The organism is Neptunomonas sp. ABH4_499, assembly GCF_056160565.1.
On record NZ_JBSWXK010000014.1, the window covers coordinates 57,672 to 108,012 of the forward strand.

The 50,341-nt window shown below is 51.8% G+C and carries 40 protein-coding genes (1 of these 40 running past the window's edge); 26 read left to right on the plus strand and 14 right to left on the minus strand.

Annotation, left to right across the window (positions count from 1 at the left end):
* From hemF to ACXAF9_RS14445, 3 genes are all read left to right on the plus strand, one after another.
* Positions 1-702, plus strand: partial view of an oxygen-dependent coproporphyrinogen oxidase gene (hemF, locus tag ACXAF9_RS14435; protein WP_475075391.1) — the 3' portion only. Its footprint begins 225 nt before the window's first position; 702 of the gene's 927 nt are visible here — the last part of the coding sequence; its start codon lies off the left edge, out of view; its stop codon occupies positions 700-702.
* A gap of 63 nt (positions 703-765) precedes the next feature.
* Positions 766-1,593 carry a shikimate dehydrogenase gene (gene aroE / locus ACXAF9_RS14440; RefSeq protein ID WP_475075392.1) on the plus strand — a complete coding sequence of 276 codons (828 nt, stop codon included), beginning with the start codon at positions 766-768 and terminating at the stop codon, positions 1,591-1,593.
* A 96-nt stretch (positions 1,594-1,689) separates the two neighbouring features.
* Positions 1,690-4,080, plus strand: a complete 2,391-nt coding sequence (locus ACXAF9_RS14445; RefSeq protein ID WP_475075393.1) for a Lon protease family protein — start codon at positions 1,690-1,692, stop codon at positions 4,078-4,080.
* Between the two features lie 65 nt (positions 4,081-4,145).
* Here the strand turns inward: ACXAF9_RS14445 and ACXAF9_RS14450 are convergent, their stop codons facing one another.
* Positions 4,146-4,523 carry a c-type cytochrome gene (locus ACXAF9_RS14450; RefSeq protein ID WP_475075394.1) on the minus strand — a complete coding sequence of 126 codons (378 nt, stop codon included), beginning with the start codon at positions 4,521-4,523 and terminating at the stop codon, positions 4,146-4,148.
* A gap of 722 nt (positions 4,524-5,245) precedes the next feature.
* On the opposite strand from ACXAF9_RS14450, the gene ACXAF9_RS14455 reads away from it, so the two are divergent.
* Complete coding sequence (locus tag ACXAF9_RS14455) at positions 5,246-10,051, plus strand: NAD-glutamate dehydrogenase (RefSeq protein WP_475075395.1); 4,806 nt, start codon at positions 5,246-5,248, stop codon at positions 10,049-10,051.
* Positions 10,052-10,188: 137 nt separating this feature from the next.
* Here the strand turns inward: ACXAF9_RS14455 and ACXAF9_RS14460 are convergent, their stop codons facing one another.
* Both ACXAF9_RS14460 and ACXAF9_RS14465 read right to left on the minus strand, forming a co-directional pair.
* A complete protein-coding gene (locus ACXAF9_RS14460) occupies positions 10,189-10,650 on the minus strand; it encodes a PA2169 family four-helix-bundle protein (RefSeq protein WP_475075396.1) in 462 nt (153 codons plus the stop codon).
* A 120-nt stretch (positions 10,651-10,770) separates the two neighbouring features.
* Positions 10,771-10,941, minus strand: a complete 171-nt coding sequence (locus ACXAF9_RS14465; RefSeq protein ID WP_475075397.1) for a DUF1328 domain-containing protein — start codon at positions 10,939-10,941, stop codon at positions 10,771-10,773.
* 243 nt (positions 10,942-11,184) lie between these two features.
* On the opposite strand from ACXAF9_RS14465, the gene ACXAF9_RS14470 reads away from it, so the two are divergent.
* Both ACXAF9_RS14470 and ACXAF9_RS14475 read left to right on the plus strand, forming a co-directional pair.
* Positions 11,185-11,370, plus strand: a complete 186-nt coding sequence (locus tag ACXAF9_RS14470; protein WP_475075398.1) for a hypothetical protein — start codon at positions 11,185-11,187, stop codon at positions 11,368-11,370.
* Positions 11,371-11,442: 72 nt separating this feature from the next.
* Positions 11,443-11,703 carry a hypothetical protein gene (locus tag ACXAF9_RS14475; protein ID WP_475075399.1) on the plus strand — a complete coding sequence of 87 codons (261 nt, stop codon included), beginning with the start codon at positions 11,443-11,445 and terminating at the stop codon, positions 11,701-11,703.
* A 132-nt stretch (positions 11,704-11,835) separates the two neighbouring features.
* On the opposite strand, the gene ACXAF9_RS14480 is transcribed toward ACXAF9_RS14475, so the two are convergent.
* On the minus strand, positions 11,836-12,516 hold the full coding sequence (locus tag ACXAF9_RS14480; RefSeq protein ID WP_475075400.1) for a choice-of-anchor K domain-containing protein: 681 nt from the start codon (positions 12,514-12,516) through the stop codon (positions 11,836-11,838).
* 337 nt (positions 12,517-12,853) lie between these two features.
* Here ACXAF9_RS14480 and ACXAF9_RS14485 point away from each other — a divergent pair, with 337 nt between their 5' ends.
* Complete coding sequence (locus ACXAF9_RS14485; protein ID WP_475075401.1) at positions 12,854-13,717, plus strand: DUF2971 domain-containing protein; 864 nt, start codon at positions 12,854-12,856, stop codon at positions 13,715-13,717.
* Positions 13,718-13,761: 44 nt separating this feature from the next.
* On the opposite strand, the gene ACXAF9_RS14490 is transcribed toward ACXAF9_RS14485, so the two are convergent.
* The 6 genes from ACXAF9_RS14490 to ACXAF9_RS14515 form a co-directional block, all read right to left on the minus strand.
* Positions 13,762-14,505 (minus strand): carbonic anhydrase, encoded by a 744-nt coding sequence (locus ACXAF9_RS14490; RefSeq protein WP_475075402.1) that lies wholly within the window; start codon positions 14,503-14,505, stop codon positions 13,762-13,764.
* Positions 14,506-14,659: 154 nt separating this feature from the next.
* Positions 14,660-16,081 (minus strand): PepSY-associated TM helix domain-containing protein, encoded by a 1,422-nt coding sequence (locus tag ACXAF9_RS14495; RefSeq protein ID WP_475075403.1) that lies wholly within the window; start codon positions 16,079-16,081, stop codon positions 14,660-14,662.
* Between the two features lie 95 nt (positions 16,082-16,176).
* Positions 16,177-16,776 (minus strand): HvfX family Cu-binding RiPP maturation protein, encoded by a 600-nt coding sequence (locus tag ACXAF9_RS14500; protein WP_475075404.1) that lies wholly within the window; start codon positions 16,774-16,776, stop codon positions 16,177-16,179.
* Positions 16,773-17,615, minus strand: coding sequence for an HvfC family RiPP maturation protein (locus ACXAF9_RS14505; protein ID WP_475075405.1), 843 nt, complete (start codon positions 17,613-17,615; stop codon positions 16,773-16,775). The genes ACXAF9_RS14500 and ACXAF9_RS14505 overlap by 4 nt, the downstream gene beginning before the upstream one ends.
* Entirely contained in the window at positions 17,602-18,486 is an 885-nt protein-coding gene (locus tag ACXAF9_RS14510) for an HvfB family MNIO-type RiPP peptide maturase (RefSeq protein ID WP_475075406.1), read from the minus strand. The genes ACXAF9_RS14505 and ACXAF9_RS14510 overlap by 14 nt, the downstream gene beginning before the upstream one ends.
* 85 nt (positions 18,487-18,571) lie before the next feature.
* Positions 18,572-18,937 carry an HvfA family oxazolone/thioamide-modified RiPP metallophore gene (locus ACXAF9_RS14515; protein WP_475075407.1) on the minus strand — a complete coding sequence of 122 codons (366 nt, stop codon included), beginning with the start codon at positions 18,935-18,937 and terminating at the stop codon, positions 18,572-18,574.
* Between the two features lie 281 nt (positions 18,938-19,218).
* Between ACXAF9_RS14515 and ACXAF9_RS14520 the strand changes: the two genes are divergently transcribed.
* Complete coding sequence (locus tag ACXAF9_RS14520; protein ID WP_475075408.1) at positions 19,219-20,688, plus strand: hypothetical protein; 1,470 nt, start codon at positions 19,219-19,221, stop codon at positions 20,686-20,688.
* Positions 20,689-20,740: 52 nt separating this feature from the next.
* Here the strand turns inward: ACXAF9_RS14520 and ACXAF9_RS14525 are convergent, their stop codons facing one another.
* Genes ACXAF9_RS14525 through ACXAF9_RS14540 form a run of 4 tightly spaced genes read right to left on the minus strand, consistent with a single transcriptional unit; the run spans position 20,741 to position 25,660 of the window.
* On the minus strand, positions 20,741-21,865 hold the full coding sequence (locus ACXAF9_RS14525; RefSeq protein WP_475075431.1) for a DUF1513 domain-containing protein: 1,125 nt from the start codon (positions 21,863-21,865) through the stop codon (positions 20,741-20,743).
* Entirely contained in the window at positions 21,855-22,925 is a 1,071-nt protein-coding gene (locus tag ACXAF9_RS14530) for an imelysin family protein (RefSeq protein WP_475075409.1), read from the minus strand. Before ACXAF9_RS14530 ends, ACXAF9_RS14525 begins: the two co-directional genes overlap by 11 nt.
* A gap of 14 nt (positions 22,926-22,939) precedes the next feature.
* Positions 22,940-24,391 (minus strand): di-heme oxidoreductase family protein, encoded by a 1,452-nt coding sequence (locus ACXAF9_RS14535; RefSeq protein WP_475075410.1) that lies wholly within the window; start codon positions 24,389-24,391, stop codon positions 22,940-22,942.
* Complete coding sequence (locus ACXAF9_RS14540) at positions 24,392-25,660, minus strand: imelysin family protein (RefSeq protein WP_475075411.1); 1,269 nt, start codon at positions 25,658-25,660, stop codon at positions 24,392-24,394. It lies immediately after the preceding gene.
* A 223-nt stretch (positions 25,661-25,883) separates the two neighbouring features.
* Here ACXAF9_RS14540 and ACXAF9_RS14545 point away from each other — a divergent pair, with 223 nt between their 5' ends.
* The 18 genes from ACXAF9_RS14545 to ACXAF9_RS14630 all read left to right on the plus strand — a co-directional run bounded on the left by ACXAF9_RS14545 (position 25,884) and on the right by ACXAF9_RS14630 (position 50,084).
* Positions 25,884-27,110 (plus strand): cytochrome-c peroxidase, encoded by a 1,227-nt coding sequence (locus ACXAF9_RS14545; protein WP_475075412.1) that lies wholly within the window; start codon positions 25,884-25,886, stop codon positions 27,108-27,110.
* A gap of 316 nt (positions 27,111-27,426) precedes the next feature.
* A complete protein-coding gene (locus tag ACXAF9_RS14550) occupies positions 27,427-28,464 on the plus strand; it encodes an acyltransferase family protein (protein WP_475075413.1) in 1,038 nt (345 codons plus the stop codon).
* A 114-nt stretch (positions 28,465-28,578) separates the two neighbouring features.
* Complete coding sequence (locus ACXAF9_RS14555; protein WP_475075414.1) at positions 28,579-30,183, plus strand: OpgD/OpgG family glucan biosynthesis protein; 1,605 nt, start codon at positions 28,579-28,581, stop codon at positions 30,181-30,183.
* A complete protein-coding gene (gene mdoH, locus ACXAF9_RS14560; protein WP_475075415.1) occupies positions 30,171-32,360 on the plus strand; it encodes a glucans biosynthesis glucosyltransferase MdoH in 2,190 nt (729 codons plus the stop codon). The genes ACXAF9_RS14555 and mdoH overlap by 13 nt, the downstream gene beginning before the upstream one ends.
* Before the next feature lie 282 nt (positions 32,361-32,642).
* Positions 32,643-33,806, plus strand: coding sequence for an efflux RND transporter periplasmic adaptor subunit (locus ACXAF9_RS14565; RefSeq protein ID WP_475075416.1), 1,164 nt, complete (start codon positions 32,643-32,645; stop codon positions 33,804-33,806).
* A gap of 14 nt (positions 33,807-33,820) precedes the next feature.
* The gene (locus tag ACXAF9_RS14570; protein WP_475075417.1) at positions 33,821-36,949 is read left to right on the plus strand and encodes an efflux RND transporter permease subunit; all 3,129 of its coding nucleotides are present in this window, start codon (positions 33,821-33,823) and stop codon (positions 36,947-36,949) included.
* A 13-nt stretch (positions 36,950-36,962) separates the two neighbouring features.
* Positions 36,963-38,450 carry an efflux transporter outer membrane subunit gene (locus ACXAF9_RS14575; protein WP_475075418.1) on the plus strand — a complete coding sequence of 496 codons (1,488 nt, stop codon included), beginning with the start codon at positions 36,963-36,965 and terminating at the stop codon, positions 38,448-38,450.
* Positions 38,451-38,764: 314 nt separating this feature from the next.
* On the plus strand, positions 38,765-39,367 hold the full coding sequence (gene betI, locus ACXAF9_RS14580) for a transcriptional regulator BetI (protein ID WP_475075419.1): 603 nt from the start codon (positions 38,765-38,767) through the stop codon (positions 39,365-39,367).
* Between the two features lie 17 nt (positions 39,368-39,384).
* Entirely contained in the window at positions 39,385-40,845 is a 1,461-nt protein-coding gene (betB, locus tag ACXAF9_RS14585) for a betaine-aldehyde dehydrogenase (RefSeq protein ID WP_475075420.1), read from the plus strand.
* A gap of 23 nt (positions 40,846-40,868) precedes the next feature.
* Positions 40,869-42,560 carry a choline dehydrogenase gene (betA, locus tag ACXAF9_RS14590; protein ID WP_475075421.1) on the plus strand — a complete coding sequence of 564 codons (1,692 nt, stop codon included), beginning with the start codon at positions 40,869-40,871 and terminating at the stop codon, positions 42,558-42,560.
* Positions 42,561-42,615: 55 nt separating this feature from the next.
* Positions 42,616-43,581, plus strand: coding sequence for a choline ABC transporter substrate-binding protein (locus ACXAF9_RS14595; protein ID WP_475075422.1), 966 nt, complete (start codon positions 42,616-42,618; stop codon positions 43,579-43,581).
* A gap of 13 nt (positions 43,582-43,594) precedes the next feature.
* Positions 43,595-44,440, plus strand: a complete 846-nt coding sequence (gene choW, locus ACXAF9_RS14600) for a choline ABC transporter permease subunit (RefSeq protein WP_475075423.1) — start codon at positions 43,595-43,597, stop codon at positions 44,438-44,440.
* A gap of 2 nt (positions 44,441-44,442) precedes the next feature.
* Entirely contained in the window at positions 44,443-45,660 is a 1,218-nt protein-coding gene (gene choV / locus ACXAF9_RS14605; protein ID WP_475075424.1) for a choline ABC transporter ATP-binding protein, read from the plus strand.
* Between the two features lie 394 nt (positions 45,661-46,054).
* Positions 46,055-47,062, plus strand: coding sequence for a TRAP transporter substrate-binding protein (locus ACXAF9_RS14610; protein ID WP_475075425.1), 1,008 nt, complete (start codon positions 46,055-46,057; stop codon positions 47,060-47,062).
* Positions 47,063-47,077: 15 nt separating this feature from the next.
* Positions 47,078-47,683, plus strand: a complete 606-nt coding sequence (locus ACXAF9_RS14615; RefSeq protein ID WP_475075426.1) for a TRAP transporter small permease — start codon at positions 47,078-47,080, stop codon at positions 47,681-47,683.
* Positions 47,680-48,963, plus strand: coding sequence for a TRAP transporter large permease (locus ACXAF9_RS14620; protein WP_475075427.1), 1,284 nt, complete (start codon positions 47,680-47,682; stop codon positions 48,961-48,963). Before ACXAF9_RS14615 ends, ACXAF9_RS14620 begins: the two co-directional genes overlap by 4 nt.
* Before the next feature lie 175 nt (positions 48,964-49,138).
* Positions 49,139-49,573: a hypothetical protein gene (locus ACXAF9_RS14625; RefSeq protein ID WP_475075428.1), complete on the plus strand. Its 435-nt coding sequence runs from the start codon at positions 49,139-49,141 to the stop codon at positions 49,571-49,573.
* A 1-nt stretch (position 49,574) separates the two neighbouring features.
* Positions 49,575-50,084, plus strand: coding sequence for an ankyrin repeat domain-containing protein (locus ACXAF9_RS14630; RefSeq protein ID WP_475075429.1), 510 nt, complete (start codon positions 49,575-49,577; stop codon positions 50,082-50,084).
* Positions 50,085-50,341 lie beyond the last annotated feature (257 nt).

Genomic DNA, 50,341 nt, shown 5'->3' on the forward strand with positions numbered 1-50,341 from the left:
ATGCCCGCCTCGGCCACCGCGCACCGTCCAGAATTGACTGGACGCTCGTTTCAGGCGATGGGTGTCTCCTTGGTGATGCACCCTCGCAATCCGCACATTCCTACCTCGCATGCGAATGTACGCTTTTTCATCGCTGAAAAAGAGGGCGAAGCACCCGTTTGGTGGTTTGGTGGTGGCTTTGACCTTACCCCCTACTACGGAAACGACGAGGATTGCCGTCACTGGCACCAGGTAGCAAAAGACGCATGTGACCCGTTTGGCGATGAGTTCTACCCGCGCTTCAAACAGTGGTGTGATGATTATTTCTACTTAAAACATCGCAACGAGCCACGGGGTGTGGGCGGATTGTTTTTTGATGATCTAAACGAGTTGGGCTTTGAGCAAAGTTTTGCGTTGATGCAGTCCATTGGTAATGCCTACATTGAGGCGTACACACCGATTGTGGAGCGACGTAAACCGGAGTCTTTCACGGAAGCCGAGCGCGAGTTTCAGGCGTATCGCCGTGGCCGTTATGTGGAGTTTAACTTGGTATTTGACCGCGGCACCTTGTTTGGTTTGCAGTCTGGCGGTCGCACAGAGTCCATCTTGATGTCCTTGCCGCCGGTGGTGCGTTGGGGGTATGACTGGAAACCTGAGCCAGATTCGCGTGAAGAGCGCCTCTATACCCATTATTTACAACCCAAAGATTGGCTAAGCGTGTAAACGCTGGCCATATCGGCTGCGCAGGATGGCTCTGCGCGTTACAACAACAAAGGTGAAGAACCCATGACCGATCGTTACGTTGTCGCTGGAAACCCGATTAAACATTCTAAATCCCCCGAGATTCACGCAGCGTTTGCTAAAGCCACAGGACAGGATTTGACCTACGGCACCTTGATGCCAGAGGTCGGTCAGTTTGATCAAGCGGCGACGGCGTTTTTCAACGACGGCGGTTTGGGGATGAACGTAACGGTGCCTTTTAAGTTGGATGCCTTCGCGCTTGCCAAGCACGCCACGGAGCGCGCGCGCTTGGCTGGAGCGGTCAACACCTTGTACCTGAACGATCAAAACGAGATCTGTGCCGATAACACCGATGGCTCTGGGCTCTTGCGGGATGTGACGATGAACTATCAGGTGCCGGTCGCAGGAAAACGCATCTTGATTCTGGGCGCAGGTGGCGCGGTGCGTGGTGTATTAAAGCCGTTTCTGGATGAGCGCCCTTCTGAGATTGTGATCGCGAACCGCACAGTGTCCAAGGCCCAAGCTTTGGCCGATCAGTTTGCTGATTATGGTAACGTGAGCGCCTGTGGATTTGATGCGTGCGCGGGGGAATTTGATCTGATCATCAACGGTACATCGGCCAGTTTAAGTGGCGATTTACCGCCAGTGCCTGCCGAGGTGGTCGGCCCGAACACCGTATGTTACGACATGATGTACGGCGCAAAACCGACGCCGTTTATGGACTGGGCGCTTGATCAAGGCGCGGCGCAAGCCATTGATGGGCTGGGGATGTTGATTGAGCAAGCGGCCGAAGCCTTCACGATTTGGCGCGGTGTACGTCCCGATACCACGGACGTAACTCGATCAATTCGTAACCAATTGACAACTGTTTGATTTTCAAACGTAAATTTTTCGCGATTCCACGGCCTTGGCTTGCAAAAAGTCGGTATTAGGGTTTATAACCAAAGAAACTCTCTGTGGAATTACGACATGGAAAAGCACGAACCTTTATCGCCAGAAACGTTGTACCGGGTTTGCGATACAGATCTGTTGCCGTTTAGAACCACCGAAACCCTAGAAAGCTTTTCGGGCTTTTTCGGCCAAGAGCGCGCCCTCGAAGCGATGAGCTTTGGTGTGGGGATGCGCCGTCCGGGGTATAACCTGTTTGTGATGGGTGTTCCGCACACCGGTCGTTTCTCGTTTGCGATAGAAAACCTCAAAGGCCTCGCCAAAAAAGAGAAGAAACCTTCTGATTGGTGCTACCTCAATAATTTGAATGACTCCCGATACCCGATTGCGATAGAGCTGCAAGCGGGTAAGGCTGTGCAGTTGCGCCGTGATAATCGTCGTTTGATCGAAACCATCATGACCGAGCTGCCCGCCGCGTTCGAAAACCCAGCGTATCTGCGCCGCAAAGCCAAAATCGAGCGGGATTTTAACCGTCATTACGATCAAGCGATTGAAGCGGTCGAGAAAGTAGCCCGTGAGCACAGCATTGCTTTGTACCGCGATGCCGGTTCCGTTGGCTTTACGCCGGTGGCCGAGGGTCAGGCGATGGATGAGGCGATGTTCTCCCAATTGCCGGAGGAGATCCGCGATGCGTTCAGTCGCAACATCAATGAGTTGGAAGATCTGCTCAACGACAGCTTAACGGAACTGCCACAGTGGCGACGTGAAGCGGCCGACAAGATGAAATTGCTGGACCGCGATACCGCACGTCATACCGTATCGCCGCTGATCCAAACCTTAAAAGAGAAGTTTAACCATGTATCCGGCCTTGCCGATTATTACAATCAGCTAGAGCGCTACATCGTTAAAAACAGCGCAGACCTTCTAAACGATGAAAAACTGATCGAAGCACGGGGCGAAGTCGGCAAACGCAACCCGTTGGATGAGATGTTTGGTGTCAACGTGGCGGTGGATCACACGAAAACCAAAGGTCAGCCAGTGGTGTTTGAAGCACACCCAAGCTACGACAACCTATTTGGCCGAGTTGAATACAACAGCGACATGGGCGCGATGGTCACTAACTTCCAGATGATTCGTCCAGGGGCGTTACACCACGCCAACGGCGGGTATTTGATCATGGAAGCGGAAAAGCTCTTGGAGCAGCCGTTTGTGTACGGTGCACTCAAGCGCGCGCTTAAATCCCACGAGATCCGCATCGAAAACCCAGCCAGCGAATACGCAGGCATCAGCACCATCAGCTTAAGCCCGCAGCCTGTGGCGCTGAACGTGAAGATTGTCTTGGTGGGCGGCCGTAACACCTATTACCTGCTGCAGGAGCTGGATCAGGACTTCGAAAAAATGTTCCGTGTGGTGGTGGATTTTGAGGAGGAGGTCCCGCGGGATGCTCAGTCGATCCGCAACTATGCGCGTTTGATGAAAACCATAGCCGCCGAAGAGGGCTTAGCCGCGCTGACCCGTGAGGCCGTGGCGCGCTTGGTTGAGCAAAGCTCGCGCTTAGCGGGTGACCAAGAGAAACTTTCGACTCACATCGGTGAGCTGGTGGACTTGTTGTGTGAAGCCGACTACAAGCGCACCACCAGTGGCGACGAACTGATTACTGCACAACACGTGGAAGCTGCCTTGGAAGCGCAATCGCGTCGTACCGGACGCTTGTCGGAACGCATCCTTGAGAGCATTCTGAACGAAACCGTGTTGATCGATACCGATGGCGAAGCGGTCGGTAAGTGTAATGGCCTAACGGTACTGGAAGTCGGTGATGTAGCGTTTGGCTCGCCTGCGCGCATTACCGCAACGGTACACCCAGGCAGCCGAGGCATTGTTGATATTGAGCGCGAGGTTCAGCTAGGTCAGTCGATTCACTCCAAAGGGGTGTTGATTCTGTCCGGTTATTTGGGCCATCAATATGCGCAGGACTTCCCGTTGTCGTTATCCGCCAGCATTGCGATGGAGCAATCGTACGGCTATGTCGACGGCGACAGTGCCTCGATGGCTGAAATCTGTACCCTGATTTCGGCGCTCACGCACATTCCTATAAAGCAGCAGTACGCCATGACCGGCTCTATAAACCAGTACGGCGAAGTACAGGCGATTGGGGGGGTAAACGAGAAGATCGAAGGCTTCTTTACCTTGTGTCAAACGCGCGGTTTAACCGGCAAGCAAGGGGTGATCATCCCGAAAGCCAATGTGCGCAATCTGATGCTGAAAAAAGAGGTGGTGGATGCGGTCAAAAATGGCGAGTTCCACATCTACTCGGTAGCTACCGTTGATGAGTGCTTAGGCATCTTAATGGGTAAAAACCCAGGAAAACGTAAAGACGATGGCAGCTTTACCCAGCGCAGCATCAACCACAGTGTGGTTAAACGCTTAAAAGAGCTGCACAAAGCCCTGTCCGGTGGTAAAGGCAGTGACTAACTGCATACCTTAACCCGCCCTTCTCGTAAAAAGCCCTCTTTTGAGGGCTTTTTGCTGTTGGGGCATTAAAGCGTTTTTAAGTAAGCGATCAGGTAATCCTGCTGTGCTTGATCGGTGATGGCGACATGGCGCATCCGGGTGCCGGGCACAAATGCATCGTTATCTGAGATCCACTTACGCAAGTTGTCATCACTCCATGAGAAATCCGCCTGCGACATCGCCTCTGAATAGGCAAATCGAGGCAAGCTACCCGCCTTGCGCCCTGCTACTCCAGAAAGGCTTGGCCCAAAGGTGTTTTTACTGGAATCGGCTGAGTGACAGGCGGTGCATTGAGTTGCGAAAACTTGCTGACCGGCGGCAGCCATCGCGGCATCGTCGGCCATCGCATAGGTGGGCAGTAACAATGCAGCGCTAAGACCAAGAGTAGAGAGTACTTTTAACATCGTTTTGACTCCTTTCCGTTAACTGATGGCCTCAGTATAAAAAAACTGTCCAGAGCGTTTCGCCGTCCAAAAGTACTGTTTTAGCCGACGTTCATGGGGTTTTAGCGACGTTTTTGTCGCATATCAATATATCCATTCTATTTGTATGGTTTTTGTCCGAAGCTTGATATTGCGCATTGTTTTAAGCCGGAGGGTGGCCCTACGCCGGGTTTTTATGAAGGGCATTGGATAAGTGCTTGAGTCTTAAAGACTGTTGCCGAAAAGAAACATTGAAGCTTTCGAAATCTTGAACCACTTTTAATAAAGGGACGCTTGATCTCGAAAGTGCGACCTAACAAACAGCTTTCGCAGCAAATCATGGTTATTTTGCTGCAAATTACGATCTTTTTGCTGAATAATCCGATGGGTTAAACTAAAGTTTGAAATGCAAAAGTGATGTTTCTACTATTCGGGAATCAGACAGTTGTGGCGTGTATGTCCATGTTCATCATCCCTAAACATGACCTGACAGCGTTACAAACGGCTCTCTTATTAAGGGCGGGAACTCTATGCTTTACACCCTATCCCGCCCTCTTTTTTTCCCTTCTTAGTACAACGTACTCATTTCACTTTTGGCGTGATCGATTACCGGAACTTTACTTATCGGTTCGGTCATACATTACCAATAGGATGCCCCGTTTAGGTCACCATGCCCTGAGCAACGTTAAGGATTTACGTCAGCAATGTACTACTTACTTGGACACAATTCGGAGTTCGACACCATGAGCAGCCCAACCCCCGATAATAATAAGCAGCGCACGCTCTATAAATTGCAGGATCTTTTTGAAACACGCCTCCCTGCGGATCAAGCAGAGGCACTGACCGGTTTCGCGAATCAGCTTTACATCTATGCACCGGAAAACGAGCTGGTGGAGCGACCGATCGAAACATTGTACGGCGCAACGCTAAGCTGCTGGACCTTCGTCGGCGGGTTCGGCAAAGCGCTGTCCAAGGTGCAAGTCTTTAACCCGGACCTTGAACAACACGGTTGGCACTGTAACCATACCGTGATTCAGCTGTTGATGAAGGACTGCCCTTTCATTGTTGACTCGGTACGTATGGCTCTGAATGCGTTGGGCATTGGTATTCGCGCGATTCATAACATCGTGATCCATGTTGAACGTGATGAGGCGGGTAACCTTGTTAAGCTGGGTGAGCCAGGCCAAGGGGATGCTGAATCGATGATCTACCTAGAGGTAGACCGTCACACTGAAGCCGACCTTCTGAAGAAGATTGAAAGCGAACTGACAAAAACCCTTAAAGCGGTGTCCTACTCGGTACGCGATTTCCTACCGATGAAAGAGCGCGTAGCCAGCTGCGCGGCGGATCTGGAAAAAGCCGGTTTTGCTGAAGAAGCGGTGTTCGTGAACTGGCTGCTGGACGATCACTTCACTTTCTTAGCGGTGGATGATGTCACCTTTAAAGGCGATGCCATTACCTTAACCAAAGGCTCTTCGCTGGGTCAGTTAGATGGCAAAGGCTTAGTCAATCTGGAAAACAGCGAGATCTCATCCGAGCCATTGATGATCAGCCGTCACGGCGAGCGCTCTCGTGTGCACCGTCCTGCGTATTTGGACTTGATCACCGTTGGGCACTTTAACGCCAAAGGCGAGTGCGTTGGCGCAACTCGTATTCTGGGCTTGTACACCTCTCCGGTTTATCTTGAGCGTCCATCCCGCATTCCGTTGATCAAAGACAAAGTGCAACGCATTTTGGATCGCTCTGGTTTCCGCCTGAACGGTCACAGCGGCAAAACCTTCCATCAAGTCTTGATCGATCTGCCGCGCGATGAACTGTTCTTAGCGTCGGAAGATGAGCTGTTCAAAGCCGCGATGAAGATTTTCCATCTGCAAGAGCGCCGCCGCGCCTGCATGTTGGTGCGTAAGGATAAAAGCGGTCAGTTTTACTCTTGCTTGTACTTTATCCCGCGTGATCTGTTCAGCACGGCGTTGCGTTTAAGCATCCAGAACTTGTTGAAGGATACCTTCCAAGCGACTGATATTGAGTTTATGAACTCCTTAGGTGAATCGGTTCTGGCGAGAACCTACTTCGTGCTGCGTGTACCGCAAGGCACCGAAGAGCCGGATTACGAGCAGCTTGAAGCAGATGTGCAAAACCTGTCGCGCTCATGGAGCGATGATCTGCACACGGCGATGATCGATGCTTTTGGTGAAGAGAAAGGAACAACGCGCAGTAACCAGTACCGCGATGCCTTCCCGGCGGCGTACCGTGAGCACTTCACCACCTTACACGCGGTGCACGACATCGAGAAGATGGAAGCGTTGAGCAAGCAACCATTGAGCATGAGCTTCTACCGCCTGCTGGAACAATCCCAGTCAGTGCTGCGCTTTAAGTTGTTCCGTGAGAGCGAATCTCTGATCCTATCGGACATCATCCCGGTACTTGAGAACCTAGGCCTTCGCGTGGTGGGTGAGCACCCATACGTCGTGAACTGTGCCAACGGTAAAAAGTTCTGGATTCACGACTTCTCCCTGACGCTCAAAGGCGGTTCGGAGCCTGTGGATCTGGAAGAAGTGAAAGAGATCTTCCAAGAAGCGTTTGCCGCGATCTGGCAAGGCAAGGCCGATAACGATGAGTTTAACCGCCTAGTTCTGAATGCGCGTCTTAGCTGGCGCGAAGTGGTGATGCTGCGTGCCTATGCACGTTATAACCAGCAGATCCGTTTTGGTTTCTCCCAGCAGTACATCGCAGAAACGCTGTCCCGACACACGCAGTTAACGCGTTTGCTGGTCGCGCTGTTCCGTGCGCGCTTTGAGCCCGGCCGTCAATCGAGCGACAAAGTACGTGCACTGGCCGATCGTATCGAAAACAGCATTCTGGATGGTCTGGATAAAGTCGATAACCTCAATGACGACAAAATCCTGCGTCGCTACCTAGAGCTGATCAAAGCGACGCTGCGTACCAACTACTATCAAACGCTGGATGACGGTGCGGCGAAGCCTTACCTGTCGTTGAAGCTGAACCCGCACTCGATTGCGAGCATCCCGCGCCCTCGTCCGATGTTCGAGGTGTTTGTGTACTCCCCACGCGTAGAAGGTGTTCACCTGCGCGGTGGTAAAGTGGCACGTGGCGGTCTGCGTTGGTCGGACCGTTTGGAAGATTACCGCACCGAAGTGCTGGGCTTGGTGAAAGCGCAGCAGGTGAAGAACGCGGTCATCGTACCGGTCGGCGCAAAAGGTGGCTTTGTAGCCAAACAACTGCCGACCGAAGGCACGCGTGATGAGTGGCTGGCCGAAGGTGTTGAGAGCTACCGCTGGTTTATCCGGGGTCTGTTGGACTTGGCGGATAACCGCGTTGCTGGCGAGATTGTTCCTCCGGCGGATGTGGTACGTCACGATGAGGACGACCCTTACCTGGTTGTAGCGGCCGATAAAGGCACGGCGACCTTCTCGGATTACGCCAACGCGTTGGCCGAAGAGTACGGCTTCTGGTTGGGCGATGCGTTTGCCTCCGGCGGTAGCCAAGGTTACGACCACAAAGGCATGGGTATCACGGCACGTGGCGCGTGGGAGTCGGTAAAACTGCACTTCCGCGAGAAAGGCATCAACACCCAGACCGACCCGTTCACTGTCGTCGGTGTGGGCGATATGGCGGGCGATGTGTTCGGTAACGGTATGCTGCTGTCGGATAAGATCCGTCTGGTGGCGGCGTTTAACCACTTACACATCTTCATCGACCCGACACCCGATGAAGCGAAGAGCTTTGAAGAACGTCAGCGCATGTTCAACCTGCCGCGCTCCTCTTGGGAAGATTACAACCAAGAGCTGATCTCTAAGGGCGGCGGTATCTTTTCGCGTGCGGCGAAATCGATCACTTTAACCCCAGAGATGAAGCAAGTTTTCGATACCGATGCGGACAAGCTCTCGCCAAGCGAGTTGATCTCCGTGATTCTGAAAGCGCCGGTCGACCTGCTGTGGAACGGCGGTATCGGTACGTATGTGAAGGCCTCTTCAGAGAGCCACAGCGAAGTGGGCGATAAAGCTAACGATTCGCTGCGAATCAACGGTAAAGAGCTGCGCTGTAAAGTCGTGGGCGAAGGCGGTAACTTAGGTTTAACCCAGTTAGGCCGTATCGAATACTCGCTCAATGGCGGTGCGTGTAACACCGACTTTATCGATAACGCCGGTGGCGTGGACTGCTCCGACCACGAGGTCAACATCAAAATCTTGTTGAACCAAGTGGTGGCCGATGGCGATCTGACCATGAAGCAGCGTAACAGCTTCCTGCGTGAGATGACCGATACTGTATCGGACTTGGTTCTGAAATCGAACGATCGCCAAGCGCGTGCGCTGAGTCTGGCGCAAGGCCATGCGGGTAAGTCGTTGGATGAATACGCCCGTCTGATGAATCGCTTAGAAGCCGATGGCCGATTGGACCGCGCACTGGAGTTCTTGCCAGATGAAGCCCTAATGGCGGAGCGTCACCAAGCCAACCGTGGACTGACCCGCCCTGAGTTGTCGGTGTTGATCTCCTACACCAAGGCGGAACTAAAAGAGCAGCTTTCAAGCGCTTGGTTAACGGAAGATCCATTTGTACAGCGTGAGATCTTGGAAGCCTTCCCAGATCAGTTGAACACGCGCTTCCCAGAAGCCGTATCCAACCACCAACTGCGCAAAGAGATCATCGCCACGCAGCTGGCCAACGCCATGGTTAACCACATGGGGATCACCTTCGTGAACCGCATGGAAGAAACCACTGGCCTACCAGCGGATCAAGTGGCGGTTGCTTACCTGATTGCGCGTGAAGTGTTCGACATTAAGAGCCTGTGGCGCGAAGTTGAGCTTTTGGATAACCAAGTGGATACCACCATCCAAGAGCGTATGTTCACGGACATTCTGCGCTTGATGCGTCGTGCCAGCTACTGGTTCCTGCGCAATGTGTGCAACCGTGGCAGCTTCGATGTGAAAGAGGTGATCGACCGCTTCAAACCGGCGGTCGACAGTATTCGCGGCTCGTTTGAGGCCTTGCTCACTGGTGATCTGAAAACCGCGTGGCAGACGTCTCAGTTCCTCTTGGTTGAGGCAGGTGTCAGCGAAGACTTGGCTTCCCGTGTGGCGTGTGCCGAACGCTTGTACTCAGCCCTTGCGATCAGCGAAGTGTCTGGCGATACCGGCCAATCCTTGCTGAACACCGCCGAGGTGTACTTCACACTGGGCGAGCGTTTGCACCTGGATTGGGTCAGCGAGCAGATTCGTCAGTTCAACCCAGAAAACCACTGGCAGTTGCTGGCGCGTGAGGGCTTCAGTGAAGACCTAAATCTGCAGCAGCGTCATCTGACAGCGTCTGTCTTGAGCTATCAAGCGGAGTTGGATGGTGCTGAGCTGGCCAACCATTGGTTAGAACAGCACGACAGTGGTGTGAGCCGTTGGGAGCGCGTCCTGAAAGATCTGCAAAACAGCAGCACTTTGGACAGTGCGACCTTTACGGTGGTGATTCGCGAACTGACAGAGCTATCGAACAAGCTCTGATCGTCAAAGAACCGCTACAGCCGCCGATGCTTTCATGTGCGGTTGTAGCGGCCACAAAAAAGGCTCCACCCGGAGCCTTGTGTTGTGGATCTCTGTCCATGAGACCTTTCGATGCAACAACATTGATTAAGACATGATCAATGCTGAGTTGGTTTCATCGAATGCTTCAGATGGCTCATGCGATCGTGTGTTTGCTGAATTTTCTCAACGTGACGCATCAAACGTAATGACAGCGCTGGGTCTTCGATTTTGCGCGTCGCTTTACGGAAAGTGTGCAGCGCATCGTCTTCCGCTTCTTCCAGTTGTTCCACGTAACGGTAATCGGGCTTATCCGACATCTCGGTAATCACGTTGGTGTATACGTGACGCAGCTTACCAATCACGGTACCGGATGAATCAGGTTTTTCATCCATCATTTCGACGCGACCCTTAAGATCGGTCTCAATTGAGTTGCGAATATCGGCCATCTCCTTGAAAAGTGCTTTCAGAGATGGGTTCTCAACCGACTTAGCCGCATCTTGGTAAAACTCTTTACCATCATGACAAACTGAAATCATATCGTTTACTAAACGGCTATCGTGTGTACCTAACATAGACATGGTGTTACTCCTTTTCAGGGGAAAGATCGATCACCCCAGTACATCGGTGTTACCTTAGGGTGATCATGTATCGTGCAAATTAAGCGTTAAGGGTATTCATCAATGATGAAAATTTGTCACCTAGACACCCTTGCCTCGGACAAGGTGCATAACCACCGAAGCCACCAACAGCACTAAGAAGATAAAGAACAAGATTTTTGCGATACCAGCACTGGCACCTGCGATACCACCGAAACCAAACAAAGCCGCAACGATGGCAACGATAAAGAAGATTAAGGCATAACGTAACATGGCGATTCCTCCGCAGTATTCCATTCAAAGTTGAATTACATAAGCAATAGCGATGAACGTGCCAATATTGATAATTCATTAAAATCAATTTCTTAGGGTTTGTTTGACGACTTTTGACATGCGTGCTTTGCTGAAAGGTTTGAAAAAACCGAAGACAGTTATGTAATTTTTTCCGAACCGTCTTTGTTTAGCATCGATCCGATGTCACCATGCGTATAGATCAAAAAACAGGGAGTGTGCGTGATGCGAGTGTGCTTACTTTTAGGGATGTTGTTCTTCAGCGCTGTGTCACTGGCGGCTAATGAGTCTACATCAGTAACAACGTCTACCGCCGTGATGGGTGCCTCGGTCGAGAGTGTGGATCGAGAGATCGATGTGGAGCAGCCCGTTAAGGATCAGGAATCACCGAACGCATCCTTGGGATACTGAACAGCGCTGGCCAGTATCAATCTTTATCGGTGCAATCCAAGGCTGGATTGGTGTTCTTAGAAGGCAGCGTTGATGATCAGGCGTTTATTCCTTTTGCCGGACGATTCGCGTGAGGTGATCTTCCCACAGGGAGTACCTGTGATCATGCAAGATGAGCGTGAAACTCCAACAGCCTTAGCCCAAGAACACGCGGCCTTACCAACGCAGGCTCGCGACACCCTAGATGAGGATCTGGCTGGGGCTGATCAAGATGATATCAGCACGGATACCGCTGAAATCCGCGAGCAAGCACAAGCCGCGCGAGATCCAGAGGCGGGCAAAAACATTCTCTAAGTCAAACACGGTAAAGAATCAGAAATAAGGCCTTTATGGGTTCATTACTCAATGAAAGGTGAGGGATGCGCAGCAATCATGCTATTTAACAATAATTATGTTGAATAGCATGAAAGCGGCGCGTCAATTTACTTACTTCTTATTTTTGAAGCGTAAGAGGCTTACAAGACCTGTTACGAAGAGTAGCAGAGTAGCAGGTGTTGGTACTTGGTTATTAGCTAAAGTAATTATGCCGTATAGCTGAGATGTAACCGTTTCATCTTCAGGTAACGTGAATGTATTGCTAATGGTTGTGCCATTATCATCGCTAAAGCCTACGAGTTGAAGTGTAAAAAGATCACTTGCTACAAGAAAGTTAGTTGATGAGATAACGTTTAAGATATTTAGAGTATCAGCATCAAGAACAGCATTTCCGGTCGTATTTGGAGTCACATTTAAGTCAAATGTAAATGTGAACAGCTCAGAAATTCCAGTCGGTGTAGTGAAGTCGAGCGCTATGTCCAAAGGCACTGTATCCGCAACACTTCCGCTGTACGTTCTGCCATTTGTGTAAGTCAAATCGGCAATGGCAAAGAGAGCATCTTCGCTTGTTGAGTAGCTAAGTCCATCTACAGTGAAAATATTGGAAGATGAAGACGGTAGTGAACTACCTGTCGTAAAGGTATTAGTACCTACACCTGTATAAACGCCTGTGGAGTCAGGTGTACCGAAGGTTGCTGAAGACGCCCCTTCGAAAAGGGCTGCATTAGAGGCCGTTGAAGCAAGTATTCCGAGTCCGAAAGCGACTGCTTTCATGCTGTTTAAGCGAATCATATGTATTTCCTTTATCCATAAAACGCTAATTAATAGAGATATTTATCGTTATTGGGCATTAGTCTAAGCAAAAATAATGCCGATTATATTAATTCCTTGTTTTTTATAATCTAATTTTGATATGAATAAAAAATTGGGGCGGGGCTGACAAAAATGCTGACATTAATAAAAAATAAGGCTTTAAGATCGACTAAGTTCTTCCGTTGGATTAAGAGTTAAACGTTAACCTCTAGGTTGGTTGTTTCGTAGTCAATCATATTTCGTCAGCTCTATGCTAGAGTGTAGTAAGACCGCAACGTATTCGATGTAATATATTGATATGGAAAAGATTCGCGCAATGACAGAGCGTCTGTATTCCGATATACCAGATGAGACGCTTTACCACTACACCACCTTTACGGGCCTAATGGGCATCGTCGACTCGGGCTGTCTTTGGGCCAGTGATATTCGTTACATGAACGATTCGGCCGAGCTCAATCACATGGTTGCACTGACGCGCCGTGAGGTAGAGGAGCGCATTGCGCTAGGCCACCCTAACCCGCGATTGCTTAATCAATTTTTAGAGTGGATTACAGATCGCGTAACCGACGGACATCTGCTTTTTTCCGGGTCGTTTCGTGCCAACGGTAATCTGCTCAGTCAGTGGCGCGGTTACAGTGAACTTGGCAAAGGAGTCAGTATTGGCTTTGAGCCGGGTCACCTGATCAAGTGCTCGCGAATGCAGGGGTTTATGATCGGTAAATGTGTGTACGATCCACTCCAGCAAAAAAAGCTGATTCATCAGCTGGTGGATCATGTTGAAGACTTAGCGTCCGAGGCTTGCGGTTTGCACGGGTGTCGTACCGACGAGCTGTTTGCTGAGGTGTTTCGGAATGTGGAGAGTGATCTTTTACGGATCGCGGCCATTATGAAGCACCCCTCTTTTGAAGAGGAGGCCGAGTGGCGGGTGGTTTCCCCGATTGTGACGGACTTTAAAGACCCTTCTGTCCACTTTCGGGTAGGGGCGCACATGTTAGTGCCCTACTTTAAGTTCTCGCTGGTGGCACCTAAACAGGAGCGGCCTAAGTTTCAGCACCTCTTTTTGGGGCCAACACCCAACTCCAGCTCCTCATTGAATTCGCTTAGGATGTACTTGGCTAAAAACGGTGTGTCCCCCGTGCGGGGCATCACCTACTGTCAAATACCTTACCGACAACGCTGACGCGGCACCGAGCCTTGTCAGCGTTGTGAATCGATCAAAATCGATTATTGAAGTACAACACGTGCGTTCAGCGGTTGAACCGGGCGGTTGTTATCGTGCTTCAGGGTATCGTGCAGTTGGCTGACCTGCTCGGAGGATGCCGCTTCTTGGTTTTTCATCATCAACCAAACAACACCTTCGCTGCACGGTGGCGTGGTTAGGGAGCCATTAAAGCGGTAATAGCTGTGATCGGTCGGTAATAGCTTATTCGCATCAATGGCCGTGGCTAACGTGTGCTCACCGTCGTTGGCACTAGGCATCTGTGACCAGGCTTTAGCCAGCTCTGGGTTGGTGTTTGTGCCATCAAACATAACAGCCAACACCGCTAAGTTGCCCTCTTTGTCGGCGTGCACAAAGTGGCCTTCCATGGGGTAATGTTTGCCGTCGATTTGGTTCTCACTTGGGGTGTGGAAGTGGAACTGTTTTAACTCGTACGTGTGTCCATCCAAGGTCAGTGTGCTGCCAGGCTCATAATTAACCTGAACGGTATGGCCATTATTAATGATCCGGTCGCCACCGGCTTTGTAGTCAATGCTGAGGTTGGTTAAATCACCTTTTACCGCATTGGTAATGTTGATAGGCGACTGGTTACGACCTAGCTTGCACTGGCTGTATTCCGACGAGAGATCACCCCATTGGCTAGGCCCTTCGTTGCCTTCGTAGCCCCAGTGAGGGGCTTCGCTGGCAAAGGCATTCAATGCAAAACTCAAAGACAAGGTGGTGAGCGTAAAGGATACAATCGATTTCATCTTGATACTTCCAACATAAATAATGGGCGACAATCGCCTGTTAATAAAATCAAAGATGTCTTTAAAAGACAGATATCAGAACCTGATATCCACAATTAGTTTGTTGGTATTCGCCGAACAGAGCGTTCGGTGATGATCAATAATTCAAGTTTCGTTAAGCTAAATGAGGGGTTTTGGCGGGTTTTGAAAAGCGCTTCACCAGTGGTTTGATCAGGATTTGATCCAGGATAAAGAGCGTAAACAGCGTGACGCCCATCAAGGGGACAAATAAGCTGATCCCAAGCCAGATCAGCATTGCGCCTTGCCAATGCTGTAAAAACTTAGGCGCAGGCGGGGCTGATACGCGCATCCCTGATTGGGAAGGCCGACGCTTCCACCACATCACCACGGCTGAACAGCAGATCATCACCATAAAACAGCAAAACAGGGTATTAAAGATCAGGTTCGCCCATGTCCAAGTGCCCATGTGCAATGGGATGCCCAGTGCCATCGCCTTTGCGAACGCGCTGTAATCGTCAAATTTGATGTCACCCAGTAGGTTGCCCGTGTACTGATCAAAGTGCAGGGTACGGTCATCAAAGGCGTTCGTGATGTCGCGGCTCATGGTGGCGGCCATCACTGAGTAAACCCCCTCTTCCCCTTTGGGTAGATTGACCCGAAACTGGGTCATCCCCATGGCTCTTGCTTGTTCCACCACACTGTCGAGCGTCACGGGGCCTTGAATGGCTGCACCACCAAGCGGTGAGCCACTTTTAGGAAGGTGGGTTTGCTCCAGGTTCCAAGGGACCTCTTCGTGTACGCCGGGGTTCAGATCCGCATGAGTCAGGTCCGAGGTTGGAATATTGCTGTAAACGCCATCGGGAAAGCTCGACCAGGCCTGAACCATCTTGGCCCCCCAAACACCTGTCCAAGACAAGCCAGAAATAGCAAACAGCAGCAAAATAATGCAGGTATAGGCCCCTACTTTACTGTGAAGGTCACGCCAAAGCGCGCGCCCGCTTAGGGCAAAATCCACTTTCCAACGCCCGACGCGTCCAGGTTTTTGCCACCACATCCAAAGGCCTGTGAGCAGCAGTACCAGCATTAACCCGGTGGCGATCTCGATCATCGCATCGCCCACGTTACCGAGCAGAAAAGTACCGTGGATCTCATCGGCTAGGGCGTACCAAGTATCGTCTTTGTTGTGTCGACCCAATACGGTAAGCGAATAAGGATTAACGCTAGCGAGCCAGTTTGTTCCCTCGCTGTCCTTCATCAGAAAGCGTGTTGGGGCATCCGCGGTTTGCGGGGTGATCAACTGGGTCACTCTGGCATCAGGGTAAGCTTGCTCAACGGCGGTCTGTTGAAGACTAAAAGGCTGTGTGTAGCCGATCGGGGTGACTTTTGTTTGGCCAGGATACGATAAAGGCTCGATGACCGGCTGATACCACATCATGATCAGGCCTGTGAGGCTTAGCATCAGCAAAAAAGGGATAACATAGATGCCTGCGTAAAAGTGCCAACGCCACAGCGCTTTGTAGCGCTCCTTGGATTGATCTGGGATCTTAGCGGCAGCGGATGATGGGGTTTGAAACACGGTATCGCCTCACGGATTTTTTGAGGCGATACTCTATCAGTCTGTTTGGCAATCGGCCCTGTGACAGATTGCCGCAACTTATTAGGGGGTGCTAATTAACGGGTAAACCGCTGAGCGATGAAGTGATCCACACTGGTGTAGCGGCCACCACCGGTAAACAGAAGGCTGAGCAACATCACAAAATAGGTCGCTGCAAACTCAATACCGTTGTTTAGAATCACAAACGAGCCGCGCCCTGTCAGATACGCGTAATTACCGTGCGCCTCTAGAAGGCTACGGCCACGCTCTAAACGCTCCGCCGCTTCCAGTACACGGTCATTCGCAAGCCAACTGCTGCTGTCTGCAATGGCCAACCAACCGTTCTCCCAGTGGACGGCGAAGGCTGCCACCAGCATGGTGATCATTAAGGGAAGGCTGATCAACCGAGTTCCTAAACCGATCACCAATAACACGCCTCCAACCAATTCTGTACCACCGGCCAAGGCGGCCATCAGCTCTGGCGCCGGAAGTCCAAGCCCCCAATCGGGGTTGCCAAACCATTGTGCCGTGCTTTCAAAATGTGCAAGTTTGTTCCAACCCGCTTGCAGCATGATGGGGGCAAGATACAAGCGTATTAGCAACGGCCCCAGGCCGCTGGCGTGCGAGAGCAGATCCGTTGCGCGATGATAAAACTGGCTAAGCGTGCTCTGGCTCATAATGACCTTCCTGTAGTTTGGCCGATGTGAGACGGCTGCAGAACATGGGTGATGATGCCCAGTTGGCAAAACTCACGAATCAATTGAAGCCCGCCTGCGATGATACTCTCGGTCGGGATAGAAGGGATCTGATTGGCGATTACAGTAAGATGTGTGTGAATACTTACTTCCTCTTTATTATTTATGGATTCAGCTAACATCGCCGAGATCGGGTTAAGCCCCATAAATTGCACTTGGTTCTCACGGTTGCGATACACCAATATACAAGTCGGCGTTTCAGGCGGTGTTTCAGGCTGAAACGATTCCGAAATCTGGTGCACTGGCCATTGATACACTAAGGACCAAGCTACTGGCGACCAGACAGGCACGCACTCAAGCAAGGGGGTGTCATCAGGCATCTCGGGTAAGGAGGCATCCGGGAAGGGGTCTGCCTCATCGGTATCGAGTGCAAGCTCGGCCCACTCGTAGTGGAGCAGCTCATCCAGAAACGGCGGCTTATCTATGTCGGTCTGGGTGTGAAAAAAGTGCAAGAACTGCTCGCTGATCTTGTGGAAATAAGGCGTCTCGCTGCGGCCACTTTTCAAGAAGCGACGCGTCCATAACGCCCACGTGTCCTCATCAATGATCGACTTGCTGACCGGAAACGCGCTGTTGATAAATTGCGCTGTGGCATTGTGCATCAAGGACTCATACACCTGCATCCGCGCTTTGGGGATGTCCGAGGGGATGGGCTGATCACCATCGCGGATGTGAGCGGTAAAAGCCAGCTGCTGCTGGTGGGTTTGTGACAGTGTGCTTCGTATTGGCAGTGCCGTAGCGGTTTGGTTAAGCGATCTCATATGTGGCCTCCAAACCTTGTGGATACACACCCATACGCACGGCGGCATCTTGGCGTTGTCGAATCTCGGTGACTTCCTGCATTAACTCGCTGAGCGGCGGCAGATTAAAATCGCGCTCCAATAATGTCGGTACCGGGCCAAACTGCTGGTAGGTGTACTCAAGTAAAGACCACACCGGATCATTAATCGGCGCACCGTGAGTATCAATCAATAGATCGTCCGATTCTTGATAATGCCCGGCCACGTGCAGGTAGCTGATCCGCTCCGATGGCATGGCGTTTAAAAACGCAATGGGGTCGTATTGATGGTTAATGCTGTTCACATAAACGTTGTTTACATCCAATAACAGATCGCAGTCGGCTTCTTCCAATACGGCGTTGATGAACTGCGCCTCGGTAAGTTCGGTGCTTGGCATCGCGTAAAACGAGACGTTTTCCAACGCAATGCGACGCTCTAATCGCTCGCTGACTTCACGAATACGCTTCGCTACGTAATGCACCGCCGCTTCAGTAAAAGGAATTGGCATCAGGTCGTAAAGGTGCCCTTCATCCGAGCAGTAGCTTAGGTGCTCGGTATAGACATCAATCTGGTATCGATCTAAAAACGTTTTTAAGTTGTGGATAAAGTCGGTGTCCAGTGGGGCTGGACTGCCAATCGATAGGGAGAGTCCGTGCGTGACGATGCGATGTTGCTCGACAACGCGTTCCAACTGGCGCTTTAACCGCCCACCTATGTTCATCCAGTTTTCCGGGGCCAGCTCGATAAAATCCAGCTGTTTAACCTCGTCATTAGCAAACCACTCGTTGGCTAGGCTTCGACGGTAGCCAAGGCCGGTGCCGGTCAGTGGGGGGATGTGTGTGGCGTTGGACATCTGAATCTCCTTGTCGATCTAAAACGCCCAAGTCCAAAACTCAGGCTTTGCAAAGGGCTCGGTAACCGAGCCCACACCCAGTGGATTAACCCGCTGCGCCGCACTTACCTTCGCCACATTTGCCTTCATCGGCTTTTTTGTCGGCGCCACATTTCCCTTCACCGCACTTGCCTTCTTCGGCTTTCATCTCGCCTTTCATCTCTTTTTTATCAGCGCCGCATTTACCTTCGCCGCACTTACCTTCTTCACCTTTGCGCATCTCCTTGGCTTCACCGCATTTGCCTTCGCCACACTTACCTTCCGCACTCTTCTCAGCCAGCTGGTAGCCGCTGTTCAGACTTTGGGTTGCAAATGGATTTGCTGTATCCGCCATCGCCATAGAGGATGCGCCCAGAATCAACGCCGTACCCAAAGAAGCAACAACGGGTTTCAGAGTGTTTTTTGTATTCATTGTGTTCACCTTTTGTGAATGTGATTAAGGGTTTTTGTCAGCCGATTCGTTCGGCTTGTATCTCCTTAGTCGTGGGGCGGTGCGATCCCTTACAGATTTTTTGTAATTTTTTTGATTATTTTTTTAATCGCTTTTAAATCATTGGTTTATAGATAAATAGGGTAGGTCTGATAGAGCCGTTTTGTGACAGTGTCGCCCTTTTCGCTCACTAGAAAGCGCTAGGGCTATTGGGGCACAGAGCGTTTAGCATCGGTCTTTCAATCAGCAGGGAGGCAACCCCCATGAAGCACTGGAAAAGGACACCGTTATTGCTAGTACCCGTTGTGGCAACCCTCGTTTTATCGGGTTGTGGAGGCGGCGGTGGGTCGGACGACGATGCGTCCAACCCAACCAATACGACGGCCCAAGGCCGATTTATTGATGCTCCCGTGGAAGGGCTATCCTACACATCGGGGGGCATCACAGGTGTGACCGACAGCAACGGCACCTTCACGTATGAGGTGGGTTCAACCGTTGTGTTTCGTGTCAGTAACATCGAGATCGGCTCGGTAATGGGGGGAGAAACCATCACGCCGCTGGATCTAGTCCCCAATGCGGCCGATGAAACCGATGACACGGTGGTTAACATCCTTCGCTTTCTACAAAGTTTAGACACCGATGGCGACCCTGATAATGGCGTGACGATCAGCGCGACGGTTCAAAACACGCTGACCAATGAAACCATCGACTTCAATCAAACCGTATCGGATTTTGAGGCAGACCCAGCACTGGTGACATGGTTAGAGGCGTTGCCGCTTGAAGAGATCGGGAATGATCGTGATTTGGTTGCCGCGATTGATGCTCTGTTTCACTTTCGCGTCACGTTAGCCAGCTTGGAAGAGCAGACCGACCTTGAAGAGTTAACCGAGATCTCGCTTTCAGAGGTTGATGCGCTGATATCAACCGGAGTGTGGCGCACCAAGGTGGATTTCAGCTTTGAGGCAGAAACACAGTTTACATTCGGCAACCAAAGCTACGTGATCGACACAAGTGCCGATATCGAAAGTACCGATATCATCGCAATTACGGACATCACTTCGACCTCGCAATCGCAGCTGAGCTGTTATGTGAACGGCCCAGAGACGTTAAACTTTGAAGACATTGCGGATGTTGAAGAGGAGTTTTGTGATGATCAAACCGCTGAATATTATCGATCCTCCGATAACCAAGAGTTTGTCATGGTGCTGTATTGTGCCGGTGAGGCCTTTGGCCGATTGGATTTTCGTAAGTTGACGGACTCTACCGCGTTTAATCAAGGCTCTGTTTCGTTCAGTTCCGGTCTTTATCCTGATATCGATGTGGATAACGGTGTCTGTGGTGGCTTGAGTGATCTGGAAACTGAGTCGACCTACACACCTTCGAACGCGTCCTTCCCTGATGACACGTTCGCCGAATATTCGATCAGCTTTATGGCCTCTTATGGCGATGGAGATGCTTGGTTCGAGATCACCTTCCCCGAAGAGCCGGCCAGTGGCACTTATCGGGTGATCGATGCATCTTCCGGTGCGTTTACAAGCGATACAGCGGTTATCCGAATGCACACATCTAACTCGGCGCTGGGTGGAACACCTGATAATCCCGAAGTTTTCTCAGGTGTTTCTGGCAGTGTCATTATCAGTGCCTTGTCCGACTACAGTGCGGCAGGCTCATTTGATCTGGTGATGGACAACAGCGACACGCTAACCGGTGCGTTTTCCTTCGTGTTGGATTAAGCGCTATACCCGTCGGCGTGGAATCATGCCGACGGATCACTAGGCGGAGTCATTAACTCATCTGCACAGGGAACATATGATTATCCCAATGCACAAGGCTTTCGCTGTAGAGGATCTTCTCACGTACAAGGCCTGCCACATCAATGTGATAGAGGCGGCCGCGCCCGGTGCTGGCGACAAATTCACCCGGTGAGTTTGTGCAGGCCAAACCACAGCCATCTTTGGCTTTGATAAAGCCGATCAAAGAGTGGTCACGCATATCCCAGATCATGATGCGATCACCCCGTGGGGCCGATACCGCCGCATAATGCCCAGACTGATCAAAACATGCACTGCCGCAGTACTGCTTAAGCGGTGTGCTTTGCAAAGGGTCCAGTTGCATCAAGTTCAGCGCTTCGCCCCGTTTGTGGCTGGCCACCAGTGGGACTTGATCGGCCGGGTGCCCTTGGTATTGCATCGCAATGATCACCTCGCCTGTGCGCGATACATCGATGTGCCGGATGCTGCACTGGTGGTACTGTTCGGGCAAAAAGGCTTGCTCCAGCAGTTCACCGCTTTGGGCATCCAGATACACCAACGAAGGCACCATGCGATCCAGATTGACCTTCTCCCGCCCTTCGGTCTGAATACCACCGTTGGCCACGACCAATGTGGATTGATCCAAGGTCAGCACCGCTTGGTGCGGGCCAATGCCGTGCGTCGAGAAGCGTTTCACGACAGCAAAGTCGCGCTCCATATCCCGTACAACCACCATACCTTGATGATCACTCATACGGTTTTCGGTGGTCAGCAGATAACGGCCATCGGCGGTGATTTGGGCGTGCCCATAAAGATGATAACCGGCCTCGGTTTCGATGCGGGCGATCGGCGATAACGTATCGTAATCGACCACTTCGATGAAGGTGCCTGGACGGCGCGCAATGCCAAACACCCATGGCTTGGTTGGGTGGCTGATCACCTGATGCGCGCGCTCCGGGATGGAGTGGCGCAGCAGCTCATCGCCGCGGTCATCCACCACGTGCAAAAAGTACTGACCGCTGTCATCCATGCTCGCCGAGGCGTAGCGATTGACGGGCTTGTCGGCGCGCTCGGGCAAAGCGGCGTTTGCCAGCGAGGCTTGAGTGATCAGCGGCGTCAGCGCAAGGCCTTGCAAAAAGCGACGACGATTAATCTCCATCACGGCTATTGAACCCCAGTTGTACGTCCAGCAGCTTCATGCCGTCATCCAGATCGATCTGAATCTGCTTAAGGGAGTCCGTCACTTCCTTGATGGCGGCGTATTGCTCGGCGCTTACCTGCTCGTTTGGCTCTTCAAGGGCGTCGATCTTCTCAAGCACTGCGTCAAACTCAGCGTCGATGCGCTCGGCCATCTCTTTTTGGCCTTCATCGATAAAGATCGACTTCACCGAGACCGCGCCGGTATCACTGTACAACTCATGCAGCGCGTCAACATTGGATTCGATGTTCTCGATGGAAAGACCGCTTCGCCAAGATTCGCTACGACGCCAGCGGCTTTTCTCTGGCGCATCAGCAATCGGCGTCAACAGCTTGGTGTCGCGGATCAACTCAAATGGCTCAACCAAGGACTTCATAAAGGCGGTAGCCGCATCTTTGTGGGTCTCGTAGTACTCTTCCTCGCCCACTTCGGCCATGTGCTGGGCTTCGGTATCCCACTCATCGTGTACCGAGGCCACGCTCCAGACGATGTTATTGGCGATGCCTTGTGCAAGGCGGCAGTGCGGCGTGTCAGGGTTGAGCTCAGTGGCGGCGTTTTTGCTAAACAGCAAACGCTCAATGGCCGGAAATCCTTTTAGGCTGACGCTGGCGGCGTGGAAAAACTCGGTGTCGTATTGCGCGTCTGGCTCAGACAACGCGGCTTTTAACTGGCGGCCACCGATGTTTTTCTTATCGGGCCAGTACTCCAAACTGAAGTTGCGCATCAACAAGGTGATGGGGCCAAACTGGATGTGCTGTACGCCTTGCCATGCTTCCATCGCGTCTTCAAACCCGTCTCGGGCTTCGTCTAGGTTGTCTTGGCTGAAAGGCGATTGGCAAAGGGTGTTGGTCGCGGTTTGCAGATGTTTCGCTTCCTCGGCCAACTTGGCGTAGCGTGGCAACACATGGTTATCGATGATCGCTGTGTTGAGCTTGGCCCAAGTCTCTTCGCTTGGTGCAGCGTGGACGCCTGCGGACGCTATCAGCGTTGCCGCGGCCAGCCACAATCCATGTTTGGTCATAACAGACTCCGTCGTTAAAGTGACTCTAAAAACCGAATTAGATGGGTTCGATCCACCAGTGAAAGACCTGCATACGCCGCTTTTGCCGATTCGGCCTCGCCCCCATGCCACAGAATCGCTTCCTCAAGGGTGCGGGCACGACCATCGTGTAAAAAGCCCGCTTTGGGGTTAACCTTTTGAGCTAAACCCACACCCCACAAAGGCGGTGTGCGCCACTCTTGACCGTCGGCTTGATACTCTTGTCGATGGTCGGCTAGGTCCTCGCCCATATCGTGCAGCAAAAAGTCGCTGTATGGCCAAATCAACTGATCGGCCAGCCCTTTAGGGGCGTCTTTTGCTGTTCGAAAGGACGGTGTGTGGCACGCTGTACAACCCACATTGTAAAACAGCGATTCACCGGCATCGGCCTCAGGCGAGTAGCGGCGGTTCGGCACTCCTAAAAACTGGGTGTATGCATTGATCATATCCACCATTTGATCGGACACTTCGACACCATCAAGGTGCTCACTGTTCCCATCGGGTAAAGATTGGCAGACGGATTGTGCATCAGTGCATTCGCCAAAACCAGTCGGGAACAGAGTATTCGACAAGCCTATGTCGGTGATCAAGGCGTTGCGGTTTTGTTGATCCAGCGTTGGCTGTCCCGCTTTCCAGCCAAATCGCCCCATGGCGGTATGGCGGGTTGCGATGTCCCAAACCTTGTTGGTTCGGCCCGAAATCCCATCTTGGTTTTGATCATCGGGGTCGGCATTGGCTTTAATGCTGGCCTCGGGAATGGCTTCGATCAAACCAAGGCCAATCATCGGTGGCGTCACTCGAAAGGAGCTTTGCAGATCGTTGTGAAGCTCGCCGTAGTTGAGCTCCGTTAGTGTGTACTCTGGCTTGCGTAGGGTGACGACCTCGCCATCATCGAGTGTGACAGGCCAGTCTGTGTAACTGAGCTTCACCCAGCCCTCGGCTGGTAAGCCTTGCACGGAATGATCTTGCAGTTGGCGACCGTAGGTGGGTTCCGGCACAAACCCCATTAACCCCTGAGTCATCGCGCGGCGCTGAGCATCGGTGTGCGGCGCAATGCTTAAATGCACCACGGATGAGCGTGTCGGCTGTGCTATACCCGGTTCTGGTGGGTGGCCTCGTCCGGCGCGGACATGGCAGCGCATGCACGAGCGTGCGTTGTACAACGGGCCTAAGCCATCGCTTGCGGTCGTGGATGAGGGGGATGATACCCAAAGCTTCGCAAATAAACTTTCCCCAAGCACAAACGGCATTTTTTGTTCGTGCGAGAGCGTATCGATGGGGTAGGTGTACGCTTTACTGGAGGTATTTTTGCTGTGGGTGGCCTGATCTGCGCTAGGAGCGTCCTTTTGCATATCAGGGACGAGAGGCAAGGATGTAGCGATCTCGGCCGTAAAGCCGGAGATCGCAAACATGCCTAAAACTAATAAGGCATTGTTGAAAACGGACATTTAACCTTGAACGGCCTCTGGGTTATCCAGTGAGTCAGAACCTTCCAGTTCGATGTCTTGCAGGTTCAGGGTTTCGATCGCTTTCTCGATGGATTTTGTCTGAGTCGTCAGAGCATCCACCACGTTTTGAATGACCTTGTTGCCTTCGGTGTTACCGCTGCCGATCAAGACGTCAAAGGTGTTGCCCTTCGCCGCTTCATCCACCATCACTTGCATCGCGGATTCGGTTGAGTTCAGCTCGCTGCGCAGTTGAGCGTCAACGTCTGGGTTTTTCTCTTTTACCAGATCCGACAGGCTTGGGCCGCTTACGACAGAACCGTCAACGCGAGTGTAAGACCCTTCGTAAACGTTCTTGATGCTTTTAGCGTCGTAGTAGTGTGACCAGTGCGTGTTGTCAGAGAAGCAATCGTGCTCTTCTTCTGGGTCGTGCAGCATCAGGCCAAGCTTGATACGCTCACCCGCAAGCTCACCGTAAGACAAAGAACCCATACCGGTCAGGATGGTTGCTAAACCACCGTCTTCACCTTTGTCGGCCAGTTCTTGGCGAGCGGCACCGCCCTCTTTCCAGTTAGCGGCCATCTCTTCAAGGTCGGTGATCAACAAGTTAGTTGCGGCGGTCAGATATTCACGACGACGCTCACAGCTACCGCCGGTGCAATCTTCCAAGCTAAAGTCAGATGCTGGACGGTTGCCTGCACCTTTTTCTGTGCCGTTCAGGTCTTGGCCCCACAGCAAGAATTCGATGGCGTGGTAGCCAGTTGCAACGTTCGCTTCCACTTCGTCAGCTTCGTGCAGTGTCTCGGCCAGAAGCTCTGGAGTGATCTTAGTCACATCAACGGTTTCGTTGCCCAGAGTGATTTGAGTGTTGGCGATCACGTTTGCCGCGTACACTGGGTTTTCGTCGGACTCTTCGCCGTAGCTGTTCGCATCAACGTAGTCGATCAAACCTTCATCCAAAGGCCATGCGTTTACTTTGCCTTCCCAGTCATCAACGATGGCGTTACCGAAACGGTACGCTTCGGTTTGTTGGTAAGGAACGCGGGCTTCAACCCATGCTTCACGAGCGGCTTTCAGGTTCGCTTCAGTCGGCTCAGCCAACAGAGCGTCGATTTTTCCTTTCAGTGCTTGCGCAGTGCTAAGTGAATCAGCGTACGCCGCTTCTGCGATGTCGCCGTACGTTTTCAGAACGTCAGCTGCTGTTGCAGCAAAAGCCATAGGGGTTGCTGCACTGATCGCAGCCGCCAATGCTAGGCGGGAAACCGTCTTCATGAAGAACTCCTTTAATCACATGAGTCTATACAGGGGGTATGCAAAGACCGCTTAATATAAATGAGAAACATTCTTATTACAATTGTGTCTTAGGTTAGGAAACTCAAAACTTGATCCGAATCAGGTTTCATCAGGTACAATCAGAGTAAGCTTTATTTATTGCTGTTGAATGTTTTGTATTGTCAGTCTGAGCTGCGGGTGAAACGGCCAGACGGAGGTAGTTGTGATCCAGTCCTTTCTTCGATGCCAGCCTATTGTGTTAAGCGTGTTGCTTTTAATCGGCTTTGTATCGCCAAGCCGCGCCGCGGATGCTCCGGCCGAACAGGCCGTTTCAGCGCATGATGAAACCCATGATAAAAGCAAAGCCACGTTAGGTCAGATGCTGTTTTTTGACCCTGCGTTATCTAAAAACCGAACCATGTCTTGTGCGACCTGCCATGCGCCGGGTGATGGCTTTGTGGATAAACGTAAGCACCGCGGCGGTTTTGCCGCATCACTGGGCGATGATGGTCAGTCCATTGGCGATCGAAACGCACCGAGTGTGGGTTACGCTTCGTTCTCGCCTAAGTTTCATCGTAAAAAAGATGGCAAATACGCCGGTGGGCAGTTTTGGGATGGTCGCGCTGCGAATCTGGCAGAGCAAGCCGGCGGCCCTCCACTCAATCCCATCGAGATGGGTATGCCGAATAAGCGCTCGGTGGTGGATCGCTTAAAAGAGAACCCGGTCTATGTGCAGCAATTCAAGGGCATTTACGGTGAGGCGGTGTTCCAAAACCCGGATCATGCCTACGATGCGATGACCGATGCGATTGCGACCTTTGAGGGCAGCGAGTTCTTCTCGCCATTTGATTCCAAATACGATCGTTTCCTGCGCGGTGAGGTGAAACTGACGCCCGAGGAGGAGCTGGGTCGTACCCTGTTTTTCTCGCAGCAATTTACCAACTGCAATCTGTGCCACCAACTGCGCACAACGCCTAATCGCAGCGACGAGACCTTCACCAACTACGAATATCACAACATTGGCGTACCAGCGAACACGGCGCTTCGCCAATTTAACGGGATGCGTCAAAAAGACTTTGGTTTGCGTCAAAACCCGCATGTGAACGATGACCCCGCGCAAAGCGGTAAGCACAAGGTGCCGACGCTTCGTAATGTGGCCGTGACAGGGCCGTACATGCACAACGGCGTGTTTGAAGACTTACGCACCGTGATTCTATTTTACAACAAGTACAACAGCAAAAGCGCTAAGCGCCAGATCAACCCCGAAACGGGTGAGCAGTGGCGTGCCCCGGAAGTGGCTGAAAACCTATCGTTAGAAGAGCTCGAAACAGGGCCGGCCCTTGATAACCGCCGCATTGATGCCTTGGTGGCCTTCCTAAAAACATTGACCGACCAACGTTACGAGCCACTGCTTAAACAGCAAGAAGCCATGGCTAAACACGCTCCTTAACCTGCTCTGTGCTGGTATAGCGGGAACCCCTGCGATTGAAATGGGTCATATTGAACAGTGGATGAGCCTTGCATGTGCCTTAAACGCTAAGGCGCATGAAGGATCAGGCCCGGGAATGGCCGTTCAATTTTTTATTAGGCGTCAAGGATTTATCGCTAGCGAAAGCGTTTGGTAAACCGCATAATAGCCCCGCTTGCAGTCGGGTTTACCGAGCTCACTCCTGCCTTATGTCTTGCCTGTTCTGGCGGTCAAACCGGTTCCTATCCTTCCTGCAGCTCAATCTAAGTCTCGGACCATTTTTTGTGGAATCATTTGAGTGAAAGATCGCTTACTTGAGTTTGATTACCTGCGTGCACTGGCCATCATTTTGATTGTGCTGGGACACTCTGTGTACAACTCCGAAAAAGGTTTTCCGCTATTGCTGGAAAACCTATTGCGCGGCGGTACAGCGGTGTTTGTCTTTATTTCTGGTTTCTTTTTGCACGCGGTGTTTGCCAAACGGTTTGATTGGCAGCCGTTTATGATCAAGAAAGCGCAAAACGTGTTGATCCCTTTTTTATGGGGCTCGCTAATTGGATTGGCCTGTAAAGTGCTTATCTGGATCTTTAAGGATGGCAAAACCGTTGAGCAACTGCCCGAGCTGATCTACCACACGGTAAAACACTTCTATGTACTGTACCCGCATTGGTACATACCGTTTATTTTTGTCGTGTTTGCGTTATCACCTGTGTTCTTGGCGTATTTAAAATTGCCGTGGCAAAGCCAAGTTCGATTATTGATCGCTTTCAGCATACTCGCGATGTTTGTTCATCGGCCGCACGGTAACAGTGTGATTCAATCCGTTGTGTACTATACGCCGTATTACTTGCTGGGAATGCTCTATTCCCAGTACCGCGAGCAGTTTTTAAGGCACCAAACCACGGTTTTTGGTGTCTCTTGTGTGTTGATTGTGCTGACGCTGATCACCCAAACCTACATTTGGCCTTGGGTAGGTAACTCCCACAAACCGTTTTTTGCGTACCGTGGGATCGATCAGCAGTTTATTCAGAAGGTGGGTTTGTGCTTTGTCATGTTGGCGTTTTGCCAATGGCTGGCCGAGCACTACACCTTGAAATGGTTAAAGTGGATCGGCGCGATCAGCTTTGCCATCTTCTTTATCCACCCGCTGTTCACGATGTTGATCAGCGTGGTGATTATGCCGGTGTTTGGGTGGGTGAAAACGCCATCCAGCGCCTCGTACAGCCTACTGATCTCATTGATGAGTTTTGTCGTCATGATGGTGGGTAGCATAGCGGTTACTTGGTGGGTGCAAAAAGCATTGCCAAAGCACAGTCGAGCATTGATTGGCGCCTAACCGCGCTTCCAAGGATACGAACGTGCCTCATGGGATGAGGGGAAATAGGAACAGCCCGCTGGATAAGAGACGCACGAGCGTTCGGGCTTGATTGAATAGAGTGAATGAGAACCTATGCTAAAACGGTTTAACCCTACACAGTCAGGTGCAGTTGCACCACGATCTTCATGGAACAAAAAACTGGCAATTTGTTGCCTGTTAGTGCTACCGACCACCGGTTTTTCCGCTGCAAACGATAAACCCGAAACGGCTAAAGTGGCGGCCCAATACGCAATTTCCGGTAAATTTAACCGCGATACTGTGACCGATTTAGCGCGTCGCTTATCCAAAAAGCCGTATGAAGCACCTAAGGCGACCTTGCCTGAGTCGTTGGAAAATCTGAATTACGATCAATACCGAGACATCCGTTTTGATCCAAAATCGGCCATTTGGGCGGATGAAGATCTGCCGTTCCAGTTGCAGATGTTCCACCGTGGTTTCTACTACAAAGACCCGGTTGAGATTGCCATCATCGAAAATGGCCAAGCAAAACACCTGAACTACTCCTCTAAGCAATTCAGCACAGGCAAAGTGATGAACAAGCCTTTGCCAAAAGAGGACATCGGCTTTGCAGGCTTTCGAATTCACAACCCACTGAACCGCAAAGATTACTTTGATGAGCTTGCCGTGTTCCAAGGTGCAAGCTACTTACGCTCTCTGGGTAAAGATCAATCTTACGGTTTGTCGTCTCGTGGCTTGGCGCTTAATACCGCTGGCCCAGAAAAAGAAGAGTTTCCATCCTTCCGTGCATTCTGGATTGAAAAAACCACCCACGGCAGCCCATCCATTGTGGTGTATGCTCTGTTGGACAGCCCAAGCACGACAGGGTCATACCGCTTTACGATCCGCCCTGGTGAAAACACTGTGATGGACGTAGAAGCGACGCTGTTCCCGCGTGTGGATCTGAGTAAAGTCGGCCTTGCACCGGGCACCAGTATGTTTATGTTCTCTTCGTACGGTCGCCAAGAGGTGGATGATTTCCGTCCTAAGGTACATGACTCCGACGGCCTGTTGATGCTGAATGGCCGTGGCGAGCGCTTGTGGCGTCCTCTGTACAACCCACAGAAGCTGAACATCAGTGCCTTTATGGACAACAGCCCAATGGGCTTTGGTTTGATGCAGCGCGATCGCACGTTTGATCATTACCAAGACTTGGAAGCGCGCTACGAAAAACGCCCAAGCTTATGGGTAGAGCCGATTGGTAACTGGGGAACGGGTTCAGTTGTACTGGTTGAGATCCCAACCGATTCTGAGATCCACGACAACATCGTTGCGTACTGGCAGCCAAAAGATGTGATCCCGAAAGGCTCTGAGTACAGCTACGCGTACCGCATGGCGTGGGGTGGCTGGCCGAAGGCCTCTGCCAATGAGGGCATTGTCGCCTCGACGCGCAGTGGCCGTGCGGACATCAGCGGCCCAACGCCGAAGCGTCTGTTTGTGATCGATTATGAGTTCCCGAATTCGTTAACATCCGATGGTTTGGCGCTTCCAACAGCCAAAGTGAAAAACAACAAGGGTAAGATCGCCAATGTGGTGGTGCGTGCGAACCCAGAAACGCACGGTTACCGTGTGAGTTTTGAGCTGGACCCAGAAGACAACGAGTTGATTGAACTGCGCATGGATCTTGAGTTTGAAGATGCCCGTAAAGCGGAAACCTGGATGTATCAATGGACACCGTAAATACGGATCAGCTCAACGTTCAAGACCTAGAGGCGATGGCCCACGAAGGGATGCCGCCGATCACACCCGATGAGATGCCACCACAGTCCTTGTCATCTTTTGGGCGTGATCAGGTCCGTACACCGGTCAACCCAAAAGGCGTGAAGTCTGCCGCATGGCGTCGCTTTGCGGTGCTCGGCTCCGCACTTGCCCTCTCCTGGTGGGGCATCTACGAGATGTACTCGGTACTGGCCCTTGGAGATCTGATCTTCATCGAGTATCTGGTCTTGGTACTCTTTGCCATTACCTTTAGCTGGATCACCATCGCCTTTACCAGTGCGATTGTGGGCTTTTTTGCGGTGGTGTATCAACGCCGCCGCTCCGCCCCCTGGCATCAAGATAAGCTCAAAACCCGCACCGCGGTTCTCATGCCGACCTATAACGAGCCGCCAGAGCGCTTGTTTGCGGCACTGGAAACCATGGCCAAAGGGATTCAGCAGCAAGGTGAGGGCCACTCGTTTGATTGGGTGGTACTGAGTGATACGACCGATGCTGAAATCGCCGTGGCGGAAGAAGCGGCGCTGAAAACCATTCGCAAACGCCTTAAGGGCGTAGGTGTGTATTACCGTCGTCGCGTGAAGAACGAAGCGAAAAAAGCCGGTAACGTGGCGGATTTCTGCCGCCGTTGGGGCGTGCGCTACGACCACCTGCTGGTATTGGATGCCGACAGCTTGATGGCGCCAGAGACCATGATAGAGATGGCGCGTCGCATGCAGGCCGACCCAGATGTTGGGTTGTTGCAGACGATTCCTCAGCTGATCAACGGCACTACCCTGATGGCACGTGTTCAGCAGTTTGCTACCCGAGTCTATGGCCCTGTGGTCGGCACGGGGCTTGCGTGGTGGACTCACAAAGAGGGTAACTTCTGGGGGCATAACGCCATTATTCGCACTGAAGCCTTCATGAAGGCGGCGGGTTTGCCGGATTTAAAAGGTAAGCCACCTTTTGGTGGTCACATTCTGAGTCACGACTTTGTTGAAGCGTCACTGATTCGTCGTGCGGGTTGGAGTGTCATCATCGCCTCCGATTTAGGGGGCTCCTTTGAAGAAAGCCCGCCTTCGATCATCGATCTAGCCGTTCGAGACCGTCGCTGGTGTCAGGGTAACCTGCAGCATTCACGCGTGATCGGGGCCAAAGGGCTGCATTGGGTCAGCCGCTCGCATTTAGCGACTGGCATTATGTCCTATTTGTCATCGCCGCTCTGGTTGATGCTGATCTTAGCGGGTATGGCGTTGGCGTTGCAGGCGCAGTACATCCGACCTGAGTACTTTACCGATGAGTTCTCGCTGTTCCCAACTTGGCCACGGATGGACGCCGAGCGCGCATTAACCTTGTTCTTGGCCACCATGACGGTGTTGTTCGCACCCAAGATACTGGGCATCTTGGCCTTCCTGGATAACCCTTGGCAGCGTAAAAACGCCGGTGGCTTCTTTGGTGTGGTGTTCAGTTTTATCTTCGAGATGATTCTGTCGGCCTTGGTCGCACCGATCATGATGTTGATCCACAGTGGTGCAGTGACCTCGATTTTGATCGGTCAGGATGCAGGCTGGAACCCGCAGCGTCGGGATGATGGCAGTTTGCCCATCAAAGATCTGATCTACCGACACCGTTGGCACATGGTGATGGGTGTGTTCCTAACCGTGTTTGCTGCCCTAAACTCGTGGGCGTTGCTGGCATGGCTCTCCCCGGCGGTTGCGGGGATGTTGTTGGCGGTACCGCTGTCGCAATTTACCAGCTCCTTTGCCATTGGCAGTTGGTTTAAACGCATCGGCGTATTGCGCACACCCGAAGAGTCACGAAAGCCCAAAGTGCTGCGTGAGTTTGAACAAACATTGGATGTGTATCATCAGGAGAAACAGCACTGGCCGGACCTTGCAGGCTTTTTACTGGATGAGAACTGGTCTGGTTGGCACGTACGCGTAGCCGATACAGTACCCCCGCGTGCACGAGGTCAAGTGGAGGCGATGGAAGCCGTTGCAACCATGAAAGTGGATGAGTCCTCATCGATTTCTGAGCTGTTGGGCTTCCTTGCGCCCAAAGAGCAACTCATGGTGCTGAACAACCCCGCGTTGTTCGAAAAGGCCCAAGCGTTGGCCGCGCAAGAGCGACAAAATACAGCCCAACTTGCGGCGGTTTAACCCCGCTTTGGCTGACTAAGGCGACCCGATTCTTCGCATCGGGTACGCCTTTTGCTTTGTAAGGAATTGACGTTTTTAGTCAAGTTTCTGACCGGGCTTTCTCCTGCGATATCTTTGCAACAATCTATTGTCATCATTCCGAATGTAAAACTGAGTAAATTAGAAGGGTAATGAGTTTACATACAAACGTTCATGTATGTATATTTAAGTCATCCTAACTTTCCCGTATACCGCGCGCCCTGCGCGGTCTGGGTCACCACCAATCTTTACCGAGGTTACACTATGCTACACAACACAGGACGTGCAAAAGGGTGGATGGCGACAACCCTATGTTGCTCAATTCTGTTACTTTCAGCGTGTTCCGACCAGTCATCACAGAACGCGCAGCAACAAGGTCAGGCACAGCAACAGCCGCCTACAAAAGTGGATGTTGTTACATTGAAACCGACAAATCTTGAAGTCAAAGAGCAAGTGTCGGGTCGTGTTGTGGCATTTTTAACCGCTGAAATCCGACCTCAGGTGGGTGGCATCATTGAAGAGCGTCTGTTTGATGAAGGCACGGTGGTAAACGAAGGCGACGTGCTGTATCAAATCGATGATGCAACGTACGAGGCTGATCTTGCTAGTGCTAAAGCCGACCTTGCGGTGGCCAATGCCAATGCGAGCAGCGTCAAACAAAAAGCGGAGCGCTACCGCAACCTTGTGAAACAAGCGGCCGTCAGTAAGCAAGATGCGATCGATGCTGAATCCGAATGGAAACAAGCCGAAGCGCAGATTCTGGCAGCGCGTGCAGCGGTGAAACAAGCTCAGATCAATCTGGACTACACCAAAATTACATCGCCCATCAGTGGCGTGATCAGCCGCTCCAGCGTTACCAAGGGAGCCTTGGTCACCGCACAACAAACCACAGCACTGGCAACGGTTCGCCAAATGAGCCCGGTCTATGTGGATATCCAACGCCCAGCAACCGATATGCTCAAAGCGCGCAAATCCGGCGGCGCTGAGGTCCCGGTGCTGATCACGTTGGAAGACGGCACGCAATATTCCGAGCAAGGCGTACTGAAATTCTCCGAAACCAGTGTGGATGAAACCACCGGCATGGTGACCGCGCGTGCGGAGTTTCCAAACGCCGATGGCTTGTTAGTACCTGGCATGTACGTGCGTGCCACCTTGATTACTGAAACCATCGATAACGCCTTGTCAGTGCCGCAAAAAGGCATTACTCGTCAGCGTGATGGCAGCACAACCGCATTGGTGGTGGGCAGCAATAACGTGGTCGAAAGTCGTACCGTTGAGGTGGGTGAAGCGATTGGTGATCAGTGGTTGGTGAAATCGGGTCTTAAAGAGGGAGATCGTGTGATTGTAGCGGGTCTACAGAAGGTGAAAGCGGGTGCGACCGTGGAGCCTGTCGATAGCGCAGCGACGACCGCACAAGCGAATCAATAAGAGGGAACGCATTCATGTCCAGATTTTTCATCGACAGGCCGATTTTTGCCTGGGTGATTTCGATCATGATCATGCTGGCTGGCGTGCTCTCGATTGTGTCACTGCCGATTCAGCAGTACCCAACCATCGCACCGCCTGCGATCTCGATCAGTGCAAGCTATCCGGGGGCTTCTGCGAAAACCGTGGAAGACAGCGTGACGCAGATCATCGAGCAAAGCATGACCGGTCTCGATAACCTGCTGTACATGTCATCCAACAGTGATAACCAAGGTAATGCGAGCATCACTTTAACCTTCGCAGCCGGAACCGACGCAGATATTGCCCAAGTACAGGTGCAAAACAAATTGCAGGTGGCCGAATCGACGCTACCAACAACTGTACAACAGCAAGGGATCACCGTTACTAAGTCCAGCTCATCGTTTCTGATGGTGGTGGGTTTGGTGTCCGAAGATGGCTCCATGAGCAAGTCGGATTTGGCCGACTATGCATACAGTACCCTGCGTGACCCGCTTTCCCGTGTGAACGGTGTGGGTAATATCCGTGTCTTCGGTGCGCAATACGCCATGCGTATATGGATGAACCCTGAAAAGCTCAACGCATATGGTTTAACCCCAGTCGATGTTACCGATGCGGTTTCTGCGCAGAACACTCAGCTTGCGGTAGGTCAGCTCGGTGGTTTGCCTGCGGTGAGCAATCAGCAGCTGAATGCGACCATCATGGCGCAAACACGCTTCGAGAACGTCGAGCAGTTTGAAAACATCCTATTAACGGTTAACACCGATGGCTCGCAAGTCCGTCTGAAAGATGTTGCGCGCATCGAGTTAGGTGCCGAAAGCTACAACGCAGAGAGCCGCTACAACGGCAACCCGGCAACGGGTCTGGCGATTCAGCTGGCCACCGGTGCTAACGCACTGGACACCGCTGAAGCGGTACGCGCTAAAGTCGATGAGCTACAAGCCTTCTTCCCAGAAGGGATGACCGTGGTGTATCCGTACGATACCACCCCGTTTGTCAGTATCTCGATCGAAGAGGTTGTCCACACCCTGATCGAAGCGGTCGTGCTGGTGTTCTGTGTGATGTTCCTGTTCTTGGGTAACTTTAGGGCCACCTTGATTCCGACCATTGCGGTTCCGGTGGTACTGCTGGGTACCTTCGGAGTTATGGCGGCCTTTGGTTTCAGTATCAACACCCTGACCATGTTCGGTTTGGTGTTGGCGATCGGTCTCTTGGTGGATGATGCGATCGTTGTGGTCGAGAACGTTGAGCGTGTGATGGAAGAGGAAGGCTTGCCCCCTCGCGAAGCTACACGTAAATCGATGGGCGAGATCACCGGTGCCCTGGTGGGTATCGCGCTGGTTCTGTCGGCGGTATTTGTTCCGATGGCGTTCTTTGGCGGCTCGGTGGGTGCGATCTATCGTCAGTTCTCGATCACGATTGTATCGGCGATGGCCCTTTCGGTATTGGTCGCGCTGATTCTGTCTCCGGCGCTGTGTGCCACTATCTTGAAGCCTGCTTCGCAACACAGTCACGAGCGTAAAGGCTTTTTCGGCTGGTTCAACCGCACTTTCACAAAGTTAACGCACAAGTACGAAGGCGGTGTTTCGCACACGGTTAAGCGCCCGTTTCGTATGATGATCATCTATGCCGTTATGATTGCCGGTGTGGTGTTTGTCTGGGGCAAAATCCCCTCTTCGTTCCTGCCGAACGAAGACCAAGGTGTCTTCATGACCTTGGTACAGCTGCCAGCTGGATCAACGCAAGAGCGTACGCTGGATGTGATGGAGCAAATGGAGGAGTACTTCGCGTCTGTTCCTGAGGTTGAGTCGTACTTTACTGTCGCAGGCTTCAGCTTTGCAGGCTCTGGTCAAAACATGGGCTTGGCGTTTATCCGTCTGAAAGATTGGTCAGAGCGTACAGGGCCCGGTCAGGATGTGGATTCCATCATTGGTAAAGCCTTTGGTGCACTGAGTCAGATTAAAGATGCGACCATCTACCCCATCAACCTACCACCGATCCCTTCGTTGGGTAACGCGTCCGGTTTCGATGTGATGTTGATCGACCGCGATAACTTAGGCCACGAAGCCTTGGTTAACGCACGTAACCAGCTGTTGGGTATGGCCGCGCAAGATCCGCGTCTGACCGGTGTGCGTCCTAACGGTATGGAAGATGTGGCGGTATTCCACATTGATGTGGATTACGAGAAAGTTCGCGCGCTTGGCCTTAGCATCAGTGATGTGAATTCAACGCTGACCACCGCTTGGGGTGCCAGCTATGTAAATGACTTCATTGATGAAGGGCGTGTTAAAAAGGTATACGTTCAGGGTGATGCGCCTTACCGTATGCTGCCATCGGATATGGATCTGTGGTTTGTTCGCAACAGTGATGGCGAGATGATCCCATTCAGTGCGTTCTCAACATCGCACTGGGGCTATGACTCCCCACGTCTGGAGCGTTACAACGGCTCTCCTTCTGTGAACGTTCAAGGCTCGGCCGCGGCGGGCTTGAGCACCGGAGATGCGATGACAGCCATTGAAGAGATCGTGGCGAAGTTGCCAGACGGCGTTGGCTTGGAGTGGACGGGTCTTTCCTATCAGGAACGTGCCAGTGGTTCACAAGCGCCTTTACTGTACGGCTTGTCATTGTTGATCGTATTCCTGTGTCTTGCAGCGTTGTACGAAAGCTGGTCAGTACCGTTTGCAGTCATGCTGGTAGTGCCTTTGGGTATCTTGGGTGCCTTGCTGGCGACCTACGGGCGCGGCTTGGGTAACGATGTGTACTTCCAAGTGGGGCTTTTGACCACAATTGGTTTGTCGGCGAAAAACGCGATTCTGATCGTTGAATTTGCCAAAGCGCAATTTGAGTCCGGCAAAGGGTTAATCGAGGCAACGGTTGAAGCGGCGCGGATGCGTATCCGTCCAATCATCATGACCTCGATGGCCTTTATGCTGGGTGTTACCCCGCTGGTCATCAGCTCCGGTGCCGGTGCCGCAAGCCGAAATGCTATCGGTACAGGGGTTATTGGTGGTATGTTTGCCGCGACGTTCTTGGCGATCTTCTTTGTACCCATGTTCTATGTGTTGGTCATGAAGCTCAGTTACAAAGTGACGGGTAAAACCTTACCTAACGAGTCGCACAAGGCGTAACGGAGAGGAAGGGATGATGAAAAAGAGTCTATTGGCTGTGCTGGTCACAGCCGCTCTGACCGGTTGTACGATGGCGCCGACCTACGAGCGACCGGGCGTACAAGAAATTAATGGCTGGACACCGGATGACCAGCAAGAGCAAGCCGTTATCCCACTGGGATGGCGCGAGGTCTTCAAAGACCCTGCTCTTCAGCGTTTGATTGAACTCAGCCTTGAAAGCAACCAAGACCTGAGAGTCGCGATTCTGAACGCAGAGCGTTACAAAGCTCAGTATCAGATTCAGCGTGCGGATCTTGTTCCAAGCTTGGACGGTACCGTCACCGGTACCCGTCAGCGCAGCAGTAATGGACAATCAGCGGTGTCGGAGTCTTACTCCGCCTCCGTGGGGATCGCCAGTTACGAGCTGGATCTGTTTGGCCGTGTTCGCAGCCTAAACGACCAAGCCTTGGAAACCTATTTGGCTCAAACGCAAACCCAACGTGCGACACAGCTGTCGCTGGTATCGAGTGTGGCCTCGGCGTACCTCAACTGGGTTGCGGATCGCGAGCAGCTGTCATTGGCCGAAGAAACCCTAAAAATCGAAGAAGATAACAACCGCTTGGTGAATCTTCGTTACGAGCAAGGGGTGGCATCGTCCATAGAGCAAGCGCAAGCGTTGGCCAGCTACAAAGATATGCAAGTTACGGTGAGTCAATACCGACGCTTAGTCGAGCAGGACCTTCATGCTTTAACTCAGTTGCTTGGCCAGCCGCTGCCTGCGGACTTTGAGCCGGCATCTAAGTTGACCAGCGTTGATATCGAAACGATTCGTGCAGGGCTGCCATCGGAGCTGTTGAACCAGCGTCCAGATCTGTTAGCAGCGGAGCACTCGTTGCGCGCAGCCAATGCCAACATTGGTGCGGCGAAAGCGGCGATGTTCCCAACCATCTCTTTGACGGCATCCACAGGCTCGGCCAGCTCGGAACTGAATAACTTGTTTGATTCAGGCACACGCACCTGGAGCTTCGTACCAACGATTTCGATCCCGATCTTCCATGCTGGTGCGCTTAAGCGTGCGGTGGATGTGGCCGAGATCGATCAGCAGATCGCGGTAGCGGAATATCAGCAAGCGGTACAATCTGCATTTACGGATGTGGCCGATGCGCTGACCTCAATCAACGGTTACCGTGAAGAGCTAAGCCGCCAAGGCGAAGCGATGGCGGCGTATCAGAAGTACTTTGAGTTAGCGGACCTTCGTTACCAAAACGGTCTGGATGACATGTTGACGCGTTTGGATGCGCAAAGCAGCCTGGTCACCAGTCGTCAATCCGAAGTGAGTGCACGACTGTCATACATGCAGTCTAAAGTGGACTTATACGAAGCCTTAGGCGGCGGTTGGTACGACACGGTAGAAACCGGAATGGGACAGCTGGACACCGGCTACTACCCAGAAGGCGAAACGGTCGATGCTAAGGCAGATGAGGACAGCACAGGGCTAGCACCTGTCGATAACGCTCAGTAACCGCTGATTCTGTGTTACCAAAAACCCCGCTTTGCGGGGTTTTTTTGTGCCTGTTGGGTCGATTGGGAACAGGTTATGCCCTCAAACAGAGCAATCGGTTACAGCTATAACAGTTAAAGATTCGAAATATTCTTTCTCTAAGAATATGAGAAAAAATCCTCAAAAAAGCGTTTTATATCATCATAAATTAATAATGATGTCGCATTTCGATGCTTTGATGTCAAATTTGATCTGTTTTTTATTTTGAAGGTTGACATAATTATTGAGACGTTTATTTTTTATTAAACGTTCAATCAAAAAAGGAAGCGGGTTTCATGCCAAAAGTCGGAATGGCGGAAATACGACGCCCACAATTGATCAACGCCACAATGGAGGTGATTGATCAGGTGGGGATGCAAGGCGCCAGTGTTGCCTTGATCGGTCGCGCCGCAGAAGTCTCGCCCGGAATCATCAATCATTACTTTGGTGGTAAAGACGGGTTGCTTGAAGCCACGATGCGCAAAGTATTGCGCGACCTCTTCCTTTTGGTGCGCCAGCGTGTCGATGCGGTCCCGGCTGATAATGTGTTCGGGCGTTTAGAGGCGATTGTCTCGGCCAACTTTGATAAAGAGCAAACCCAAGGCAAGGTCGCTAAGACCTGGTTGGCGTTTTGGGCGCAAGCGATGCACCACCCCGCGCTGTTTCGTTTACAGCGGGTCAACGAGAAGCGCCTCTTAACGAGTTTGCGCATTGAACTGAAAAAGATTTTACCCCGCGATGAAGCGGTCGCTGTGTCGTTAACCGTCGCAGCGCTGATCGATGGGTTTTGGTTACGAGGCGCTCTGCAGCCAGAAGGGGTCAATGCGCCCCTCGCTCAAGAGCGCATTATGGATTACCTGACACTGCAATTGTCACACGCCACACAGATGTCGGCGTAACGGAGAGATAGCTCAACATGAAACAGCAAACGCTTTACATCAACGGTCAATTCCAAGAAGCCACCTCCGGTGAAGTGTTTACAACGACTAACCCCGCCACCGGCGAGGTGTTGGCCGAAGTACAGCAAGCCTCACAAGCCGACGTTGATGCGGCTGTCGCGGCGGCTTCTGCTGCGCAAAAAGAGTGGGCGGCCCTTAGCGGCGCTGAGCGTGGCCGTATTTTGAACAAAGCGGCGCTGTTTATCCGTGAACACAACGATGAGCTGGCGCGTTTGGAAGTACAAGACACCGGTAAGCCTTGGCAAGAAGCTGAGTGTGTGGATATTCAAACCGGTGCGGATGTCATCGAATACTTCGCAGGTTTAGTGGCCTCGTTGCAGGGCGAATATCAAGATTTGGGCAACGGCAGCTTTTTCTATACCCGCCCTGAAGCCCTAGGTGTTTGCGCGGGCATCGGTGCGTGGAACTACCCAGTACAAATCGCGATGTGGAAGCTGGCGCCTTGCTTGGCAGCCGGTAACGCCATGGTCTTTAAGCCTTCGGAAGAGACTCCGCTGACGGCGCTGCGTTTAGCCGAGATTCTGACCGAAGCGGGTCTGCCAGCCGGTCTTTTCAATGTGGTACAAGGTGATGCGCGTGTAGGTCAGATGCTGACCGGTCACCCAGATATCGCCAAAGTCTCGTTCACAGGCGAGTGTGGCACCGGTAAAAAAGTGATGGCGGCCTCGGCTGCTAGCCTCAAAGAGGTCACGATGGAGCTTGGCGGTAAGTCGCCTCTGGTTGTGTTTGACGATGCGGACCTCTACAACGCTGTATCCGGTGCCATGATCGCCAACTTCTACACCCAAGGCGAAGTGTGCACCAACGGCACACGCGTGTTTGTACATGCATCTATTTACGATGCCTTCCTTGAACAACTCAAAGAGCGTACCGAAAAGCTGATCATTGGTGATCCGATGAATCCAGAAACGCAAATCGGTGCGCTGATTTCCGAAAAACACCTCGAAAAAGTGATGGGCTACATCGATGCCGGTAAAGCGGCAGGTGCGCGTCTGGTGTGCGGCGGCGAGCGAGCGACCGAAGGCGATCTGGCAAAAGGTGCGTTTGTAAAACCAACCGTCTTTGCGGATTGCACAGCCGATATGCCAAACGTCAAAGATGAGATCTTTGGCCCTGTGATGTCCGTAATCCGCTTTGAGGACGAAGCCGAGGTCATCGCAAAAGCAAACGACACAGAATACGGCCTAGCCGCTGGCGTCTTCACGAAAGATCTGTCCCGAGCACACCGCGTGATTGCGGCGTTGGAAGCGGGTATTTGCTGGATCAACACCTGGGGCGGATCGCCTGCCGAAATGCCGGTTGGCGGCTACAAGCAATCGGGCATCGGTCGTGAGAATGGCGTGCAAACGCTGAAACACTACACCCAAACCAAGAGTGTGTTGGTTGAGCTGGGTGATCTGGAAAGCCCATACGCATAAGCCACGGTTTAAGGAGTAACGCCATGACACAGTTCGATTACATCATCGTAGGCGCAGGATCGGCGGGTTGCGTACTGGCTGACCGCCTCACCGAAAGCGGCCAGCATTCGGTCTTACTGCTGGAAGCCGGTGGCAGTGACAAGAACATCTTGATCAAAATGCCGACCGCACTCTCTTATCCTATGAGCATGCCCAAGTTTGCATGGCAGTTTGAATCCGAAGCCGAAGAGGGGCTGGACGGACGTCGTCTGCACTGCCCGCGCGGTAAGGTGCTTGGCGGTGGTTCCTCGATCAATGGCATGGTGTACGTTCGTGGTCATGCTTGCGATTTCGAGGAGTGGGTCGAGCATGGCGCGACCGACTGGAGCTACGGCGCTTGTCTGCCCTACTTCAAAAAGGCCGAAACCTGGCAAGAGGGTGAAGATGATTACCGCGGCGAGACGGGGCCACTTGCGACCTGCGATGGCAACGGTATGACCTTGAACCCCTTGTACCGTGCCTTCATTGATGCCGGTAAAGAGGCCGGTTATCCAGAAACCAAAGATTACAACGGTTATCAGCAAGAGGGCTTTGGCCCAATGCACATGACGGTGGATAAAGGGGTGAGAGCCTCGACCAGTCATGCGTACTTAAGCCGTGCATTGAAGCGAAGCAACTTATCGGTGTGGACGGGTGTTATCACACGCAAAGCCCTGATCGAAAACGGCGTGGCGACCGGTGTCGAGATCGAACAAAAAGGCCACGTACGCCAAGTGACGGCCAGCAAAGAGGTGATCCTATCGGCAGGCTCGATTGGCTCCCCTCACCTTCTGGAACTGTCCGGTGTGGGCAACCCAGAGGTGCTAGAAAAAGCAGGCATCCCGCTGACGCATGCCCTGCCGGGTGTCGGTGAAAACCTGCAGGACCACCTAGAGGTCTACTTCCAATACCGCTGCAAGCCACCCATCACCTTGAACGGTAAGTTGGATTTGATCAGCAAAGGGATGATCGGTGCGCGCTGGTTGCTGTTTAAAGATGGTCTTGGTGCGACCAACCACTTTGAATCTTGTGGGTTTATTCGCTCACGCGCTGGTCTTAAATGGCCCAACATTCAGTATCACTTCCTGCCTGCGGCGATGCGTTACGACGGTAAGGCGGCCTTTGAAGGGCACGGTTTCCAAGTCCATGTGGGGCCAAACAAGCCAAGCAGCCGTGGTTATGTGCATGTGAGAACGGCCAATCCGCACGACGCGCCAGAAATTAAATTTAATTACATCTCCACCGAGCAAGATGTTCAAGATTGGCGCGATACGATCCGACTGACCCGAGAGCTATTAAATCAGCCGTCACTGGATCCGTTCCGTGAAGAGGAGATTCAGCCTGGCAGCGCCGTGCAAACTGATGAGCAGATCGATGCTTGGGTAAAAGCCAATGTAGAAAGCGCCTATCACCCATCGTGCAGCTGCAAGATGGGCCAAGAAACCGATCCTATGGCGGTGGTGAATAACGCCTGTCAGGTGATCGGTCTTAAGCAGCTGCGTGTGGTGGATTCGTCGATCTTCCCGACGATCACCAACGGTAACTTAAATGCGCCAACGATCATGGTGGCTGAAAAAGCCGCCGATCTGATTCTTGGACAAACGCCTCTGCCTGCGGATGCAGCACAGGTGTGGCTGGCCCCTAACTGGGAAACCCAGCAACGACTATCTGACCCGGTTCGTCCGGCGAAGGTGTAACCCAATCGTGCACTTGGATGAGTGCTGAAGTAATGACTCAAATAAGGAATTAAACATGATCGCTACACCCCGTTTTAACGTCAAACCTGTTGTTACAAAACTGGCTGCTGGCTTAGTCCTGGGCGCTTCCTTTAGCTCCGCGACCGTGCTGGCAAATGAGTGTGCCACAGTGCGTTTTTCCGATGTGGGCTGGACAGACATTACCGCCACAACTGCGATCACCAGTGAGGTCCTGAAAGGGTTGGGTTACACGCCCAAAACCCAGCTGCTGTCGGTGCCTGTCACCTACAGTTCAATGGCCAACGGTGACATCGATGTCTTCCTAGGTAACTGGATGCCAACCATGGAAGGCGACATCGCCAAGTACCGTGAAAACGGCACAGTAGAAACCCTGCGTGCGAACCTTGAAGGTGCAAAATACACCTTAGCCGTACCGACGTACGCTTACGAAGGTGGCCTGAAAACGTTTGCGGATATCGCAAAATATTCTGACGAGCTGAACGGCCGCATCTACGGCATTGAGCCAGGTAACGACGGTAACCGTCTGATCCAAGACATGATCGATAAAGACGCGTTCGGTATGAAGGACTTCAACCTGGTTGAGTCCAGTGAAGCGGGCATGATCTCCCAAGTAAGCCGCTCTGTGCGTCGTAACCAGTGGGTTGTCTTCCTAGGTTGGGAACCACACCCAATGAACGCCAACTTTGATCTGAAATACCTGGATGGTGGCGATGATTACTTCGGCCCGAACTACGGTGGTGCGACTGTGTACACCAACGTCCGTAAAGGCTACACAGAAGCTTGCCCGAACGTTGGCAAACTGCTGAGCAACCTTGAGTTCTCGCTGGCGATGGAAAACGAAGTGATGGGCAGCATCCTGAACGACAACGAAAAGCCAGCCGCAGCCGCTAAAGCTTGGTTGCAAACCAACCCAGACGTTCTTAATGGTTGGTTAGACGGCGTAACAACGCTGGATGGCAAGACCGGTCTTGACGCCGTTCAAGCCTACCTGAAGCAGTAATACGGGGGATTCTATGGAGTGGTTAACAGAGCATAAATTGCCATTAGGCGATTGGATGGAGCAGTTCGTAGACTGGCTGACCATTAACGCAGCGGGTTTTTTCGACACCATCTCAATTTCGCTTGAGTGGCTAATCACGGCGCTGGTGGATCTTTTCCAGTGGTGTCCGCCTGGGGTTCTGATGGCATTGGTGGCTGGCATCGCCTACGCACTGCATCGCAGTGTCGGACTGGTGGTGTTCGTTGTAGCGGCCTTGCTGTTGATTTTGAACCTAGGCTATTGGACAGAGATGCTGGAAACACTGGTGCTGGTGCTCACGGCGACCGCTCTGTCGATTCTGATCGGTGTGCCGGTGGGGATTCTTGCCGCACACCGCCCTTGGTTGTACACGGTGCTCAGACCCATTTTGGATTTGATGCAAACCATCCCCACCTTTGTTTACCTGATCCCAACCTTGGTGTTGTTTGGCTTGGGTGTGGTGCCGGGCTTGATCTCGACGATCATCTTCGCCATCGCAGCCCCAATTCGCCTCACCTACTTGGGGATCAGCAAAGTACCTGAAGAGCTGGTCGAGGCGGGCAAAGCCTTTGGCGCTAGCCCATCGAAGCTGCTCTTTAAAGTCGAGATTCCGGCGGCGATGCCAAGCATCATGGCAGGCATTACCCAGTGCATCATGCTGTCGTTGTCGATGGTGGTGATCGCAGCGCTGGTCGGTGCTGATGGCCTCGGTAAGCCGGTTATCCGTGCCTTGAACACGGTGAACATCTCGCAAGGTTTTGAAGCGGGTCTTGCGATCGTACTGGTGGCGATCATTCTGGATCGTTTGTGTAAAGCGCCTGGCGCCAAGCAGGAGGGATAACCATGAGTGTCGTCGTTAATATAGAAGAACTGGATGTTGTGTTTGGTCGTCAACAAAAGGCCACACTGGATCTGGTGGATCAGGGCAAAACCCGTGATGAGATTCTGGAGCTGACCGGTGATGTGGTCGGTGTTCAGGATGCCAGCTTGCAGGTTCGTGAAGGGGAAATCTGCGTGCTGATGGGGCTTTCGGGCTCCGGTAAATCCAGTTTGCTGCGCGCTGTGAATGGGCTTAACCAGGTCAGCCGCGGTAAGCTGGAGATCCGCGACGGGGATCGCATGGTCAATCTGGCCGAGTGCGATGCATCCACGTTGCGCCATCTTCGCAGTAAGCGTGTTTCCATGGTGTTTCAGAAGTTTGCCTTGATGCCATGGTTAACGGTGCTGGATAACGTGGCGTTTGGTCTTGAGATGCAAAACGTCTCGAAAGCGGAGCGTCGTAAAAAAGCGCTCGAAAAGATCGAAATGGTTGGTCTGGCCGAGTGGAAGGATAAATTCCCACACGAGCTGTCTGGCGGTATGCAGCAGCGTGTTGGTCTTGCCCGCGCCTTTGCGATGGATACGGATATCCTTCTGATGGATGAGCCGTTCTCGGCGCTTGATCCACTGATCCGCGCCCAGTTGCAAGATGAACTTCTGGAGCTGCAAAAGCGTTTAAAAACCACCATCCTATTCGTAAGTCACGATTTGGATGAGGCGCTTAAGATTGGCACTAACATCGCGATTATGGAATCGGCGAAGATCATCCAGCATGGGCCTCCCGAGCAGATCGTGCTCAACCCAAGCAATCAGTACGTTCAGGACTTTGTGGCGCACACAAACCCTCTCAATGTATTAACGGGTCGCGCTTTGATGACCACGGCGGATCAGTTGCCCGTGCGTGGCGGCGAGATCGTCTTGGATGCCAATAAAGGCGTAACGACCACTCAAATGGCCGATGGCACTTTGGGGGATGTTACCCAAATGGGCAAACCGGTCACTCGCGTTGAATGGACTGAAGGTGACGACTACGAGCGCGTCAGCGAAGGTCAGCTTGTCGTCACTGACCCATCGGTTACGATGCGAAGTGCGATGGAGCTTCGCTACCGCACGGGTCTTCCGGTCATTTTGGAAGAGCACGGTAAGTGGTCTGGCTTGTTGGCCGACAATGATTTTTACCACGCCTTATTAGGCAAGCATTTTGATGCTCCGGTCGTTGAAGATACCTCTTTGTCGGCCTAACCGATCGCACCTGCCTTCTTAGGTAGGTGCGTCTCTCTTTTCCATTCCTCTCCTCTGCTGTTCGTTATCCCTCTCGCTATTCCTCTGCGGTTATCTTTTGCTCATTACCCTTTGCTCAGTGGTTTTCTCGGCGCTTGTCATTATTTTGTTCATTTAATGAAATAATTTTCCGGTATGACGGTTGGCCTGATCTGCGCTGTTCGACGATAGATAACGTTAAAAGGCATTTAATTTTGCTTTTCATCCGAAATTTTGAACATTTCTTCAGTAATGTGTTCTATTTGATTTGAAATCTAATAATTAGATATTCTAAATAAAGATCTGCCTGTTAGTGGTCATTGATGGAAGTTGATGACGCAGAGCAGTCTGTGAATGAAACAGTCGTGGAGGGTACATGTCATTCAATCTTAAGGCGGCGTTTGCTGCATGCGCACTTACCGTAACCAGTTCAGCGGCCATGGCCGACACATGGCGTTACGCATTTGAAGAATCAATGACGGATGTGCAAGGCGTATACGCACAAGCGTTTAAGAAATACATCGAAGAGAATTCCGATCACACGCTTCAGCTGTTTCCGTACGGAACACTGGGTGAATCAGCAGACATCATGGAGCAAGCGCAAGCGGGTATCTTGCAGTTTGTTGATCAATCCCCTGGGTTTACGGGCGCATTGATCCCTGAAGCGCAGGTGTTTTTTATCCCCTACCTGCTGCCTGAAAATGAAGATCAACTGGCGGAGTTTTTCCGCACCAGTAAAGCGATCAACGAAACCTTTCCCAAACTCTATGCTGAACAAGGTTTGGAGTTACTGACCATGTTCCCTGAAGGGGAAGTGGTGATCACCACCAAAGAGCCGTTCAAAAGCCCAAAAGAGCTGGCGGGTGTTAAAGTCCGTGTAATGACGAACCCTCTGTTGGTGGAGTCGTACAAAGCCTTTGGTGCAACACCAACACCACTGCCGTGGGGCGAGGTGTACGGTGGCTTACAAACCAACATCATCCAAGGTCAGGAAAACCCACTCTTTTGGGTGGAGTCCGCCAAGATGTACGAAGTGACAGATGTAATCACCTTTACCGGTCACAACAACTTCACCACCGCGGTGATGGCGAATAAGGCGTTCTTTGATGGTTTGCCAGAAGCCGATCAGGCCTTGATTGAAAAAGGTATGGACGCGGCGTTTGATCAGATCATCGCCTATCAAAAAGGCTTGGGTGATAAATCCCTTGCGACCATTCAAGAGAATAAACCCTCGATTACGGTGAACCATCTGAGTGAGTCCGAGCGCCAAGCGTTTCGTGATGCCGCCAAAGACGTTGAGGCGAAGTTCATTGAGATGACCGGTGACCAAGGCCAAGCCTTGTTGGATCAGTTTAAAGCTGACCTTGATGCCGTGAAGCAGTAAAGCGAGGGTCGATGAATGTCCAACGACGCATCGTCGATTCAGGCCGCTGAGTCCCCAGCGGTCTACGCCTCGGCTTTGCCGGGGCCTTTAGGTACGCTCGATACATGGATCAGCCGTTTTGAAGCGGCCGTTTTGGCCATCGCGGTCTTGGCGATGGCTACGAATACCGTGGCCAACGTGGTGGGGCGTTTTGTGTTTCAGCACAGTTTGTTTTTTACCGAAGAGGTCAATCGCATCCTGATTGTGCTCATCACATTCGCCGGTGTCGGTTATGCCGCGCGACATGGACGCCACATCCGCATGAGCGCCCTCACCGATGCCTGCCCAAAGCCTGTGCGTAAAACCGTGATGGTGTTGATCTGCCTTGTAACGGCCATCGTGATGGGTGGTCTGGCTTATTTTTCGGTGCGCTATGTGCTCTCGCTGGTGGACTCCGGTCGGGTTCTGCCCTCGTTGCAGATCCCCGTGTATTGGATCTATCTGTGGGTGCCGATTGGCCTTGGGATCACCGCCATCCAGTACCTCTTAACCGCATGGCAGAACCTCACGCATTCGGATGTGTACTTATCCACAGAAGTCAAAGAAGCGCGCCAGAGTGTCGCTAAGGACGGTGCTCTATGATGGCGTGGATGTTCATCGCCATGATCGTGCTATTGCTAATGGGGTTCCCGATGATGATCCCCCTGATGGTTGGGGCTCTGATCGGTTTCTTAGCGATGTTTGGCTCGCTCGATCAAATGGATTTTATGATCCAGCAATTTATGGTGGGTATTCGCCCAGCCTCCTTGATTGCGGTGCCTATGTTTATCTTAGCCGCCGAGATCATGACGCGGGGTCACTCGGCCGATCGCCTGATCGAGATGGTCATGAGCTTCATCGGTCACGTGAAAGGGGGTCTTGCGATCAGCACCGCGACCGCCTGTACTTTATTTGGCGCAGTGTCAGGCTCAACGCAAGCAACCGTGGTGGCGGTTGGCTCCCCGCTTCGTCCCAAAATGTTAAAGGCCGGCTACAAGGACAGCTTCTCGTTGGCTTTGATCATCAACGCCAGCGACATTGCGTTTTTGATCCCGCCAAGCATCGGGATGATCATCTACGGTGTGGTGTCGAACACTTCCATCTCGGAGCTGTTCATCGCAGGCATAGGACCTGGGTTGTTGATCCTTGCGCTGTTTGCGACCTACTGCGTGATATACGCGATCAAACACAAAGTCCCGACCGAGCCCAAAGCCAGCTGGGGGGATCGCCTTCGTGCGGTACGCCAAGCGCTGTGGCCGATGGGCTTTCCCGTGATCATTGTCGGTGGCATTTACGGTGGTGTGTTCAGCCCTACAGAAGCGGCCGCAGCGTGTGTGCTCTATGCGATTATTCTGGAGTTTGTGGTCTTCAAAGCGCTGCCGTGGCGCTCGCTGTTTGATATCGCAAAGTCCACAGGCTTAATCACAGCGGTTGTTTTCATCTTGGTGGCCGCCGGTGCTGCGTTTTCGTGGATTATCTCGTTTGCGCAAATTCCGCAAACCATCATCGGTTCTTTAGGGTTGGCTGAGGCAAGTCCTATGATGCTGATGATTGCGATCTGCGTCGCGTTCTTCATTGGCTGTATGTTTGTCGACCCGATTGTGGTGATTTTGGTGCTGGTGCCGATCTTTGCACCCTTGGTCGATGCCGCGGGGATTGATCCTGTGTTGATCGGTGTATTGATCACCTTGCAGGTCGCGATTGGCTCCGCAACGCCACCTTTTGGTTGCGACATCTTCACCGCCATGGCGATCTTCAAGCAGCCTTACTGGCAGGTCATCAAAGGTACACCGCCTTTTATTTTAATACTGCTCTTCGCAACCGCGCTGGTGCTGCTTTTCCCTTCCATCGCGCTTGCGCTTCGGGATTTGGCGTTTCCTTAAAGAGTTGTTTACTCCATAGTGTGTGAAGCGGGCGATGAGCCCGCAACTTCAGTGTAAGATTTTTTTTACAATTTTTTATGCGTCTGTAAGTTTTAATGCTGTTTATATTTATTTGTTTTATATGATTTTTTTTGGTAATTTTGAAAAAAATTAAAGTGTATATTTGGAGATATGGATGTCGTCCAGTGTTTGTACAGATCAGGAAATTCAAGCGTTTCTTAATGAGTCATTAGGTGATATTCCGGGTAACTTAACATGCGAATACCTTAAAGCTGAGCATGGAATATCTCTTGGAATTCAACAAGATGGCTTTTTCCTCACAAGAGAAAATCGTTTAGGTAGGCCAATGTTAAAAGCCTCCCTATCAAAAGCATCCGGTGCCCTTATAGGGCCAATGATTGCTGTTCTCGACTCGAAGAGTGCGAATGGTTTAGTGATATTGACTTTAAGGTTGAATATACGAGAGTGCGCACGTTCAAGCTCAGTTGAATGGGGAAGTAAAGCACGTAATATGTTATCTAATGAAGATTACATTGGTGTTTTGATTATGTTGGCTTCTAATAAAAGTTGTAACTTTAAAAATCTCGCTGATCGGATTAAAGCGCTATAAAATGAAAAAGTTTTTAGTTTTTTTGAGTCTGGTGTTTCAGCCTTTTTTTGCTGTAGCTCAAGGTTGGTCGCCAGAATTTAAAGAAGTTGCTTCCTACCTTGCTGAGTGCGATGTTGGTGCTTTAAAGGATTGGCACAGTAAAGGTGGAAACTTAGAAATTGCGGATGCAGATGGATACCGACCTGTATATCTTGCGATGCTGGATGAGGCAAGTTTGCCTTGTCTTGAGTGGTTGTTAGAACAGGGGGTAGATGTCAATGTGCAAGCGAAGAATGGGTTAACTCCTATTTTGGGTGCCGCTTTCGGTTATAACGTTGAAGCTGTTAAGCTGCTTTATAAGGCAGGAGCTGACCCTTATATACAAGATGATGTAGGTAATAACATTTTCTATGTTGCACTGCTAGTAGCTAAGGATGATGGAGATCCTCTTTTTAGGGAGGCTAAAGATCGTTTTATTTCTCTTGCCCAAGAGATATATTTGAAAGAGCGAGATAAGAGGATAAGTGAATAAAGCTCCACGGAATGCATGTTTGCTCAAAATGTTTTGTTGTCAAATGATAGTGTGCTTATCTGAAATTATACCTAAACAGAGTTTTGCACCCTTGATGTCTGAAGCGGACAGTGCGCCCGCTGTTCTCATCTAAAAGTGATCTGTTATTTAGTCGGGCCTGAAAAATACGTAACCGTATGATTTATAGTGGTTTATAATGCGGTTCGAATATGGAAAACCCGCTTTTTTTGCCCTTCAGGGCCCAAATAGTTGCAGAA

Bases quoted from the DNA above. Each gene is read 5' to 3' on its own strand.
- mdoH (WP_475075415.1), top strand. From the start codon at position 30,171: ATGGACACCGTAAATACGGATCAGCTCAACGTTCAAGACCTAGAGGCG.
- betA (WP_475075421.1), top strand. From the start codon at position 40,869: ATGACACAGTTCGATTACATCATCGTAGGCGCAGGATCGGCGGGTTGC.
- ACXAF9_RS14455 (WP_475075395.1), top strand. From the start codon at position 5,246: ATGTACTACTTACTTGGACACAATTCGGAGTTCGACACCATGAGCAGC.
- ACXAF9_RS14565 (WP_475075416.1), top strand. From the start codon at position 32,643: ATGCTACACAACACAGGACGTGCAAAAGGGTGGATGGCGACAACCCTA.
- ACXAF9_RS14470 (WP_475075398.1), top strand. From the start codon at position 11,185: ATGCGAGTGTGCTTACTTTTAGGGATGTTGTTCTTCAGCGCTGTGTCA.
- ACXAF9_RS14575 (WP_475075418.1), top strand. From the start codon at position 36,963: ATGATGAAAAAGAGTCTATTGGCTGTGCTGGTCACAGCCGCTCTGACC.
- ACXAF9_RS14530 (WP_475075409.1), bottom strand. From the start codon at position 22,925: ATGACCAAACATGGATTGTGGCTGGCCGCGGCAACGCTGATAGCGTCC.
- ACXAF9_RS14630 (WP_475075429.1), top strand. From the start codon at position 49,575: ATGAAAAAGTTTTTAGTTTTTTTGAGTCTGGTGTTTCAGCCTTTTTTT.
- ACXAF9_RS14475 (WP_475075399.1), top strand. From the start codon at position 11,443: ATGATCAGGCGTTTATTCCTTTTGCCGGACGATTCGCGTGAGGTGATC.
- ACXAF9_RS14620 (WP_475075427.1), top strand. From the start codon at position 47,680: ATGATGGCGTGGATGTTCATCGCCATGATCGTGCTATTGCTAATGGGG.
- betB (WP_475075420.1), top strand. From the start codon at position 39,385: ATGAAACAGCAAACGCTTTACATCAACGGTCAATTCCAAGAAGCCACC.
- ACXAF9_RS14515 (WP_475075407.1), bottom strand. From the start codon at position 18,937: ATGAATACAAAAAACACTCTGAAACCCGTTGTTGCTTCTTTGGGTACG.
- ACXAF9_RS14445 (WP_475075393.1), top strand. From the start codon at position 1,690: ATGGAAAAGCACGAACCTTTATCGCCAGAAACGTTGTACCGGGTTTGC.
- ACXAF9_RS14450 (WP_475075394.1), bottom strand. From the start codon at position 4,523: ATGTTAAAAGTACTCTCTACTCTTGGTCTTAGCGCTGCATTGTTACTG.
- ACXAF9_RS14465 (WP_475075397.1), bottom strand. From the start codon at position 10,941: ATGTTACGTTATGCCTTAATCTTCTTTATCGTTGCCATCGTTGCGGCT.
- ACXAF9_RS14490 (WP_475075402.1), bottom strand. From the start codon at position 14,505: ATGAAATCGATTGTATCCTTTACGCTCACCACCTTGTCTTTGAGTTTT.
- ACXAF9_RS14505 (WP_475075405.1), bottom strand. From the start codon at position 17,615: ATGAGATCGCTTAACCAAACCGCTACGGCACTGCCAATACGAAGCACA.
- ACXAF9_RS14540 (WP_475075411.1), bottom strand. From the start codon at position 25,660: ATGAAGACGGTTTCCCGCCTAGCATTGGCGGCTGCGATCAGTGCAGCA.
- ACXAF9_RS14535 (WP_475075410.1), bottom strand. From the start codon at position 24,391: ATGTCCGTTTTCAACAATGCCTTATTAGTTTTAGGCATGTTTGCGATC.
- choW (WP_475075423.1), top strand. From the start codon at position 43,595: ATGGAGTGGTTAACAGAGCATAAATTGCCATTAGGCGATTGGATGGAG.
- ACXAF9_RS14460 (WP_475075396.1), bottom strand. From the start codon at position 10,650: ATGTCTATGTTAGGTACACACGATAGCCGTTTAGTAAACGATATGATT.
- ACXAF9_RS14500 (WP_475075404.1), bottom strand. From the start codon at position 16,776: ATGAGCCAGAGCACGCTTAGCCAGTTTTATCATCGCGCAACGGATCTG.
- ACXAF9_RS14525 (WP_475075431.1), bottom strand. From the start codon at position 21,865: ATGGAGATTAATCGTCGTCGCTTTTTGCAAGGCCTTGCGCTGACGCCG.
- aroE (WP_475075392.1), top strand. From the start codon at position 766: ATGACCGATCGTTACGTTGTCGCTGGAAACCCGATTAAACATTCTAAA.
- ACXAF9_RS14485 (WP_475075401.1), top strand. From the start codon at position 12,854: ATGACAGAGCGTCTGTATTCCGATATACCAGATGAGACGCTTTACCAC.
- ACXAF9_RS14510 (WP_475075406.1), bottom strand. From the start codon at position 18,486: ATGTCCAACGCCACACACATCCCCCCACTGACCGGCACCGGCCTTGGC.
- choV (WP_475075424.1), top strand. From the start codon at position 44,443: ATGAGTGTCGTCGTTAATATAGAAGAACTGGATGTTGTGTTTGGTCGT.
- ACXAF9_RS14610 (WP_475075425.1), top strand. From the start codon at position 46,055: ATGTCATTCAATCTTAAGGCGGCGTTTGCTGCATGCGCACTTACCGTA.
- ACXAF9_RS14570 (WP_475075417.1), top strand. From the start codon at position 33,821: ATGTCCAGATTTTTCATCGACAGGCCGATTTTTGCCTGGGTGATTTCG.
- ACXAF9_RS14595 (WP_475075422.1), top strand. From the start codon at position 42,616: ATGATCGCTACACCCCGTTTTAACGTCAAACCTGTTGTTACAAAACTG.
- ACXAF9_RS14520 (WP_475075408.1), top strand. From the start codon at position 19,219: ATGAAGCACTGGAAAAGGACACCGTTATTGCTAGTACCCGTTGTGGCA.
- betI (WP_475075419.1), top strand. From the start codon at position 38,765: ATGCCAAAAGTCGGAATGGCGGAAATACGACGCCCACAATTGATCAAC.
- ACXAF9_RS14615 (WP_475075426.1), top strand. From the start codon at position 47,078: ATGTCCAACGACGCATCGTCGATTCAGGCCGCTGAGTCCCCAGCGGTC.
- ACXAF9_RS14480 (WP_475075400.1), bottom strand. From the start codon at position 12,516: ATGATTCGCTTAAACAGCATGAAAGCAGTCGCTTTCGGACTCGGAATA.
- ACXAF9_RS14555 (WP_475075414.1), top strand. From the start codon at position 28,579: ATGCTAAAACGGTTTAACCCTACACAGTCAGGTGCAGTTGCACCACGA.
- ACXAF9_RS14625 (WP_475075428.1), top strand. From the start codon at position 49,139: ATGTCGTCCAGTGTTTGTACAGATCAGGAAATTCAAGCGTTTCTTAAT.